42 protein-coding genes and 4 tRNA genes (1 of these 46 cut by a window edge) are annotated in these 57,671 nt (G+C 64.4%); 27 read left to right on the forward strand and 19 right to left on the reverse strand.

The features are described 5' to 3' along the window. Window positions 1-340: 340 nt before the first annotated feature. The 8 genes from ubiB (at window position 341) to FLG15_RS08565 (ending at window position 11,152) form a co-directional block, all read left to right on the forward strand. A complete protein-coding gene (gene ubiB, locus FLG15_RS08520; protein WP_057678232.1) occupies window positions 341-2,017 on the forward strand; it encodes a 2-polyprenylphenol 6-hydroxylase in 1,677 nt (558 codons plus the stop codon). An 87-nt stretch (window positions 2,018-2,104) separates the two neighbouring features. Then, the gene (lexA, locus tag FLG15_RS08525) at window positions 2,105-2,746 is read left to right on the forward strand and encodes a transcriptional repressor LexA (protein ID WP_057678231.1); all 642 of its coding nucleotides are present in this window, start codon (window positions 2,105-2,107) and stop codon (window positions 2,744-2,746) included. 172 nt (window positions 2,747-2,918) lie between these two features. Continuing rightward, window positions 2,919-3,953 carry a recombinase RecA gene (gene recA / locus FLG15_RS08530; RefSeq protein WP_008574635.1) on the forward strand — a complete coding sequence of 345 codons (1,035 nt, stop codon included), beginning with the start codon at window positions 2,919-2,921 and terminating at the stop codon, window positions 3,951-3,953. Window positions 3,954-4,246: 293 nt separating this feature from the next. Continuing rightward, window positions 4,247-4,735, forward strand: a complete 489-nt coding sequence (gene recX, locus FLG15_RS08540; protein WP_017155113.1) for a recombination regulator RecX — start codon at window positions 4,247-4,249, stop codon at window positions 4,733-4,735. A gap of 101 nt (window positions 4,736-4,836) precedes the next feature. Further along, window positions 4,837-7,485, forward strand: a complete 2,649-nt coding sequence (gene alaS, locus FLG15_RS08545) for an alanine--tRNA ligase (RefSeq protein ID WP_057678230.1) — start codon at window positions 4,837-4,839, stop codon at window positions 7,483-7,485. Between the two features lie 139 nt (window positions 7,486-7,624). Then, window positions 7,625-7,837: a carbon storage regulator CsrA gene (gene csrA / locus FLG15_RS08550; RefSeq protein ID WP_003481884.1), complete on the forward strand. Its 213-nt coding sequence runs from the start codon at window positions 7,625-7,627 to the stop codon at window positions 7,835-7,837. Window positions 7,838-7,920: 83 nt separating this feature from the next. Then, window positions 7,921-8,013: transfer RNA gene (locus FLG15_RS08555), tRNA-Ser, on the forward strand. 1,180 nt (window positions 8,014-9,193) lie between these two features. Further along, on the forward strand, window positions 9,194-11,152 hold the full coding sequence (locus FLG15_RS08565; RefSeq protein ID WP_150147602.1) for a methyl-accepting chemotaxis protein: 1,959 nt from the start codon (window positions 9,194-9,196) through the stop codon (window positions 11,150-11,152). Between the two features lie 414 nt (window positions 11,153-11,566). Here the strand turns inward: FLG15_RS08565 and FLG15_RS08570 are convergent, their stop codons facing one another. After that, the gene (locus tag FLG15_RS08570) at window positions 11,567-12,268 is read right to left on the reverse strand and encodes a pirin family protein (protein ID WP_057678228.1); all 702 of its coding nucleotides are present in this window, start codon (window positions 12,266-12,268) and stop codon (window positions 11,567-11,569) included. A 133-nt stretch (window positions 12,269-12,401) separates the two neighbouring features. On the opposite strand from FLG15_RS08570, the gene FLG15_RS08575 reads away from it, so the two are divergent. Both FLG15_RS08575 and FLG15_RS08580 read left to right on the forward strand, forming a co-directional pair. Further along, on the forward strand, window positions 12,402-13,346 hold the full coding sequence (locus tag FLG15_RS08575; RefSeq protein ID WP_057678226.1) for a LysR substrate-binding domain-containing protein: 945 nt from the start codon (window positions 12,402-12,404) through the stop codon (window positions 13,344-13,346). A 44-nt stretch (window positions 13,347-13,390) separates the two neighbouring features. Continuing rightward, the gene (locus tag FLG15_RS08580) at window positions 13,391-14,383 is read left to right on the forward strand and encodes a DedA family protein/thiosulfate sulfurtransferase GlpE (protein ID WP_150145836.1); all 993 of its coding nucleotides are present in this window, start codon (window positions 13,391-13,393) and stop codon (window positions 14,381-14,383) included. A gap of 159 nt (window positions 14,384-14,542) precedes the next feature. Here the strand turns inward: FLG15_RS08580 and FLG15_RS08585 are convergent. The 10 genes from FLG15_RS08585 to FLG15_RS08630 form a co-directional block, all read right to left on the reverse strand. Further along, window positions 14,543-14,619: transfer RNA gene (locus FLG15_RS08585), tRNA-Arg, on the reverse strand. A 95-nt stretch (window positions 14,620-14,714) separates the two neighbouring features. After that, window positions 14,715-14,791: transfer RNA gene (locus tag FLG15_RS08590), tRNA-Arg, on the reverse strand. Window positions 14,792-14,831: 40 nt separating this feature from the next. Beyond that, window positions 14,832-15,713: an alpha/beta hydrolase family protein gene (locus FLG15_RS08595; RefSeq protein WP_057679908.1), complete on the reverse strand. Its 882-nt coding sequence runs from the start codon at window positions 15,711-15,713 to the stop codon at window positions 14,832-14,834. Then, window positions 15,710-16,519: a bifunctional hydroxymethylpyrimidine kinase/phosphomethylpyrimidine kinase gene (gene thiD, locus FLG15_RS08600; RefSeq protein WP_209228152.1), complete on the reverse strand. Its 810-nt coding sequence runs from the start codon at window positions 16,517-16,519 to the stop codon at window positions 15,710-15,712. Before thiD ends, FLG15_RS08595 begins: the two co-directional genes overlap by 4 nt. A 37-nt stretch (window positions 16,520-16,556) precedes the next feature. Beyond that, entirely contained in the window at window positions 16,557-17,228 is a 672-nt protein-coding gene (locus tag FLG15_RS08605; RefSeq protein WP_057679910.1) for a YoaK family protein, read from the reverse strand. A gap of 5 nt (window positions 17,229-17,233) precedes the next feature. Beyond that, window positions 17,234-17,716, reverse strand: a complete 483-nt coding sequence (locus FLG15_RS08610) for a hypothetical protein (RefSeq protein WP_150145839.1) — start codon at window positions 17,714-17,716, stop codon at window positions 17,234-17,236. Further along, complete coding sequence (locus tag FLG15_RS08615) at window positions 17,716-19,113, reverse strand: PhoH family protein (RefSeq protein ID WP_017155124.1); 1,398 nt, start codon at window positions 19,111-19,113, stop codon at window positions 17,716-17,718. Before FLG15_RS08615 ends, FLG15_RS08610 begins: the two co-directional genes overlap by 1 nt. 82 nt (window positions 19,114-19,195) lie before the next feature. Then, window positions 19,196-19,678 carry a peroxiredoxin gene (locus FLG15_RS08620; RefSeq protein WP_057679911.1) on the reverse strand — a complete coding sequence of 161 codons (483 nt, stop codon included), beginning with the start codon at window positions 19,676-19,678 and terminating at the stop codon, window positions 19,196-19,198. A gap of 37 nt (window positions 19,679-19,715) precedes the next feature. After that, window positions 19,716-20,066, reverse strand: coding sequence for a ribonuclease E inhibitor RraB (locus tag FLG15_RS08625; RefSeq protein WP_003481909.1), 351 nt, complete (start codon window positions 20,064-20,066; stop codon window positions 19,716-19,718). Between the two features lie 11 nt (window positions 20,067-20,077). Then, complete coding sequence (locus FLG15_RS08630; protein WP_002813792.1) at window positions 20,078-20,704, reverse strand: glycine cleavage system transcriptional repressor; 627 nt, start codon at window positions 20,702-20,704, stop codon at window positions 20,078-20,080. A 93-nt stretch (window positions 20,705-20,797) separates the two neighbouring features. On the opposite strand from FLG15_RS08630, the gene dapA reads away from it, so the two are divergent. Together dapA and FLG15_RS08640 are read left to right on the forward strand one after the other, a co-directional pair. Beyond that, window positions 20,798-21,706, forward strand: a complete 909-nt coding sequence (gene dapA / locus FLG15_RS08635; protein WP_150145841.1) for a 4-hydroxy-tetrahydrodipicolinate synthase — start codon at window positions 20,798-20,800, stop codon at window positions 21,704-21,706. A 16-nt stretch (window positions 21,707-21,722) separates the two neighbouring features. Further along, window positions 21,723-22,241, forward strand: coding sequence for a hypothetical protein (locus FLG15_RS08640; RefSeq protein ID WP_057679912.1), 519 nt, complete (start codon window positions 21,723-21,725; stop codon window positions 22,239-22,241). A gap of 131 nt (window positions 22,242-22,372) precedes the next feature. Here FLG15_RS08640 and fdxA read toward each other — a convergent pair whose 3' ends face one another. The 5 genes from fdxA to FLG15_RS08665 all read right to left on the reverse strand — a co-directional run bounded on the left by fdxA (window position 22,373) and on the right by FLG15_RS08665 (window position 26,337). Continuing rightward, window positions 22,373-22,696 (reverse strand): ferredoxin FdxA, encoded by a 324-nt coding sequence (gene fdxA, locus FLG15_RS08645; protein WP_057679913.1) that lies wholly within the window; start codon window positions 22,694-22,696, stop codon window positions 22,373-22,375. 83 nt (window positions 22,697-22,779) lie between these two features. Continuing rightward, window positions 22,780-23,658 carry a 2-dehydro-3-deoxygalactonokinase gene (locus FLG15_RS08650; RefSeq protein ID WP_150145843.1) on the reverse strand — a complete coding sequence of 293 codons (879 nt, stop codon included), beginning with the start codon at window positions 23,656-23,658 and terminating at the stop codon, window positions 22,780-22,782. Next, window positions 23,655-24,566, reverse strand: coding sequence for an SMP-30/gluconolactonase/LRE family protein (locus FLG15_RS08655; protein WP_057679915.1), 912 nt, complete (start codon window positions 24,564-24,566; stop codon window positions 23,655-23,657). The genes FLG15_RS08650 and FLG15_RS08655 overlap by 4 nt, the downstream gene beginning before the upstream one ends. Continuing rightward, window positions 24,560-25,708, reverse strand: coding sequence for a galactonate dehydratase (gene dgoD, locus FLG15_RS08660; protein WP_057679916.1), 1,149 nt, complete (start codon window positions 25,706-25,708; stop codon window positions 24,560-24,562). The genes FLG15_RS08655 and dgoD overlap by 7 nt, the downstream gene beginning before the upstream one ends. Beyond that, entirely contained in the window at window positions 25,705-26,337 is a 633-nt protein-coding gene (locus tag FLG15_RS08665) for a 2-dehydro-3-deoxy-6-phosphogalactonate aldolase (RefSeq protein WP_150145845.1), read from the reverse strand. The genes dgoD and FLG15_RS08665 overlap by 4 nt, the downstream gene beginning before the upstream one ends. Before the next feature lie 415 nt (window positions 26,338-26,752). On the opposite strand from FLG15_RS08665, the gene FLG15_RS08675 reads away from it, so the two are divergent. The 12 genes from FLG15_RS08675 (at window position 26,753) to FLG15_RS08730 (ending at window position 51,980) form a co-directional block, all read left to right on the forward strand. Continuing rightward, window positions 26,753-27,724, forward strand: a complete 972-nt coding sequence (locus FLG15_RS08675) for a LysR family transcriptional regulator (protein ID WP_003481928.1) — start codon at window positions 26,753-26,755, stop codon at window positions 27,722-27,724. A 255-nt stretch (window positions 27,725-27,979) separates the two neighbouring features. Then, the gene (locus FLG15_RS08680) at window positions 27,980-30,916 is read left to right on the forward strand and encodes a TonB-dependent receptor (RefSeq protein ID WP_150145847.1); all 2,937 of its coding nucleotides are present in this window, start codon (window positions 27,980-27,982) and stop codon (window positions 30,914-30,916) included. Between the two features lie 338 nt (window positions 30,917-31,254). Then, on the forward strand, window positions 31,255-33,981 hold the full coding sequence (locus FLG15_RS08685) for a TonB-dependent receptor (RefSeq protein ID WP_150145849.1): 2,727 nt from the start codon (window positions 31,255-31,257) through the stop codon (window positions 33,979-33,981). Window positions 33,982-34,092: 111 nt separating this feature from the next. Beyond that, a complete protein-coding gene (locus FLG15_RS08690) occupies window positions 34,093-36,348 on the forward strand; it encodes a hypothetical protein (RefSeq protein ID WP_057679921.1) in 2,256 nt (751 codons plus the stop codon). Between the two features lie 88 nt (window positions 36,349-36,436). Further along, window positions 36,437-38,353, forward strand: coding sequence for a sialate O-acetylesterase (locus tag FLG15_RS08695; RefSeq protein WP_057679922.1), 1,917 nt, complete (start codon window positions 36,437-36,439; stop codon window positions 38,351-38,353). Window positions 38,354-38,364: 11 nt separating this feature from the next. Further along, the gene (galD, locus tag FLG15_RS08700; protein ID WP_057679923.1) at window positions 38,365-40,107 is read left to right on the forward strand and encodes a GH35 family beta-galactosidase GalD; all 1,743 of its coding nucleotides are present in this window, start codon (window positions 38,365-38,367) and stop codon (window positions 40,105-40,107) included. Window positions 40,108-40,295: 188 nt separating this feature from the next. Continuing rightward, complete coding sequence (locus FLG15_RS08705; RefSeq protein ID WP_150145851.1) at window positions 40,296-43,199, forward strand: TIM-barrel domain-containing protein; 2,904 nt, start codon at window positions 40,296-40,298, stop codon at window positions 43,197-43,199. A gap of 79 nt (window positions 43,200-43,278) precedes the next feature. Further along, on the forward strand, window positions 43,279-45,663 hold the full coding sequence (locus FLG15_RS08710; RefSeq protein WP_057679924.1) for a glycoside hydrolase family 95 protein: 2,385 nt from the start codon (window positions 43,279-43,281) through the stop codon (window positions 45,661-45,663). Continuing rightward, on the forward strand, window positions 45,660-47,153 hold the full coding sequence (gene xylB / locus FLG15_RS08715; RefSeq protein ID WP_057679925.1) for a xylulokinase: 1,494 nt from the start codon (window positions 45,660-45,662) through the stop codon (window positions 47,151-47,153). Before FLG15_RS08710 ends, xylB begins: the two co-directional genes overlap by 4 nt. 47 nt (window positions 47,154-47,200) lie before the next feature. After that, complete coding sequence (xylA, locus tag FLG15_RS08720; protein ID WP_150145853.1) at window positions 47,201-48,538, forward strand: xylose isomerase; 1,338 nt, start codon at window positions 47,201-47,203, stop codon at window positions 48,536-48,538. Window positions 48,539-48,623: 85 nt separating this feature from the next. Continuing rightward, complete coding sequence (locus tag FLG15_RS08725) at window positions 48,624-50,051, forward strand: sugar porter family MFS transporter (RefSeq protein ID WP_209228249.1); 1,428 nt, start codon at window positions 48,624-48,626, stop codon at window positions 50,049-50,051. 378 nt (window positions 50,052-50,429) lie between these two features. Then, complete coding sequence (locus FLG15_RS08730; RefSeq protein WP_150145857.1) at window positions 50,430-51,980, forward strand: MASE1 domain-containing protein; 1,551 nt, start codon at window positions 50,430-50,432, stop codon at window positions 51,978-51,980. 857 nt (window positions 51,981-52,837) lie between these two features. Here FLG15_RS08730 and FLG15_RS08740 read toward each other — a convergent pair. Next, on the reverse strand, window positions 52,838-53,062 hold the full coding sequence (locus FLG15_RS08740) for a hypothetical protein (RefSeq protein ID WP_017158035.1): 225 nt from the start codon (window positions 53,060-53,062) through the stop codon (window positions 52,838-52,840). 213 nt (window positions 53,063-53,275) lie between these two features. On the opposite strand from FLG15_RS08740, the gene FLG15_RS08745 reads away from it, so the two are divergent. After that, the gene (locus FLG15_RS08745; RefSeq protein WP_057678382.1) at window positions 53,276-54,424 is read left to right on the forward strand and encodes an N-acetylmuramoyl-L-alanine amidase; all 1,149 of its coding nucleotides are present in this window, start codon (window positions 53,276-53,278) and stop codon (window positions 54,422-54,424) included. A 36-nt stretch (window positions 54,425-54,460) separates the two neighbouring features. Then, the gene (gene folE2, locus FLG15_RS08750; protein ID WP_057678379.1) at window positions 54,461-55,378 is read left to right on the forward strand and encodes a GTP cyclohydrolase FolE2; all 918 of its coding nucleotides are present in this window, start codon (window positions 54,461-54,463) and stop codon (window positions 55,376-55,378) included. 133 nt (window positions 55,379-55,511) lie between these two features. Here folE2 and FLG15_RS08755 read toward each other — a convergent pair whose 3' ends face one another. Both FLG15_RS08755 and FLG15_RS08760 read right to left on the reverse strand, forming a co-directional pair. After that, on the reverse strand, window positions 55,512-55,892 hold the full coding sequence (locus FLG15_RS08755; protein WP_057678378.1) for a hypothetical protein: 381 nt from the start codon (window positions 55,890-55,892) through the stop codon (window positions 55,512-55,514). Window positions 55,893-56,193: 301 nt separating this feature from the next. Continuing rightward, a tRNA-Glu gene (locus FLG15_RS08760) sits at window positions 56,194-56,268 on the reverse strand. A 49-nt stretch (window positions 56,269-56,317) separates the two neighbouring features. Between FLG15_RS08760 and pcnB the strand changes: the two genes are divergently transcribed. Further along, window positions 56,318-57,671 carry the 5' portion of a polynucleotide adenylyltransferase PcnB gene (gene pcnB, locus FLG15_RS08765; RefSeq protein ID WP_007965770.1) on the forward strand. It continues 14 nt past the right edge of the window, so 1,354 of the gene's 1,368 nt are visible here — the first part of the coding sequence; it begins with the start codon at window positions 56,318-56,320; its stop codon lies off the right edge, out of view.

Raw genomic sequence — 57,671 nt, forward strand, 5'->3', positions numbered from 1 at the left:
TCGCTGTCGACACGCCGCGTCAGCACGCTGAGTGGATGCGTCGCTTGGCACATTCGGCAACGAGGCTGCGAAGTGACGACGGCGCAACCGAAGTGCAGCGAATCAGCGAACGCTGCCGTTGCGTACGTATCGCGCACCGCCTTGCAACCTGCGCTGAGCTTGGACGGGGCGAGGGCGCGACAGCGGAGGGCAGATCGGCTACAAACAAGGTCTCCTCACCGCCCAGGGTGCCAATGCCGTCGTTTCTTGCTCCTGTCCCATCGGTCGCCGCGTTGCAGGCTGCCGTGTACTGCAGCGTCACGCAGCGCCTGAGCGCAACGCGCTCGCGGGCGGTGCGCTGATGTGGGAAGCGCTCGGCACGGTACGTGATCTTGGGCGTCTGCAGGAAATCGCCTCGGTCCTGATCCGCTACGGCTTCGGGGATGTGGTGCGTCGTATCGGCATGGCCGATGTGCTTGAGCGCGCCGGCAGGCTGTTGCATTGGCAGAACGCCGAGGGTCGTTTGCGCATGTCCGCAGCGATGCGCGTGCGGCGAGCACTGGAAGAGCTTGGGCCCACCTTCGTCAAACTCGGGCAGGTGCTGGCCACGCGCGTGGATCTGCTGCCACCGGAGTGGATCGAAGAATTGAGTGAGCTGCAGAACGCGGTGCCGGCGCTGCCGTTCGGGCAGATCCGCCCACAGCTGGTTGCTGCGCTGGGCATGGAGCCGGAAAGCATCTTCGCGCGCCTGGACGAACAACCGCTGGCGGCCGCATCGCTGGCACAGACCCACCGCGCGTGGCTGGTCGATGGCACGCCGGTGGTGTTGAAGATCCGACGTCCCGATATCGGTGACACCATCGACGCGGACCTGCGCCTGCTCGCCCGGCTTGCGGAAATCGTCGAAACCCGCGCACCGGATCTCAAGCGCTACCGTCCTGCCGAGGTGGTGCAGCAATTTACCGTTTCGCTGCGACGCGAACTGGACTTCGCTGCGGAGGGGCGCAACGCCGAACGCATCGCCGCCAACTTCGCGCATGACGCGCACGTAGTGGTGCCGGCGGTGTACTGGGAGTGGACCTGCGAGTCGCTCAACGTGCAGGAGTTCATCGATGGGATTCCCGGCCGTGATCTGCTCGCTGTCGACGCGGCCGGCCTGGATCGCAGGGCGCTCGCACGTGCCGGTGCCGGCATCGTGCTCAAGATGGTGCTGCAGGACGGCTGCTTCCACGCCGACCCGCATCCGGGAAATATTTTCTACCTGCGCGACGGGCGCATCGCGGTCATCGATTTCGGCATGGTCGGGCGCGTCTCCGAGCAGCGTCGGTTTCAGGTCGCACAGCTGCTGCACGGCATGGTCAGCTACGACGCCGATGCGGTGATCGATGTCTTGCTGGAATGGGCGGGCACCAGCCTGGAGGTCGATGAGGCGCGTTTGCAGCAGGACATCGGCGCGTTCGTCGACGAGTATCGCGGCGTGCCGCTGAAAGAATTGCGTATCGGCGCAATGCTTGGCGATGTCACCTCCATCCTGCGCGATCACGGGCTGACGCTGCCGTCGGATCTGGCACTGATGATCAAGGCGTTTCTCACCCTGGAAGGCATGGGGCGCCAGCTCGATCCGGACTTCGACATGGCCACCGAGGCGCGCCCATATCTGGAACGCGTGGTGTTGCAACGCTATGCGCCGCGCGCCATGGTGCGACGCGGCCGGCGGACCGTGACTGGTGCGATCGATCTGATCGGCGATCTGCCGCGCGACCTCAAGCGCCTGTTGCAAGCCGCACGCCGCGGCAAGCTGCAGCTTCAGATCGAAACACGCTCATTGCGCGAGTTCGGCGAGCAGGTCGACCGCGCCGCCAACCGCCTCACGATGGGGATCGTGACTGCCGCCTTGGTGATCGGCTCTTCGATCGTCATGAACAGCGTCGGCGGGAGCGCCAGCCGCTGGTTGCTCGCGCTAGGGGTGGGCGGTTTCATCGGCGCGGCGCTATGCGGCATCTGGATCCTGTTTTCGATCTGGCGAAGCCGGCGATAGCGCCCTCAGCGCGCCGCATCCTGATGGGTGCGGGCGAGGCGCCGCGAACACTTGCGCAGGCGCTCGTTAGTAGTAATACTACTAACCATGGACCTGACCGATACCCAGCAAGCAATCCTGGCCTTGATCGCCGAGCGCATCGATGCCGATGGTGTTCCGCCGTCGCAGACCGAAATCGCGCGCGCGTTCGGCTTCAAGGGCGTCCGTGCGGCGCAATATCACCTGGAAGCGCTGGAGCATGCGGGGGCGATCCGCCGCGTCCCAGGTCAGGCGCGCGGGATACGGCTGGCCGGGCAGGGTGCGCAGACACGCCCGGCTCCGGTGAGCGAGGCGGCCCGCGATGACGTTTTGCGTCTGCCGGTGCTGGGCCGCGTGGCCGCGGGTCTGCCGATTGGCGCCGATATCGGCTCGGACGACTTCGTTGTACTGGATCGGGTGTTCTTCTCGCCCTCGCCGGATTACCTGCTCAAGGTGCAAGGCGATTCGATGCGCGACGAAGGCATCTTCAACGGCGATCTGATCGGCGTGCACCGCACTCGCGACGCGCGTTCGGGGCAGATCGTGGTGGCGCGGATCGATGAGGAAATTACGGTGAAGCTGCTGAAGATCGGCAAGGACCGCATCCGGCTGCTGCCGCGCAATCCAGACTACGCGCCCATCGAGGTGCTACCGGATCAGGATTTCGCGATTGAAGGTCTGTATTGCGGACTGTTGAGGCCTAACCGTTGAGGTCTGTGCCGATGGCCGTGCCGGCGTTTCTCCGAGCTGGCGCCGCAGGATTTCCCGCTGCCACCGGACCTTCCGCCTACTTAATCTGAGTGTGTCGCCTGCAGTCTCAGCCTGTGCGATACACCGCCGCTACATTAGCCCCATACCGAAATCACTGACGAGGATCACCCAGATGGACGAGAACAAGAAGCGTGCCCTTTCCGCCGCACTGAGCCAGATCGAAAAGCAATTCGGCAAGGGCTCGGTCATGCGCATGGGCGACCGCGTCATTGAGGCGGTCGAAGTCATCCCGACCGGCTCGCTGATGCTGGATATCGCCCTGGGGATCGGCGGCCTGCCGAAGGGCCGCGTGGTCGAAATCTACGGCCCGGAATCCTCCGGCAAGACCACCTTGACCCTGCAAGCCATCGCCCAGTGCCAGAAGAACGGCGGCACCGCTGCCTTCATCGATGCGGAGCATGCACTGGATCCGATTTATGCAGCCAAGCTGGGCGTCAACGTCGACGACCTGCTGCTGTCGCAGCCCGATACCGGTGAGCAGGCATTGGAAATTGCCGACATGCTGGTGCGCTCGGGTTCGGTCGATATCGTAGTGGTCGACTCGGTTGCTGCACTGACGCCGAAGGCGGAAATCGAAGGCGAGATGGGCGACCAGCTGCCCGGTTTGCAGGCTCGCCTGATGAGCCAGGCGCTGCGCAAGCTCACCGGCAATATCAAGCGCTCCAACACGCTGGTGGTCTTCATCAATCAGCTGCGCATGAAGATCGGCGTCATGATGCCCGGCCAGAGCCCGGAAGTGACCACCGGCGGCAACGCGCTGAAGTTCTATGCCTCGGTGCGTCTGGATATCCGCCGTATCGGTGCGATCAAGAAGGGCGACGAGATCATCGGCAACCAGACCAAGATCAAGGTGGTCAAGAACAAGCTGGCGCCTCCGTTCAAGCAGGTCGTGACCGAAATCCTGTATGGCGAAGGTATCAGCCGCGAGGGCGAATTGATCGACATGGGCGTGGAAGCCAAGCTGGTCGACAAGGCTGGCGCCTGGTACAGCTACGGCGATGAGCGTATCGGTCAGGGCAAGGACAATGCGCGGACCTACCTGCGCGACAACCCGCAGGTTGCGACCCGGCTGGAAGCCGAGCTGCGTGAGAAGTTCCAGCCGGCCGAAGCACCGCGCGAAGCCGGCGACGACGAAGACAAGGAATAAGTTGCAGCACAACATCACCGGTCGCCGGAGGCGGTTTGCCGCGAATGGGTAACGGTGATGCTTTGGTGAGCGGTAGGCGGAACCTCGCACGGTACGTGAACGCTCCAGCGCCATCCACGTCCGCCCGGCGCTGGGGCAACAGGTTCGAGCGTGTTTGAAGTTTTTCTATCGCGAGGACGGCGGAGTCAGTGCTGTCGCTTCTCGCGGTAGATCTATCGAAGGCCAGGAGGGCAGGCGCCATGGATGGCGCATTGATGTCGTAACTGATCTTGGCGATTCGGGACCCCTCAACGATGGACGAGCAAGAGCCCGCACCAAAGCGGGGGCGCCGGTTCAAGGAACAGACACCGGTCCAGCGCGCACTCGGCCTATTGGTACGGCGCGAACATTCGCGCAAGGAATTGAACCGCAAGCTGCTGGCCCGCGGAATCGAGCCAGATGCGGCGCAAGCAGCCGTCGATCGGCTCACGGACGAGGGATGGCAGGACGACACCCGCTTCGCTGCTGCAGTCGTGCGCAATCGTGCCGGTTCGGGTTACGGCCCGCTGCATATTCGTGCCGAGCTCGGAACCCATGGGCTGGATAGCGAGGCCATCAGTACCGCCTTGGCGACCTTTGAAGGGGATTGGACCGAAAACGCGCGCGACCTGATCCGCCGTCGGTTCGGCGAACAAGGCCCAACCGACCTTCCGCAGCGGCGCAAGGCCGCCGATCTGCTGGCCCGGCGGGGTTTCGACGGCAACAGCATTCGCGCCGCCACGCGCTTCGACCTTGAGGACTGAGGGCGTCAGGCCTGCTACCCTTCGTGGTTTCAGGTTGTTCCGCTCATCTGCGCCCACATGTCATTGGGTGACCGGGACTGCCGCCCGCCCAATGCCAGCACATGAACGCACCTGCCAAATTCAGCACTTCTCAGATCCGTAGCGACTTCCTTGCGTTTTTCGAGGGCAAGGGTCACACCATCGTGCCGTCCGCGCCGCTGGTGCCGGGCAACGACCCCACCTTGCTGTTTACCAACTCCGGCATGGTCCAGTTCAAGGACGTCTTCCTTGGCGCGGAGAAGCGCAGCTACGTCCGCGCCGCAGACGTGCAGCGCTGCCTGCGTGCCGGTGGCAAGCACAACGATCTGGACTCGGTGGGCTACACCGCACGCCACCACACCTTCTTCGAAATGCTCGGCAACTGGTCGTTCGGCGATTATTTCAAGAAGGACGCCATCGCCTGGGCTTGGGAACTGTTGACCCAGGTCTGGAAGCTGCCGGCCGATCGCCTGCTGGTCACCGTCTACCACACCGACGAAGAAGCCTTCGCGCTGTGGCGCGACATGATCGGCATTCCCGAAAGCCGCATCGTGCGCATTGGCGACAACAAGGGTGCGCCTTACGCCTCGGATAATTTCTGGCAGATGGCCGACACCGGCCCCTGCGGCCCGTGTACCGAAATCTTCTTCGACCACGGCGATCACATTGCTGGTGGTCCGCCGGGGTCGCCGGATGAAGATGGCGACCGCTTCATCGAGATCTGGAACCTGGTCTTCATGCAGTTCGATCGCCAGCCCGACGGCACCCTGGTGCCGTTGCCGGCGCCGTGCGTGGATACCGGCATGGGGCTGGAGCGGCTGGCCGCGATCCTGCAGCACGTCCATACCAACTACGAAATCGACCTGTTCCAGACCCTGATCGGCAAGGCCAGTGCGCTGACCGGCATCACCGATCTCGAGAACAAATCGCTGCGGGTGATCGCCGATCACATCCGCGCCTGTTCTTTCCTCATCGTCGATGGCGTGCTGCCCTCCAACGAAGGCCGCGGCTACGTGCTGCGCCGGATCATCCGGCGTGCGCTGCGGCATGGCTGGATGCTGGGCGTGCGCCAGCCGTTCTTCAGCAAGATGGTGCCCACGCTGGTCGAGCTGATGGGCGAAGCCTATCCCGAGTTGGTGGTGGCGCAGGACACCGTGGCGCGCGCGCTGTTGGCCGAAGAAGAGCGTTTTGCCGAGACGCTGGACGCCGGCATGAAGATCTTCGACGAGGTTGCATCGCGCTCGCAGGACATTATCCCAGGCGCCGACGCCTTCCGGCTGTACGACACTTACGGCTTCCCGGTCGACCTGACCGCCGACATCGCGCGCGAGCGCGGCATGCGCGTGGACATGGAGGGATTCGAGTTCGCGATGGAGCGCCAGCGCGAGACGGGACGTGCGGCTGGCAAGTTCGGCGGCGGTGTCGCATTGCCGGCGGACCTGGTCGCCAGCATGTCGCCGACCGTGTTCCTGGGTTACGAAGCGTACGATGCCGATGACCTCAAGGTCGTGGCACTGCTCAAGCAGGGCCGCCCGGTCGAACGCGCGGAAGCGGGTGATGAGGTGATCGTGTTCACCGACCGCACGCCGTTCTATGCCGAGTCGGGTGGCCAGGTCGGCGACAGCGGCCAGCTGAGCGGCCCGGGCGTATCGATCGAAGTGACCGATACGCAGAAGTTCGCCGGCCAGTTCCACGGGCATGTGGGGCGCATCAGCGAAGGCGCGCTCGCGCTTGGCGATGTGCTTGCCGGCGGGATCGACACGCAACGTCGCGGCAAGACCATCCTCAACCACTCGGCAACCCATCTGCTGCATGCCGCCCTGCGCGAAGTCCTGGGAACGCATGTGCAACAGAAGGGCTCGCTGGTTGCGCCTGATCGCCTGCGCTTTGACTTCTCGCACTTCCAACCGATCACTGCTGACGAGCTCGCTGTGATCGAGCGCAAGGTCAACGCCGAAGTCCGTACTAACCATGGCGTGGAAGTGCACAACATGGCCATGCAGGAGGCGCTGGATTTCGGCGCGATGGCGCTGTTCGGCGAGAAGTACGGGGAAAACGTCCGCGTGCTCAAGATGGGCGGTTATTCCACCGAGCTGTGTGGCGGTACCCACGTCACCCGCACCGGCGACATCGGCTTGTTCAAGATCACCTCCGAAGGCGGCGTGTCGTCGGGCGTGCGTCGTATCGAAGCGGTGACTGGGCAGGGCGCGCTGGACTATGTGGCTGACGAGGAGCGTCGCCTGCTCGAAGCGGCCAATCTGCTTGGCGGAAACACCACCGAAGTGGTGGATAAGGTGCGCGCACTGACCGAGCGTCAAAAGCGGCTGGAGCGCGAGCTCGAATCGCTCAAGGCCAAGTTGGCATCGGGTGCGACTGCCGATCTGGGCGCTGGCGCAATCGATGTTGCTGGAGTCAAGGTTGTCGCGGTGCGTCTGGAGGGCTTCGATGCCAAGGCGCTGCGCGATGCGATGGATCGCTTGAAACAACAGCTCGGCGATTCGGTCATCGTCCTGGCGGGCGCTTCGGGCGGCAAGGTGGCGCTCGTTGCTGGTGTGAACGGCAGCCCAACTGGCAAGGTGAAGGCTGGGGAACTCCTCGGCCACATCGCCAGTCAGATCGGCGGCAAGGGCGGTGGCCGTCCGGATCTCGCCCAGGGTGGTGGCGAGGACGGGCCCGCCCTTGCGACCGCACTCGACGGTGTCCCCCTCTGGGTCAAGCAACACTTGGGCTGAACACTTGTCCTGCTATGCCTTGCTGGCTAGCAGGATGTCCCGTTACCATTTCTGGTCTATTCCCTTTACGTAGGGCGCGTCTCACTCAGGAGGCCGTCGATGCTGGTGGGAAATCCACCGGTTCCAGGAGATTTGCAAAATGTTGATCCTCACTCGCCGGGTAGGCGAAACCTTGATGATCGGCGACTCGGTCACCGTGACCGTTCTCGGCGTCAAGGGCAATCAGGTGCGTATCGGTATCACGGCACCCAAGGATGTGGCTGTGCATCGCGAAGAAATCTATCAGCGCATCCAGCGTGGGGATGAGCCGGTCGCTTCCGGCGCACATCACGGTGACGATTCTTCGAATTGATCGTTGTCAAGGGTTTACGTTAGCCCCTCTTACCCGGTATTCTTCGCGGCCTGCCACGGATATCGCGGCAGGCAGCAAAAACTGGAGCGATGCCCGAGCGGCTGAAGGGGCTCCCCTGCTAAGGGAGTATAGGGTCAAAAGCTCTATCGAGGGTTCGAATCCCTCTCGCTCCGCCAGTGTTCTAGACGCCTGCAAATCTTTGATTTGCGGGCGTTTTTATTTGTGGTCTGTATTTATCGAGAGGGCGATATTTCCTGAGCGCGTCCGCTGGGACAGCAGCTCGGAGCGTGGTCGGATTTCTGCGATATTCGCGGGACGTGCTGAAGCTGGCTATGCAAGCGCGTCCGTGGGCGCACTCAGGCCGGCAGCGCTCAGGCCGGCAGTGAGTACGGCGAAAGTGTCGCGCTGCGCGCGTCGTCAGTGGCCACAGCGCTTCAGGCAGGGGCGGCGCTGAGCTCGACTGCGGGCCGGAAGGCTTGCCACGATCTTCGCGTCTCTCACCAGCTCATATCTCAAGCACGCGAGTTGCGAGAGAAGGTCCGTGTGTTGCCCGCATCGCTCGACCGTCGATAGCGACATGCTAGGGCGCCTGTAGCGCGATTCTGTGTTGCGTTGCGTTGCGACGAGGTTGCGCCCTGTTTGTTTGCTCGCCGCCCGTCCCCAGATCTCGGCGCATCTCTGCGGCGTGTCATTCCATTCGCATGGTTGTGGGCATGCGCTTGCACGTATGTGCGCAAGGCAAGCGGTGAGGCAGCACGCAATTGTCGTGCACGCCAGCGCGCCGTATGACGTATCGAGCGAGGCGCATCGGCGTGAGCGATAAAGCCTTGTATGGATGGCATCTTGACGCTCCGGGCTGTCACCGTTTGCGCTCGCAGATCGCCGCGGTGCACGGTGTAATGCTTGTCGGCCTTGACGGGCGCGTTGACTGGCGAATGGAAGTGCTGCGTTTCCGCGCGCAAGATTGAGCATTGATCTGTCGCTGCTGCCACTAGCCTCGCTTCGCCAATCCACTCCTGCGAACCCTCAAGGCGTAAGGGTCAAAGCCAGCACCAGGAACCGGAACCAGGGGCGAAGAGCCAGCGTGAAAGACCTGCCGTTATTCGTAAGTCGAGGTTGGCAGCGCAGCCATTGAGGTCTTACGCCCATTCGACCGTCTGCCCGGGATGCTGCGAAGGAATTCAGGGCGAATGCCATTACCACCTCGCGCTAGAGCGCGTCGCCGCTGCCTTACATCTGAACCGTCTTTTAGATGCGGCACATGGTGGGGGTCAAGTAACCGGCGCATGGGTCGCTAAGGACGTGAACCATATCTCGGATGTTGACGTGATGCGCCTATCGCACCTGCTTGGACGTGTGTTCTCCTTTTGGGGTCGCGGGCTGCAACACAAGGTGGCAGCGGTGGACCGGGTGATGGCGGTGATCGAATTCGATCTGGACGGTCGCATTCTGGATGCAAACTCGAACTTCCTGGCTCTGATGGGGTATCGGCTGGACGAGGTGGTCGGTCAGCACCACCGCATGTTCGTGACGCCCGCAGATCGCGACAGCGAAAGCTATCGGCACTTCTGGGAGGGGCTGCGGCGCGGCGACTTCAATGCCGGACGCTTTTGCCGGCTGGATAAACGCGGGAACGAGGTGTGGATCAATGCCTCCTACAACCCGTTGCTGGATCGATCCGGCAAGGCGTATCGCGTGGTGAAGTACGCCACCGACATTACTGCGCAGGTCCGCCAGACAGCCGACTTCGAAGGGCGTATCGATGCCATCGACAAGGTGATGGCCGTCATCGAGTTCTCGCTGGACGGCACGGTGCTCGCAGCCAACCAAAACTTTTTGCAAGTGATGGGCTATCGGCTCGAGGAGATTCGCGGCAAGCACCACGGCATGTTCGTCGATGCCGCCACGCGCCAGTCGGCTGCGTATCGCGCATTCTGGGATTCGCTCGGGCGCGGTGCCTTCGATGCGGGCCGCTATCGGCGCGTCGGCAAGGACGGCAGGGTGGTGTGGATCCAGGCGTCCTACAACCCCGTGCTCGACGAGCACGGGCGCCCATACAAGGTGGTCAAGTACGCCACCGACGTGACCCGCCAGGTGATCGATTCGGCCGATGCGGACGGGCGTATCCGGGCGATCGACAAGGTCATGGGAGTGATCGAGTTCGACCTGGAAGGCAACGTGCTCGGTGCGAACGAAAACTTCCTGAACATCATGGGGTATTCGGCGGCCGAGGCAATCGGCCAACACCACAGCGTGTTCATCGATGCGGCCTACCGCGCATCCGGTGAGTACCGGCAGTTCTGGGCGAAGCTGGCAAGCGGCCAGTTCGATGCGGGGCGTTATCGCCGACTGCGCAAGGATGGCAGTGCGGTGTGGATCCAGGCGTCCTATAACCCGATCCTGGATGTGTCCGGGCGGCCGTACAAGGTGGTCAAATACGCAACCGACGTCACCGACCAGGTGCGTTCAGCCGAGCGGATGCGCGATTTGATGCTGCAGACCATGAGCATCGCGCAGAACGTACAGCGCGAGGCGCACCATATTTCCGTGAGCAACCAGGAACTGGTCAGTCGCGTGTCCACGCAATCTGCTGCGGTGGCGCAGACCTCGAGCACGATCGATCAACTGGCCGCGACGGTGCGGGCCAATTCCGAGAATGCCGGTTCGGCGCGGCGCATGGCCGAGGATTCGGCCACGGTGGCGCGGCGCGGCGCGGACGTCATTGCCGATGTGGTCAAGACCACCGCGGGCATCCGCTCGGCGACCGATCGCATCGGTCAGATCATCGAGGTCATCGACGGCATCGCGTTTCAGACCAACATCCTGGCCCTGAACGCTGCAGTCGAGGCGGCGCGTGCGGGCGAGCAGGGGCGCGGTTTTGCGGTGGTGGCGACCGAAGTGCGTAGCCTTGCGCAGCGCTGCAGCGTGTCGGCCAGGGAGATCCGCTCCTTGATCGACAACGCAACCGATCAGGTCGGTGATGGTTCGCGCCTGGCCGAGCAAGCCGGCGTGGTCATGCAGGACATGGTGACGTCGGTCCTGCGCGTCACTGCGACCGTGGAGCAGATCGCCGCCGCCAGCCATGATCAGGCGCTGGACATTTCCAGCGCCAACACCGCGTTGCAGTCGATCGGCGTGCAGGCGCGCGACCAGGCGCAGATGGTAGGCGACCTGGCGCGTTCGGCGCGCGTGCTGGAAGGCGATGCGGATGCGCTGTTCGCCTTGGTCAATGGCGATGCGGATGGCGGGGCAGATCGCGCGCCAGTGCAGGTCGATGCGCAGGCTGCGCGGCGCGCGACAGCGAAGGTGGCGTGATGATGGTTCACGGCGTCGCGTACGCGACATCGTGATATCCCCTCAGATCTTGCAACTTTCTTGTACTGGATTTCGGCGCAAGTGCCGAACCTGCGGTGCTGAGGCATTCGGTGCCATCAGCGCCGCTGCGATGACATACAGGCGCTCGCATTGATGCGGCGAGCGACGAGTGGCACTCACATATCGCAGAGTGCGGAGCGCAGTTACGAATCGCATCTTCCGTGCCGCGGATCTTGGGTGCCGAGCTGCAGGGTGTCGGCCACGTGGCATGAACTGACACGTCACGGCGGGTCAGTGACGAAGAGACGATGCACAAGACAAAGCCCGCATGAGCGGGCTTTGTCTGTTTCGGCACTGACCAGCGCATCGCACACCAATCCCGCGCAGGTACGCCATCCATCCAGTCTTGGATGCTTACTTGGGCAGGTCGAACACCAGGACTTCGGCATCGCGTGCATCGGCCAGTACGATTTCTGGCTCGCCGACGATCTGCACCGCGTCGCCAGCCGACAGCGCCTGCCCGTTGACGCTCAGGCTGCCGCGGGCCACCTGCACGTAGCCGATGCGGCCTGCGGCCAGCGGCTGCTGCAGACGCGCCTGGCCATCCAGGATCGAGGCATACAGGCGTGCGTCCTGGTGCAGGCGCAGGGAGCCGTCGTCACCGCTTGGCGAGGCGATCAGGCGCAACTGGTTACGTTTGCTGTCGGCATCGAAGTGCTTTTCTTCGTAGCTTGGCTCGATGCCGGCACGCTCGGGCATCACCCAGATCTGCAGGAAGTGCACGGGCTCGCTGGCCGAGTGATTGAACTCGCTGTGCGTCACGCCGCTGCCGGCGCTCATCCGCTGCACGTCGCCATAATGCAGGACCGAGCCGGTGCCCATGCTGTCCTTGTGTTCCAGTGCGCCGCCCAGGACATAGGAAATGATCTCCATGTCGCGATGTGCGTGGGTGCCGAAGCCTTCGCCCGGTTGCACCTTGTCCTCGTTGATCACCCGCAGTGGGCCAACGCCCATATGGCGCGGATCGTGATAGCTGGCAAAGGAGAAGGTGTGGCGCGAGGACAGCCAGCCATGTTCGGCGCGGCCACGGGTTTCGCTCTTGCGGACATTCAACATGCTGCTTCTCCTGGAAAGATTCGGAATTGGCGCTGGGCGACTCGGTGTCCAGCGGCTTGATGCGTAGTCTCCGCCTCTGCATCCGGCGCGAAAAGCGAGTAGATTTGGCCGCTATCATCGAAAATTTCGAACAATGAAAATCAGCCTGGAAGCGCTGCAAATCCTGGATGCCATCGACCGGCGTGGCTCGTTCGCTGGCGCAGCCAAGGTGCTGTTCAAGGTGCCTTCGACGATTTCCTACACGGTGTCCAAACTGGAAGAGGATCTGGGTGTGCAGCTGTTCGAGCGGGTGGGGCCCAAGGCCACGCCGACCCAGGCTGGCCGCGAGCTGTTGCGCGAGGGGCGCCACCTGCTGCGTGCCGCGCAAGAGCTGGAGGTGCGGGTGCGGCGGGTCGCCTCCGGCTGGGAATCGGATTTTGCGATCGGGCTGGATGCGGTGCTGCCTGCGGCCCTGCTGCAGCCGCAGATCCTGGACTTCTACGCCGTGGCCGACAGCACGCGGCTGCGCGTGCTGAGCGAGTCGTTGTCGGGCAGTTGGGAGGCGCTGCTGGACAGGCGCGTGGACCTGGTCGTGGCGGCGGGCGAGGGGCCCAGTGGCGGCGGCTATGTGGCCGAGCCGATCGGCACGTTGCGGTTCGTATTTGCCGTGGCATCCACGTACCCGCTAGCGGATGCCGGCCTGTTGGGCGCGGCGGAGCTGGCCGAATACCGTGCGATCGCCGTGGCGGACTCGGCTCGGCGCCTGCTGCCGCGCACGGTCGGGCTGCTCTCCGGGCGCGATGTGCTCACCGTGCCCGACATGCAGACCAAGCTGCTGCTGCAACTGGCCGGCGCCGGCTACGGCTTTCTGCCCGAACCGTATGCGCGCGGAGCGCTGCTGGAGGGACGGCTACGCGAGGTGCAGGTGGACACCCGCAAACCCGACGAAACCTTTTATCTGGCGTGGCGGCCGGGCGAAGAAGGAGAGGCCTTGAGTTGGTGGCGACGCGCCTTGCGCAGCGAGGGCCTGTTCGAGCGCTGGTTGCAGGCCTTGGCCGCAACGTATCGTTCCGTCGCTGCCGGGCAGTCGCCGCTGTGACGGAAGGCGGATAATGGTGGCCCGCCGTCGCGCAGGGTTGTCGCATGCAAGGCTTGATCGAACAGTACGGATTGGCGCTGGTGTTCGCCAACGTGCTGGCGTTGTCGCTCGGGCTGCCGGTGCCAGCATTGCCGACCCTGGTGCTGGTCGGCGCCAGCTATGCGTTGCAAGGGGGCGGCGATGCCTGGCTGGCCGGGCTTGCGGCGTTGGCGGTGTCTGTCGCGGCAAGTCTTTTGGGCGATCTGGTCTGGTATCTGGCCGGTCGCCGCTTCGGTAACCGCACCTTGCAGTCGCTGTGTCGGCTGTCGCTGTCGCGCGACAGCTGCATGAAGCAGACCGAGCGCTTCTTTTCGCGCTGGGGCGTGCGCGTGCTGGCAGTGGCCAAGTTCGTGCCGGGCTTGTCGATGGTCTCGGTGCCGATGGCCGGGGCAATGCGGGTACGTCCTGCGGCGTTCCTGCGATACGACGCCTTCGGTGCATCGTTGTGGGCATTGGTCGGCTTAAGTGTGGGTGCTGTGTTCGCGCGTCAGGTGCAGGACGTGCTCGCCTTGCTGTCCGAACTTGGCTCGGGCGCGATCGTGGTCTTGGCCGCGTTGCTGGCCGGCTATGTCGGTTGGCGCTGGTGGCGACGGCAGAGCCTGTTGCGATCGCTGGAGCATGCGCGCATCGCGGTAGAGGAGCTGGTGCCGTTGCTGGATGGCGAAGAAAGCCTGCGGCCGACCGTGCTGGATATCCGCGCCCCGGGTTATCGCCAGTTGCAGCCATACACGATTCCCGGCGCCGTGTTCGCCGACGAGCGCCAGCTGGCGCAGATCCTCGCCAGCGTGCCGCGCGATCGCAGTGTGGTGATCTACTGCGCGTGTCCGGACGAAGTGTCTGCAGCATGGCTGGCCGCGCGGATGCGCGAGCACGGGTACCGCGATGTGCGGCCGCTATTGGGTGGCCTGGATGCATGGCGCGATGCCGGGCATCCGGTGACATCGCTGGTGCCGATGACAGTGGTTGCCGACACGAACGCGGCTGCTGCCACGGCCTGATTGCACTGGGTGCGGTGCCTGTGCTGACGCTCGGCGAGCGTTTGGCTGAAAGATCGGCATCGCCCGATGGAATGACACACCGCAATGCGCGCCATCGCCTGCTTCGGCAAAACGACGGGCAAAAAAAAGACCAGCAAGCTGGTCGTTTTTCTTCAAGATTGGTGCGCCCGGAGAGATTCGAACTCCCGACCGCCTGGTTCGTAGCCAGGTACTCTATCCAACTGAGCTACGGGCGCATATCTTGTTTTGACTCGCAGATCTGACGCAGGGCGATCGGATCTTTTTAACTGGAAAGCAGCGCGTGCGTGCTGTCTTCTTCTTGTTCTGAGGATGGTGCGCCCGGAGAGATTCGAACTCCCGACCGCCTGGTTCGTAGCCAGGTACTCTATCCAACTGAGCTACGGGCGCCTCGTCAGGAGCGGAATTATGCGGATGAGCGACGGGCACGTCAATCCCTTTGTGAAATTCCGGCGTCGTTGCGGCCGTGGTCAGGCGCGCTACGCAGCGCAGCGACCACGGCCGCAGGCGTTTTCATCCAGGCGAAATGATCGCTGCGTGTGCCGAGTTGCACATCGTCCAATCGCACATGGTGTGGGTGTGCCTGCGGCATCTTGTCGAGTAATGCGTGCAGCGCACCTGCCGGGCCCCACGTGTCGCGCGCAAGGGTCACTGCGCGGATCGGCACGCGCAGTTGGCCCAGTGCCTGTTCCAGATCCCACGGCGCGCCTGCCGCGCGATAGCGATTGCTGCGGCCGACCTGTGCCCAATCGGCAATCAGGCTGCGTGCTTCCGTGCCGCCAAAACCGAGCTTGCGCCCGTGCAGCACGCCCTGCCTGCGCGCCAGCCACGGCAACAACCAAAACGCCAAGGGCAGGCCGTAACGCATCGGCACGGGAAAATTGCGCCAGTACGGCGAGCCGCTGGCCACCAGCCAGAGCTGTGCGAATTGCGCCGGATGCAGTGCCGCGTAGCAGCACGCGAGCTGGCCGCCGAGGCTGTGTCCACCGACCATGCGCGGCAGCTGCGGGTCGTGGATAGCGAGCAGGGCGTGGCTGGCGGGAAGGTCGTCTGCAAGCAGCGTGCGATAGCCCCAATCGTGCTCCCGCGACGGGCGCAGCGTGCTGCTGCCATTGCCGCGCCATTCGTGCAGATACACCGCAACGCCGGTGGACGCGAGCGCCTGTGCGAAGGCTTGGTAATGCCGCGCTGCCACGCCCAATGCAGGCAGCCACAGCAGCGTTGTCGTCGGGTGCGGCGGCGCGCATCGGATAACCTGCCAGCAATGTCCATTCGCAGCGCTGGCGAGCAGGATATCGGTCTGCACGCTCATGCGCCGGGCGCGCCGCCGAAGTGGTCGAGCACCAGCACATCGCTGTGGCCGGGGCGTTGGCCCAGGCGGATAGCGCGTGCAACGTAATCGATCGCCGCTTCGCAGGCATTGAGCAGCGACAGGCCCTGGCACAGCTGCGCGGTGATGGCTGCCGACAGGCTGCAGCCGGTGCCGTGCGCATCGACCTGCAGGCGCGGGTGCATGAACACGTCCTGGGTCACGCCGTCATCGAAGCGGTCGAGCACGCGTGCGCCTTCGTGCAGGTGTCCGCCCTTGAGCAGCACGGCGTTGGCGCCCAGGTCGAGCAAGGCGGCGGTGGCATGTTCGGCGGCGTCGGCGCTGTCGATGCGGCGGCCGGTCAGTAGCTCGGCTTCGGGCGTGTTGGGGGTGACCAGGGTGGTCAGCGGCAGCAAGCGCGTGCGTAGCGCATCCAGTGCCGCATCTTCGAGCAGGCGCGCGCCGCTGGTGGACACCATCACCGGATCGAGCACCACGAACGGCGGACGATATCGCTCAAGCAGGTCGGCCACGCAATGAATGACCTCGGCATTGGCCAGCATGCCGAGTTTGACCGCCTGGATCTGGAAATCGGCAAAGCAGGCGTCCACCTGCGCCTGCAGAAAGGGCAGTGGTGGAAGATGCACGGCGGTGACGGCGCGGGTGTGTTGCGCGGTCAATGCGGTAATCGCCGACAACCCGTGCACGCGGTGCGCGGCGAAGGTCTTGAGGTCGGCCTGGATACCGGCGCCCCCGCCGGAGTCGGAGCCGGCGATGCTCAATGCAGACAGCGTACTGGGCGTAGTCATGTGGCGATTCTGCACTGCTGGCCGGAGGATGTGCGCATCATCCTGTGCGCCAGCGGCGCCATCGCAGGTAGGCGACATAACCGGCGCCGGTCAATCCGGTGAGGCTGGCGGGCAGGTAGAGCGCGTCGTACTGCCAGCGCTGGAACAGCAAGGTACCGAGGATGCTGCCAGCGAGAAAGCCGCTGATGATCAGTGCGCTCAGCGTGAGGCGGCGCAGCTGCAGCGGGCGCCCGCGCAGCAGGTGCCCGAGGCCGATGCCCAGGTCGGTGAACATGCCGCTCAAATGCGTAGTGCGCACAGCTGCACCGCTGAGGGTGGTCGCCATCGCATTCTGCAGGCCGCAGGCACCGGCGGCACACAGGACGCCGCCGACATGATGCAACTTGAACAGCGCAGTCGCGCCCAGCAACAGCAGCGCCTCGAGCATCAGCGCCGCGCCGTAGCGCTGTCCAAGCCGCAAGACAGCGTCCTCGATGATCAGTCCGCTGAGCATGGCGCCTGCGCAGAAGGCGATGAGGATGCCGCAGAGAAAGCCAATATCCGGGGCGGCGTCTTGCGCCAGGGCCACGCCAAGCAGGCTGGTCGTGCCGGTGAGGTGGCTGACCACCTGGTGCTCGGAGCCCAGGTAGCCCACCACGTTGACCATGCCGGCCACGGCCGACAATGCCACCGCGCCAATCCAGACCCAGCGCGGCAGCAGGATTCCCACTCGGGTCAGGGGCTGCCGTTGATCGCGATCTGCGAAAACGCGCCGGTCTGCGGGTCGTACAGCGCACCCCAGAACATGCTGCCGCCGTCGCAGACCTGGATCGCTTCCCGCGCCGGTTTCACCGGCGGGTCGTTGGGGAGCTTGAACGCGTTGATGTAGATCAACTGCTGGCCCTGGATCACCACACCCACGTATTGGCGGTCGAACTCGCGCGGCTCGGCAACGGTGGGCGTCAACGCATCCTGCCGCGCTTCGAGCTGTTCGATTTGCTGATGGCTCGGCGCCCAATAGCCGCTGATCTGGCCGGGATGCTGCGCCGGGCTGTCGCGCGAGCAGGTCTGCAACACCTGCTCGGCCACGCTCTGCCGGGTGATGATCCAGGACTGGCCATTCTTGAGATTGGTCGGCACGCTGGCTGGCCCCTGCGTGCTGGCGCAGCCGGCCAGCGCGATCACCGCGAGCGCCAACGCGCCGCGATATGCGCGCATCACAACACCTCCGACGCGAAGTCGGCCAGACGCGAGCGCTCGCCGCGACGCAGCGTGATATGCGCGCTGTGCGGCCAGGCCTTGAAGCGATCCACCGCGTAGGTCAGCCCCGACGTGGTTTCGGTGAGGTAGGGGGTGTCGATCTGTTCGACGTTGCCCAGGCACACGATCTTGGTGCCGGGGCCGGCACGGGTGATCAGCGTCTTCATCTGCTTGGGCGTGAGGTTCTGCGCCTCGTCCAGGATCAGGTAGCGCGACAGGAAGGTGCGGCCGCGCATGAAGTTCATCGAGCGGATCTTGATGCGACTGGCGAGCAGGTCGTTGGTGGCCGCACGGCCCCACGAGCCGCCTTCCTGGTTGTGCGTGAGCACTTCCAGATTGTCGGTCAGTGCGCCCATCCACGGGGTCATCTTTTCTTCTTCCGTGCCGGGCAGGAAGCCGATGTCTTCGCCCACGCTGACGGTGGCGCGGGTCATGATGATTTCCCGGTAACGCTGCTGGTCCATGGTCTGCGCCAGGCCGGCAGCCAGTGCGAGCAGGGTCTTGCCGGTGCCGGCGGTGCCGAGCAGGGTCACGAAGTCGATTTCCGGGTCCATCAGCGCGTTGAGCGCGAAATTCTGCTCGCGGTTGCGTGCCACGATGCCCCAGACCGCATGCGGCCCGCTGCGGAAATCGTCGACCAGGCACAAGGTGGCCTTGCCGCCGCCCACCTTGGCCACGCGCAGCTCCACTTCATCTTCGCCGGGCAGGTACAGGTATTGGTTCGGATACCAGTCTTCATCCTCGGCCAGGACGATTTCGTAATGGGTGCGGCCGCGCTCGTTCCAGCTGCGCAGATCTTCGTTGTGCTTCTGCCAGAAGTCTTCCGGCAGTTCGATGGCGCCGGTGAACAGCAGGCTGAAATCGTCCAGCGCACGGTCGTTCTGATAGTCCTCGGCGACCAGGCCGCTGATATAGGCCTTGATACGCAGGTTGATGTCCTTGGACACCAGGATGACCGGCACATCCGGGTTTTCTTCGCGCAGCGCCAGCACCGAGGCCAGGATCTTGTTGTCCGGCAGCATTTCGCCGAAGGTGCGGCCCGGATCGATCGGCTTGATCTGGAAAAACAGCCGGCCGATCGCGGCCTGGCCCTTGAGCTGGATGCCCTGCGGATGGCTGAGCAGGATGCCGGCCTGGATCTGCTCGGCGTTGGTGTTTTCCAGCAATTCGTCCAGGAACCGGCTGACCTGGCGTGCATTGCGGCTGACTTCTGAGGTGCCCTTCTTGGCGTTGTCGAGCTCCTCGATCACCTGCATCGGCAGGAACACATCGTGTTCCTCGAACTTGAACAGCGCGGTGGGATCGTGCATCAGCACGTTGGTGTCCAGCACGTAGATGCGCTTGCCTCGGGTCATTGGGTCTTCCAAGTGATGGAGCAGGGGCGAGCCACCACGCCTGCCGGGGCAGGGTGATGGAGGACGCGGGAAGCGAGGGGTGTCACTGTTTGGCGTGCGCCTTCAACGCGGCCAGCACGGCCTCGGCATGGCCGGCCACCTTGACCTTGCGCCATTGCTGCACGATGCGCCCCTCGGGCGAGAGCAGGAAGGTGCTGCGCTCGATGCCGAGCACCTGCTTGCCGTACATGTTCTTTTCCTTGATCACGTCGAAGGCGCGGCATAGCGCTTCATCGCTGTCGCTGATCAACGGGAAGGTGAAGCCTTGCTTGGCGCAGAAGTTGTCGTGCGACTTCACCGAATCGCGCGAAACCCCCAACACCATCGCACCGGCCTTTTTGAACTGCGGCAGCAGCGCGTTGAAGTCCAGGCCTTCGGTGGTGCAGCCGGGCGTGCTGTCCTTCGGGTAGAAGTACAGTACCAGCCATTTGCCGGCATGCTCGCGCAGGGTGGTCTGGGTGCCGCCGGACAGCGCCAGCGGCAGATCGAAGGTTGCAGCGGGTAATTCCAGCACAGCGTCGGTCATCGTTGCTCAGCCCAAAGTGGAGGGGCGTACGGCGCGGTCATGCCGGGCCGACGTCCATCCCATCATAAGCAGCCACATGGAAGCGTTTGGCAAGTGCGTCGAACTGCGCATTGCGCTGATTCAGCGACTCGATGGTGTGGTGTTCCTTCTTGTCCACATGCAGGAAGTACGACTCTTCGTCATCGCCATCGTCTTCGTCGCGTTCGCCGAGGAAGATGTCGATGACGCGATAGCCGTCCTGGGTCAGTTGCTCGGCGAGCTTCTGCAGCGGCTCCTGCGCAGGATCGGCGAAGAAGTATTCCCAGCGCAGCGGGCCGTCGAGATTCCAATCGGTCTCGGAGCGGATGTGGTCGAACATCTGTTTTAGCGCAGAGATCGCGATGGCCATTGATGGGTGCCTTAGAACTTCATCGGATCCATGATCGCGTCGAGATTGAGGTGATCACAGAATTCCAGGAAATCATCGCGCAATGCGGCGATGTGCATGTTGGCCGGCACGCCGATCGTCACCTGCGCCGAAAACATCTCCGCACCGGTCTGCATGGCGCGGTAGCGCGTGCTCTGCAGGTTTTCGATGGTGATGCCCTGGCGGTCGAAGAAATCGGCGAGCTGGAACAGGATGCCCGGCTTGTCGGCGGCGATCACTTCGACGATGTAGGGCAGCAGGTTGGACTGGGTCTGCTTGGGGCCGGTGCGGTACCACACCAGTTTCAGTCCTTCTTCGCGTTCGAGCCGGGTCAGCATGGCTTCGAGCTTGGCGACCGAATCCCAGGAGCCGGTGGCCAGTGCGGTGACCGAGACGTCGCGCCCCACCGTTGCCAGACGGGCGTCCACGAGATTGCAGCCGCTGTCGGCGATGCGGCGAGTGACGGGCAACAGGGGGGACTCCGGATGCGTCGTGTAGGCGTTGATCAGGAGGTGATTTTCGGTCGGCGAAGGCCGGGGTGTAGAGTCGGTCAAAGGGGCTTCCGGCATTGCATCAGGCTGAATGGCCGCCCGGGCAGGCGCCCTGGCGGTGACCAGCATACTTGCCCGTGGTTTCGCGCCGCAAGTAACATGCAGGCGGTCGCAACCCGCGTGCGCGCGGGCCTTTTCCTGTCACGTAAGAGCAGCAGAATCTTGTCCCTTTCCGGCATCATCACCGCGCTGGCGACCCCCTTCGGTCCCGATGGCGCACTCGACCTGGATGCCTGGCGGCGGCTGCTGGAGCAGCAGTTGCACGGTGGCGTGCAGGGAATCGTGGTTGCCGGCTCCACCGGCGAAGCGGCGGCATTGAGCGACGACGAATACGACACGCTGCTGCGCGCGGCGGTGGCACAGGTGGCCGGCCGTGTGCCGGTGCTGGCCGGCACCGGCTTGTCCGGGACGGCGAAGACCATTGCGCAAACCCGTCGCGCTGCGGCGCTGGGCGCGCAGTACGCGCTGGTGGTGACGCCGCCGTACGTGCGTCCGACCCAGGCCGGCTTGAAGGCGCACTTCCTGGCGGTGGCCAACGAAGGCGGCCTGCCGGTGGTGCTGTACAACGTGCCGGGCCGTACTGGTTGCGACTTGTTGCCGGAGACGGTGGCCGAGCTGGTGGGTCATCCGAACATCGTCGCCATCAAGGAAGCGCGTAGCGAGCCCGAGCGCGTCGCCGCGCTGGTGGCGCTGCGCAGCGACAGTTTTGCAGTGCTCAGCGGCGACGATGGCAGCGCGGCGCACGCGATGTTGTCCGGCGCTGCCGGGCTGATCTCGGTGGCCTCCAACGTCTTGCCGGCGGCGTACCGGCGCCTGTGCGATCTGGCCCGCGACGGCCAGCGCGATGCTGCCACTGCCTGGGACGCGCGGCTGAGCGAATACCACAGCTTCTGCTGCATCGAATCCAATCCCATCCCGGTCAAGGCGCTGCTGCAGCGCGCCGGGATCGGTCACGGCCTGCGCTTGCCGCTGCTGCCTCTTTCTGCGGCGCACCAGCCTGCCGCCGACCGCCTTGCCGCCGACGCCATTGCGTTGGAAGCACTTTCCAGCCGCGAAATGCTCGCGGCCTGACCCAGGAGATCTATCGATGCGTCATTCCGTTTCCCCCGTCCGCGTGCTGTCGCTCGCGTTGCTGGCGACCGCCACCGTCGCCGCCACGAGCGGTTGCAGCTGGTTTCACAAGGGCGCGCGCGGCGACTATGCGCTGGCACCGGAAGCCCGCCCGCTGGAAGTGCCACCGGATCTGAACCTGCCCGACACCTCCGGTGCGATGAAGGTGCCGACCCTGGCCTCCACCACGCAGCAGAACAGCAACACGCCGCCGTCGGCGAGCGCCAACAGCGGTTTCACCGTGCCGGGCGAGCGCGACGAGGTATTTGCCAAGGTGGGCGCGGCACTGGCCGATATCCCGGGCCTGACCATTGCCAGCAAGGCGCAGATGCTCGGCTCCTACGACGTGAGCTACGAGGGTTCCAGCTTCCTGGTGCGCGTGGTCAAGGTCGACGCGGGCAGCTATGTGTCGGCAGTGGACCCGCGTGGCATGCCGGCCACGGCGGCCGCGCCGGTTTCGGTGATCTCCTCGCTGAAGAGCAAGCTGGGCGGCTGAGGCCGGTTCGGTTTGATGGATAGCGAAACGGGCGCCCTTGGCGCCCGTTTTGCGTTAGTGCGGAGTCGATGGCAACTGCACTGCGACGTGCGTGCAGCGGTGTGGCTCCGGGCCGCGCCCGGTCGCGTAACTCAGCGCTGCAGCAGCGGCAACTTGTTAGGCTTGCCATCCCATTCGGCAGCATCCGGCGCCGGCTCCTGGCGCACGGTCAGCACGGGCCAGACCTTGGCGAGTTCGGCGTTGAGTGCCACGAAGGCCTCCTGGCCCGCCGGCACATCGTCTTCGGGATAGATCGCGTTGGCCGGGCATTCCGGCTCGCACAGGGTGCAGTCGATGCACTCGTCCGGGTCGATGACCAGGAAGTTCGGGCCGACGTGGAAGCAATCCACCGGACAAACCTCGACGCAGTCGGTGTATTTGCACTTGATGCAGTTTTCGGTGACAACAAAAGGCATGGCGGAATCCGGCGTTTAGCCTTCCAATTCTAAAGCAGTCGCGTGATGGGTGTGGAGTTGTCGGCGTTTTTGGTGCCGGGCTGTCAGGCCAGTCCGCGTTGCCTGGCCAGCGCGAACAACCCGGCCGCGGCCAGATCTTCCGGATGCTGCCGGCTTTCGATGCCCAGATGCTGCAGCGCCAACGCGTAGCGTTGCGCCAAGGAAGGGCTGCCGACCAGGTGCACGATGGCGTGACCGCCGCGGTGCTCGCGCAGTTCGTGGCCGATCAGCACGCCCGAGAGGTAGGACGGCAGCGCCGCGGAGGACAGGCGTTCGAACAGGCCGAGCGTGCGGGTGCCGAACAGGTGGTGGCTGAGGCCGCCGGGGTCGTTGCTGCGGTCGACACCTTGCAGGAATGCGTCAGCGTCCAGCCCGGCATGATCGTCGTCCATCAGCTTGCCGAGGATGCTGTGCTGACGCAGCACGGCGTACAACTCGCCGGTCATGACCGTCGCAAAGCCTGTCAGCTGACCGTTGTCGATCCGCGCCCATTTGCTGTGCGTGCCAGGCAGGCAGGCGACATGCGCGCCGTCGCCGAGTGCGGCGATCAGCCCGACCAGTTGGGTTTCTTCGCCACGCATCACATCGGGCACGCCGGCCTGTTCGCCGCTGCTGACGCCGGGCACGAACCACAGTGCGCGGCCCGGCAACAAGGCGTCGTAGCAGCGCATCGCCTGGGCGAGCGCGGCGGTGTCGGCCGGGCAGGGCAGGTAAGGTTGCTCGACCCAGCCATTGCGGCTGCCGATCATGCCCGAGAGCAGCAGCGGGCCGTCCCAGCCGTCGATCAGGCCAGCTAGCACGTCGTCGAAGCGGCCCTGGCAGGCCAGGATGCCGTCGCTACCGCGGCGCTGTTCACGGACCGTGCCGTCGGCATCGAGCAGATAGCCGCGCAGGCTGCTGGTGCCCCAGTCGATGGCGATCACGCGCCCGCTACCCGGTTTTCGGGCAGGCCGGCGATGGCCAGATCGCAGGCGAACAGGCTGCCGGCCTCGGGCATGCGGGCCAGCTCATCGGCGCTATGGTCCAGGCGCGAGCTGATCACGTGCAGGCGATCCAGTGCCGCGCCGCCGAAGGCGCTGCAGGTAGGATGCTTGATCGGCAGCTGCACGATGCGCTCCACGCTGCCGTCGGGGCGATAACGCACCACCCGCGACGCACGCCATTGCGCATTCCACAGGTGGCCTTCGCTGTCGATGACCGAGCCGTCCGGCTCGGCGTCATCGCGATCGAGGGTGGTGAACACACGTGTTTTGCTGGTTTGTGCCGTCTGCGGGTCGTAATCGCAGCACAGGATCTGCGGGCGCACCGAATCGCAGTAATACATGGTGCGGCCGTCGAGGCTGAAGCAGATCGAATTGGGGATCGAAACGCCCGGCAACGGCAGGGCACGCAAGCCGTGCTTCAGCGAAAATTGGTAGAACGCACCGCGTGCGGCCTTGCTGTCGTGCTCGTCCATGGTGCCGAACACCAGGTTGCCATGCCGGTCGACGCGACCATCGTTGCTGCGCGTGAGCGGGTTGTCCGCTTCCACGTCGGCCAGCTTTTCGAAGGGCAGCGCGTCTGCTTCGATGGTGTCCGGATCGACAATGCCGATTGCCTTGGCCAGTGCGACAAGCACGCGGCCGTCGTCCATCAGGCCGATGCAGCCGGGTCGGTCGGGCAGCGTCCAGTAGCGCGTCTGCGCGCTGGACGGATGATGCCGCCACAGGCGTTTTTCGCTGATGTCGACCCAGTACAGCGCCTGGCGCTGCTCGCACCACAACACGCCTTCGCCATGCGTGCAGCGGCTGTCGACCGCCAGCACGGCGGTGTGTTCGGGCGTGCTCACCATTCGGCGATGCTGCCATCGCTGTGGCGCCACACCGGGTTGCGCCAGTCGGGCGGATTTTCGTTTGCGCGCTTGAGCATCTCTTCGTCGATCTCCACACCGAGCCCGGGTTTGGGCAGCGCCGCAATGCTGCCATCCACGCAGTGAAAATCGTCTTTGTTGATGACGTAGTCGAGCAGGTCCGCGCCTTCGTTGTAGTGGATGCCGATGCTCTGTTCCTGCAGCACCGCGTTGTGCGAAACGAAGTCCACGTGCAGACACGCGGCGAGTGCGATCGGGCCGAGCGGGCAGTGCGGGGCGAAGCCGACGTCGTAGGCTTCGGCCATCGCGGCGATCTTGACGCATTCGGTGATGCCGCCGGCATGCGACAGGTCCGGCTGCACCATGCCGATACCGCCGGCGCACAGCACGTTCTTGAATTCGAAGCGCGAGAACATGCGCTCGCCGGCCGCCAGCGGAATGGAGGTACTTGCGGCCAGGCGCGGGTAATACTCGGCCTGTTCGGCCAGCACCGGTTCTTCGACGAACAACGGCTTGAACGGTTCCAGCTCGCGCAGCAGTGCCTTGGCCATCGGCGCGCCGACACGGCCGTGGAAGTCGATGCCGAAGTCGATGCTGTTGCCGAAGGTTTCGCGGATTTCGGCCACCTTGACCACCGCCGCATCGACGGCGCGCGCGCTGTCGATCAGCTTCATTTCTTCGGTACCGTTGAACTTGAAGGTGTCAAAGCCCAGCGCGCGGTAGTCGGTGATCTGCTGGATGATGGCGCCCGGGCGGTCGCCGCCGACCCAGCGGTAGGTCTTCATGCGATCGCGCACCAGCCCGCCCAGCAGCTCGTACACCGGCACGCCCAGCGTCTTGCCCTTGATGTCCCATAACGCCTGGTCGATGCCGGCGATGGCGCTCATCAGGATCGCGCCGCCACGATAGAAGCCGGCGCGGTACAGGGTTTGCCACAGGTCGTTGATGCGCGCCGGATCCTTGCCGACCACATAGCCGGCCAGTTCGTGCACGGCGGCCTCCACCGAACGTGCGCGTCCTTCGATGACCGGCTCTCCCCACCCGGTGATGCCCTCGTCGGTCTCGACCTTGAGGAACAGCCAGCGTGGCGCGGCGTGGTAGGTGGTGAGGCGGGTGATCTTCATCCTTGCAGTTCCTGGTAGGCCTGCACGAAGGCGCGTGCGTGGGTTTGGGTTGTTTGGAGGGATTGCGCTGGTTTGTACAGTTCGCCACCGATGCCGGCACCGGCCGCGCCCTGGGCAATGAAGCCGGCCAGGGTCTGCGGGCTGACGCCGCCCACCACGTAGACCGGGATGTGCGTGGGCAGCACCGAGCGCAGCGCGCGCACATGCGCCGCGCCATAGGTCGCTGCCGGGAACAGCTTGAGGATGGTGGCGCCGGCGTCGATGGCGTCGAACGCCTCGCTGGCGGTGGCGAAACCCGCCACCACGGTCAGACCGCGCGATACCGCATGACGGATCAGCGACGGCCGCGTGTTGGGGGTGACGATGAAGCGCGCGCCGATCTCGGCCAGGGTGTCGACATCTTCGTTGCGCAACACGGTGCCGGCACCGATCCAGGCGCGCTCGCCATAGGTCCGTTGCGCCAGCGCGATGCTCTGCTCCCAGCGCAGCGAGTTGAGCGGGATTTCGATCGCATCGAAGCCGGCGTCGATCAGTGCGCCGACATGGTCGAGCGTCTCCTCCGGCGTGATGCCGCGCAGGATGGCGACCAGGGGCAGGACGAACGGGCTGGCGGTGATATCTGAAGTCATGCGGTTACTCGCGATAGAGCGGAAAGCGGCGGTTGGCGGCCGGGTGGCTGGCGATGTCGGGGGAGGCTGCGCGACGGCGGGTCGTGGCATGACGGCCGACGCGCACCATCGCAGGAGAACGCGTGACGACGAAGGCGATGGATTCCGGCGGTGGGGGAGTGCCGCCTGTACATGCATGCGCCGTCCTACGGCCTGCAATCGGCGGGCATGATGCCGTCATCGTCGTCCACCTCCGCGTGTAGGGCGTGCGTGTTGCCACCCGGGGACGGGCGGGTCACGTCTGTTCTCACCGCGCCCGGGAGGTAGGGGCTCCTGCTGCGGCGTTCGATAGCCTCGCGCGGGGAGATATGTGCTGCAAATGAAATTTTCGGCATATTCTATTCCTCCGACGAATACACGGCCGCAACCGCACGCTATGGCAAATTCCGGTACTCCCTGGTTCAACGCAGCCCGCCTCAAGACGCGCCAGCTCTTGCTACTGCTGCATTTGCACGAACAGCGCTCGGTGCTGCGCGCGGCTGAGGCCGCCAGCATGACGCAACCGGCCGCGTCCAAATTGCTGGCAGAAATGGAAGACATGCTGGGAGTGAAACTGTTCGAGCGACACGCCCGTGGCGTGGAACCCACCTGGTATGGCCACGTGCTGATCCGGCGCGCGCGTGCGGCAATGTCGGAGATCGGGCGGGCGCAGGAAGAAATCGCCGCGCTACGCGCCGGGCGCATGGGCCAGGCTTCGATCGGCACGGTGGTCAATCCGGGTACCAATCTGGTGCCGCAGGCCATCGCCGAGGTCAAGCGCGAGTTCCCGGACATCCTGGTGCGTGTGGAAATGGACTACAGCCGTCCGCTGGTGGCCAAGTTGCTGGACGGGCAATTGGACATCGTGATCGGGCGCATCCTGGGGCCGGAAGGGGTGGGCGAGCTGGAGTTCGAACCGCTGGCCGACGAGCCGCATTCGGTGATTGCGCGTGCCGGGCACCCCCTGGCCAGCCGCGCCGGCCTGCAGCATGCGGACCTGGTACGGCATGGCTGGATCTTGCCGCCCGCCGACAGCGTATTGCGCGCGCGCCTGGATTCGATGTTCATGGAGCACGGCGTGCAGACGCCGACCAATGCCATCGAAACCTCGTCGCTGCCAGTCACCTCGACCCTGCTGCGCGGCACCGACATGCTGACCGCCCTGCCGGTGGAATCGGTGGCGCCGTTGATCCAGGCGAAATTGCTCACCGTGCTGCCGATCGAACTGGGCGTGCGGATGGAATCGTTCGGCATCATCCGTCGCCGCGATTACGTCCTGCCGCCTGGTGCCGAGCGCATTCTGCAGGCGTTGCGCACCACTGCGCGACGTCTGTATCCCGCGCTACGCGTGCCGGACTCCCTTGCCTGACCGGTGCGTCCATCGCTATTCCGCAGCGGAATAGCAGCCTGTGAAATTTTCATTGGCTGGCGCTGCGCGGTGCGCCTATACGTGTGAACCAGATCGCACGCTGAAGCGCACGTAACGTCGGGCACGCGATCGGCGGCCGAGCCGCCTTGCTGGAGGGAATTGACGGGCGACATCGCCCGTTTTTTGCGTGATCACGCCGCGCGTCTGCGCGGCGACAACCCGATTCAATCGTCTTGCGTCCTGGGAGGGATTCAGATGTATCAGTGTTCCAGCCATGCCTCGGCAGGTACGGGCGTGCTTGCCCGTCGTTTGCCTTCGTTGCGCCGTTCCGCCATGGCCGTCAGTATCGGGCTCTTGCTCGCTGCGCCGGTCTACGCGCAGCAGGCGCAGTCGTCCCAGAATGCCTCCTCGAGCAACCCGAGCAAGGCCACCGACCTGGACGCCGTGGAAGTGCGCGGTGTGCGCGCCAGCCTGATCAAGTCGCAGTCGATCAAGCACGATGCCGAACAGATCGTCGATTCGGTCAGTGCCGAGGACATCGGTGCGCTGCCTGACCGCAGTGTCACCGAAACCCTGCAACGGGTGAGCGGCGTGACCATCGATCACTTCATGGCGCGTAACGATCCGGACCACTTCTCGGCCGAAGGCAGCGGCGTGATGATTCGCGGCATGACCCAGGTGCGCGGCGAGCTCAATGGCCGCGACAGCTTCAGCGCCGCCAGTGGCCGCGGTCTGAGCTTTGAGGATGTGCCGGCCGAACTGATGGCGGGCGTGGACGTCTACAAGAATCCGTCGGCGGAGATCATCGAAGGCGGCCTGGGTGGCACGGTCAACCTGCGCACGCGAATGCCGTTCGACCAGCCGGGCCGGGTCATCGGTGCGACCGCCGACGTGAACTACGGCGACTTCAGCAAGACCTACAAGCCATCGGGTTCGTTTCTCTTCAGCGATCGCTGGAACACCGGCCTCGGCGAGATGGGCTTGATGGTGGATGTGGCGCATTCGGAACTGGCCACCCGCAGCGACGGCATCCAGGTCGAGCCGTTCGTGCGTCGCACCGATGCGGCGCTGCTGGAAGGCACCAGCTTCGACAAGGTCTACGTGCCCGGCGGCGTCAACTGGCGGCAGCTCGATTTCGAGCGCAAGCGCAATGGCGTGGCCGGCGCGTTCCAGTGGCGGCCTAGCGACGACACCGAAATCTACGTGCAGTACATGCGTTCCAGTTACGACATGAACTGGCAGGAGCGCGCAGCGTTCTTCAACGACGACACCAACGCGATTGGTCCGGCGCCCGGCACGCAATTCACCTACGATGCCGACGGCCGCTTCGTCAGCGGCTCGCCGGCCTCCAGTTCCTGGCGCGGCAACGTCACCGGCAACGATGGCGTGCGCTTCTACACCAACAACCGCTACGCACAGCAGAGCACGACCACCTCGGATTTGTCCGGTGGCTTTACCCACAAGCTCACCAGCAACCTCACCGTGCGCGGCGATATGCAGCTGGTGCGCTCGGAAAGCGATTCGCTGGACTTCACCCTGTTCGATTCGATCTACCTGCCGGGCCTGACCTTCGATCTGAGCGGCAAATATCCATCGGTCGCGATTGCCAACACTACCTACACCAGCAACCCCTCCAACTATTTCTGGAGTGCGGCGATGGACCACCTGGCGAAGAATCGCGGCCGCGAGCTGGCCACGCGCTTCGACCTGGAGTATGCATTCGACGACAGTTCCTGGCTGCGGACCTTCCGTGCCGGCATCCGCGCCACCGACCGCACCCAGATCAACAAGAACTCCGGCTATAACTGGGGGGTGATCAGCGACAACTGGGCGCAGATTCCCGGGACCGCCAATGGGACCGGACTGGCCGATCTGGCCACCTACATGACCGGCACCTCGCAGCTGTATTCGTATTCCAATCTGTTCCGCGGCAAGATCGATGTGCCCAACAGCCTGTATTTTCCGAGCGACGCCGCGGTCAAGGACTACGCCGGTACCTCGAAGATGATCGAGCAGATCGTGGCGCTGCGCGGCTCGGGCTGGGCGCCGGACAAGTACCAGCTGCAGGACATCAATCGCCAGTTCGAACGCACCCAGGCCGCCTACGCAGTGATGTACTTCGGCAACGACGAAGCGCTGGGCGTGCCGGTAGACGGCAATATCGGCGTGCGCATCGTGCAGACCAAGACCGAGGCCAATGGCTACGGCCAGTTCCCCGACCTGTCGGGAAGCGCGGGTTCGGAGGAGCTGCGCGAGCAATACACCGGGCAGTACTTCGCCAACAACGCCAAGGGCAGCTACACCAACGTGCTGCCGAGCTTCAACATGCGCTTCAAGTTCTCCGACGCGCTGCAGTGGCGTATCGCCGCGTCCAAGGCGATGGCGCGCCCGGACTACACGCAATTGCAGCCGTACCTGCTGCTCGCGGCAAACACCGAATCCAACGGCACGGTGTCCAGGTGGACCGGTACTGCCGGCAATCCGAATCTGCAGCCGATGAAGGCCAATCAGTACGACACCGCGCTGGAGTGGTACTTCGACACCAGCGACATGATGTACCTGACGTTGTTCTACAAGAGCGTCAAAGACTACTTCTCCAACCAGACCGTCACCGAAAACTACGGCGGGCAGGACTGGCTGGTGACGCGTCCGTACAACATGGACAAGGGGCGCATCCGCGGTTTCGAATACGGCTACACGCAGTTCTTCGATTCATGGCCGGGTTGGCTGAGCGGGTTCGGCGTCAATGCCAACTTCACCTTCGTCGACAGCAGCGGCGGCGTGAACACCGCCACCGAGCCGTACACCCAGACCACCGTCACCGGTGTGAGCCTGCCGCTGGAAGGCCTGTCGCGGCGCAGCTACAACCTGGCCGGCATCTACGAGAAAGGACCGCTTTCGTTGCGCCTGGCCTACAACTGGCGTTCGCGCTACCTGCTCACCGCCAGCGACGTGTCGACCAAGTTGCCGACCTGGTCGGACGATTATGGCCAGCTCGACGCCTCGGCGTTCTACCGCTTCAATCCGCATGTGCAACTCGGCGTGCAGGCCAACAACCTGACCAATAGGGTGACCAAGGTGTTGATGGGGCCGACGTCCTACACCGACGGTGAGGTGGACAACCATCTGTACACGCGCAGCTGGTTCGTCAACGACCGGCGTTACTCGCTGGTGCTGCGCATGAACTGGTAAGTGCGGGCGATCACGCAGGCGACGTGCGCGGGCTCTCAGAGTTGAGCCCGCCACGTTCAAATCCGTGCTATGACCTTGCGATGCCAGAGTTGCCGCGTTTTCCAGGGTTGTTATAGGTTTAGCGAATACCTTTCCAGGAATATTTCATTGGTCCGGCATGACGGCCGGGCCCTATGCTCCGGCCGCAGCTAGCACGTAAGCCCGCTCGGGTTTACACCGCATCTTCGCAGCCACGGCCTTGCCGTCGGCAGATGCCAAGCCAGCACCAACGACGGGTAGGGCGCTCGCGCACCGGCCCGCTAAAAACTAGAAGTACATGCGTCCTGGGAGGGAGCACCATGTCAGTGCAACATCGCCACATTCCGGCAGGCCGGACTGTGGGTCAGCGTTCGATCCGCGATTTCCGCCGCTCCGTGATGGCCATCAGTGTGGCCACGCTGCTGAGCGCGCAGGCCTATGCGCAGGATGCGACCACCACTGCCGCGCCGGCATCTGACGCGACGACGCAACAGCTGGACACCGTGCAGGTCACCGGCACCCGCAGCAGCGTGACCAAGGCGCAGCTGGTCAAGCAGAACGCAGAGCAGATCGTCGATTCCATCGTTGCCGAAGACATCGGCAAGCTGCCCGACAACAACGTGGCCGAAGCGCTGCAGCGCATTTCCGGCATCCAGATTTCGCGCAACTACGGCGAAGGCAGCTCGATCGCCATTCGCGGCCTCACCCAGGTGCGCACCGAGCTCAATGGCCGCGACATCTTTACCGCCAACGACGGCCGTGGGCTGAGCTTCGAAGACGTGTCTGCCGAATTGCTCGGCGGCGTCAACGTCTACAAGAATCCGTCTGCCGACATGATCGAAGGTGGCCTGGGCGGTACGGTCGACCTGCGCACGCGTCTGCCGTTCGACTACGACGGCCGCAAGATCGCCGGTAGCGTGCAGTACAACTATTACGACCTCGCCGACGACGGCAAGCCGGCGTTCTCGGGCCTGTTCAGCGATCGCTGGCAGACCGGCATCGGCGAGATCGGCATCCTGGTGAACTACTCGCAGCAGAAGAGCCCGTTCCGTCAGGACACCATTTCGATCGAGCCGTGGTACACCCAGGCCGATCTGCCGGGCTACGAAGGGCAGGGCGTGTCGGTACCGCACGGCGCCGGCATCAACACCACCGTCGGCGAGCGCGAGCGCAAGACCGGCGCGTTTGCGATGCAGTGGCGTCCGAACGATGCGGTGGAGGTCTATACGCAGGTGCTGCGTTCGGACTACGACTTCAGCTGGCACGATTATTCGTTCTTCGCGCTTACCGGCGCCAACCCGATGCAGGGCTTGCCCGGCATCCAGGTCAACAGCCGCAACGAGTTCGTCAACGGCTCGTTCCAGAACGTGCCGACCGAATCCAATACCAGCCTGACCGAGCGGCATTCGGTGACCACCGATTATTCGTTGGGCGCCAAGTGGACGGTCAACGAAAAGCTGACCCTGAGCACCGACTTCCAGTATGTCGATGCCACCACCACCGGCACGCGCTACATCCTGTCCACCGGTCAGGTCACCAGCCCGCAGTTCAACGTCGATTTCCGTGGCGATCTGCCGCGCTTGTCGGTGACCGACGCCAGCGGTGCGGAAGGCTATCTGGCCGACGTCAACAACTACAACGGTTGGCGCTATCACCTGGACAACAAGGACGACAACAAGGGCACCGAATTCGCCTGGCGTTCGGATATGGATCTGGCCTTCGACAGCGACTTCGTGCGCAGCTTCAAGGCCGGTGTGCGTTACACCGACCGCGATGCCGAGACCAAGGGCAACATTTATCGCTTCATGTGCATCAACAACTGCAATGGCGCGCCGTTTTCGCAGTACCCGGGCATCGGTGTGATGACCAATCCGATCACCGATTTCTTCCGCGGCCAGAGTCACGCCTTCGGGCCGACCCTGACGGCATCCGATGCGGCAGTGGCAAACTATCAGCAGACCTTGGCCGCCTTCGGTGCCAGCCCGTTGGAATTTGCGCCCAACAACATCAATACGCAGAACGAGAAGACCTACGCGGCCTACGGCGTGCTGCGCTTCGGCGTGGATGGCGACATTCCGTTTGACGGCAACATCGGCGTGCGCGTGGTGCGTACCGAAGTGGGCTCGCAGGGCGTGCGCACCGGCACCGACGCTGAAGGCGGCGGTCTGATTCCGGTGGATGCACAGCAGACCTACACCGACGTGCTGCCGAGCTTGAACCTGCGCTGGATGCTGAGCGATCAGCTGCAGTGGCGCTTTGCCGCCTCGCGTGGCATCTCGCGTCCCACCTTCGACAAGCTCAACCCGAACCTGAGCCTGAGCCTGAGCACCGGCACCTCCAACGGCGCTTCGACCTTCACCGGCACCGCAGGTAACCCGAGCCTGGAAGCGGTCAAGGCCGACCAGTTCGACACCGCGCTGGAGTGGTACTTCGGCCAGGGCTCGATGATGTACGGCACCGTGTTCTACAAGAAGGTGGAAGGCTTCATCGCCAATGCCGTCTTCAACGAGGTGTACGACGGCCAGGTGTGGCAGATCACTCGGCCGGTCAATGGCGATTCGGGCAAGATTCGCGGCGCGGAACTGGGTTACACGCAGTTCTTCGACTTCCTGCCGGGCTGGTTGAGCGGCTTCGGCCTGCAGACCAACTACACCTACGTCGACAGCGAGGCGCCGAGCCCCACGGCCACCGACACCAACGGCCAGTCGCTGACGGTGCCGCTGGAGGGCCTGTCCAAGAACAGCTACAACGCGATCCTCAGCTACGAAACGTCGCGCTTCCAGGGCCGTGTGGCCTACAACTGGCGCAGCGACTGGCTGGTGACCACCGCGGGCAACGGTACCGGCAACCTGCCGGTCTACAACAAGGGCTTCGGCCAGCTGGATGCCTCGCTGCGTTTCAACATCAATGATGTGTGGTCGATTTCGCTCGATGGCGTGAATCTGCTCGATACCCGCCGCGAGAGCTACCTGGGTGTCGAGTCGCGCTACCGCGATTTCGTGATCAACGATCGTCGGTATGGCCTGACGTTGCGGGCCAGCCTGTAGAACGCGCCGTAGGAAGTGCGTCGCCGGTCCGGCGAGCTGTGCAGGCAGCTCGTTGGGCCGGTGTTTTTCCTATCGATGGCCAGGCCATCGATCGCGAGGGGAGCCGGAGGAATGATCGCCGTGATCGATCCGCCTACTAAGCGCCGTTTTTCTGCAGCACGTGCGTGGCTGACTGCGGTCTGCCTGACGCTGGTGGTGCTGTTCATGACGTCCAGCGTCGCTGCGGACGAGCCCGGCACGCCAGAACCGTACCAGTGGCGCAGCGTGGCCATCGGCGGGGGCGGCTTCGTCACCGGCGTGCTGTTTCATCCCGCCGAACGCGATCTCGCCTATGCACGCACCGATGTCGGTGGTGCCTATCGCTGGGACGCGCAGGCGCAGCAGTGGGTTGCGCTGACCGACTGGTTGGGGGCCGACGACTGGAACCTGATGGGAATCGACGCCTTCGCGGTCGATCCTGCCGACCCGAACGCGCTGTATCTGGCTGCCGGCACCTACATGCACGAACGCGCCGGCAATGCGGCGGTGTTGCGTTCGTTCGATCGCGGTAAGCATTTCGAACGCGCCGAGTTGCCGTTCAAGCTCGGTGGCAATCAATTGGGCCGCGCCAACGGCGAGCGGCTGGCGGTGGACCCGCACGACGGCCGTGTGCTGTTGCTGGGTTCGCGGGATGCAGGCCTGTGGCGCAGTGACGATCGTGGCGCGCACTGGGCGCGGGTGGAGACGTTTCCGACCGATGCATTGGCAGGCGCCACCGCGCGCAACCATGTGGGAAGCGAACAGGCCGTGGGCATCGCCTTCGTGGTCTTCGATGCCGCCAGCGGCCGGACCGGCGCTGCGACACCCCGCATCTATGTGGGCGTTTCCACTGCGCAGACCAGCCTGTACGTCTCCGAAGATGCGGGGCGCACCTGGTCGCCCGTGGCCGGGCAACCCAAAGGGTTGCGCCCCAACCACATGGTCGGTGGCAAGGCTGGGCAGTGGTATGTGAGTTATGGCGATCACCCCGGCCCGGACCTGATGGCCGGTGGCGCGCTGTGGAACTACGATGCGGCGCAGAGCCGCTGGCGCGAGATCAGCCCGATCCCGCAACCCGCCAGCGGCGATGGCTTCGGCTGGGGCGCGGTGGCGGTGGATCCGCAGCATCCGCAGGTGCTGCTGGCCAGCACGTTCCGCCGCCGCACGCCGCGCGATGAGATATTTCGCAGCCGCGATGGCGGGCGTAGCTGGGCGCCGCTGCTGGCCGGTGCGCAGTTCGATCACAGCGCCGCGCCGTGGACCGCGCACGCAACACCGCACTGGATAGGCGCGTTGGCGATCGATCCGTTCGCCAGCAACCACGCCTTGTTCGTCACCGGCTATGGCATCTGGGCCTCGCGCAATCTGCAGACGTTTTCAACGCAGCAGCCGTTGCAGTGGTGGTTCCAGGACCGAGGGCTGGAAGAAACCGTGCCGCTGGATCTGCTCAGCCCGATGGCCGGCGCGCATCTGCTCAGTGCGCTGGGCGATATCGATGGCTTCCGGCATGACGCGTTGGACACCGCACAATTGCAGTATCTGGGCCCGCGCCTGACCAACGGCGAGAGTCTCGATGCCGCCGGCCAGGCGCCGCAGTGGGTGGTGCGCAGCGGCACCGTGCGCGATCGCCGCAACAACGAGATCCGCGCGCTGTATTCGCAGGACGGTGGCACGCACTGGAGCGCGTTCGCCAGCGAACCACCGCGCGGGCAGGGGGCCGGCACCATTGCCATCGCCGCCGATGCAGCCCAGGTGGTGTGGGCACCGGAGCAGGGCGGGGTATGGCGCACCGGCGATGTCGGCAAGCACTGGCAGCGCGTGCAGGGCTTGCCCGACACCGCGGTCGTGGTGGCCGACCGCGTCGATGCACAGCGCTGGTACGCGGCCGATCGGGTGAGTGGGCGGCTGTACGAGAGCCGCGATGGCGCGGCCAGCTTTCGCGATACCGGGCAGCAGGTCGGCAGCCCGGCCCGCGATGAACGTGCGCGCCCGCAGCTGCGGCCCGACCCATGGCGTGCGGGTGTGGTGTATCTGGCCAGCCCGACGCTGGGCGTGATGCGCTGGCACAACGGCCAGTTGCGCACGCTTTCCAGACCCGATGAAGCGCGCTCGTTGGGCATCGGCAAGGCGCTGCGTGCCGGCGCGCCGCCAGCCCTGTATCTGGCCGGACGCGTAGCCGGCGTGGATGGCATCTTCCGCTCCGATGACGAGGGCGCGCATTGGCGACGTCTCAACGACGATGCCCATCGCTTCGGCAAGCCGTATAGCGTGACCGGCGACCCGCGTATTGCCGGCCGCGTGTACTTTGCCACCGGTGGCCGTGGCATCTTCTATGGCGATCCACGATGAGCGTCGCATCGCTGCGCGTGTCATCGCGCTGTCTTACCGTGTACGGCGCTGTGCGCCGCCTGGCTGCGCCGACTTTGGAGATCACTGCATGACCGCTTCTTTCGTTCGTCGTGGCTGCTTGCTGGGCCTGGTGCTGGCAAGTCCGTGCGCCTGGGCGGTGCCGACGCTGCCGCTGCTGTTTGCCGATGGCGCGGTGCTGCAGCGCGATCAGCCGATGCCGGTGTGGGGCTGGTCTTCGCCCAATGCCGCGATCACGGTCAGCTTCGACGGCAAGCGCGCCTCCGCCAAGGCCGACGCAACAGGGCAATGGAAGGTCAAGCTGCCTGCGCACGCAGCCGGTGGCCCCTACATGCTGCGTGTGCAGGGCGACGGGGGCGAGCTGCAGGTGCGCGATGTGCTGGTTGGCGATGTGTGGCTGGCCAGCGGGCAATCGAACATGGAATGGCCGTTGGCCCAGGCCAGCGACGGCCCGCAAGCGGTGGCCGCGGCCAACGATGCGCAGCTGCGGCATTTCAAGGTGCCCAAGTCGTGGTCGGTGCAGCCGCAGGCGCGCCTGACCGGTGGCGAGTGGAAGGCCGCAACGCCTGCAAGCGCCGGTGAGTTCACCGCGGTTGGCTATTTCTTCGCCAAGGAGCTGCGCGCCAGCACCGGCGTGCCGATCGGCATCGTCAACAGCACCTGGGGCGGCAGCGCGATCGAAGCGTGGATGGACGCTGCGTCATTGGGCCTGAGTGCCGATCAGAACCAGGGCGCGATCGAGGCGATCAAGCAACGCGACGCCGCAGCGCAGGCGGCCACCGGCAAGCGCATCGCGCGCTGGCCCAAGGTGGAGGGCGAGATGCCGCAATGGCGCCAAGCGGCGTTCGACGACAGCGATTGGGACAGCATCCCGGTCACCAAGCAATGGGAATCCAGCGGCTACGACGGCATGGACGGCATCGCCTGGTATCGCACCACCTTGACGCTCAGCGCTGCCGAGGCCAAGGCCGGCATCACCTTGGGCGTGGGCCAGATCGACGATTCGGATACCACCTACGTCAACGGCCAGCAGGTCGGCAGCACCGAAAAGCAATGGAACCTGCCACGCGTGTATCCGGTGCCGGCTGCGGCGCTCAAGGCCGGCGTCAACCACATTGCGGTCCGCGTGGAAGACCTCAGCGGCGGTGGCGGCATGCATGGCCCGGATGAGCAGCGCTTCGTGCAGACCAGCACCGGTGCCAAGCGTGCGCTGGGCGGTTGGAAATTCCGCCCGGCTGCGGTGCGGGTGTCGTTGGCCGACAACAAGAATCAGCTGCCCACGCTGCTGTACAACCAGATGATCCATCCGCTGCAGCCGTTCCCGGTCAAGGGCGTGATCTGGTACCAGGGCGAAACCAATGCCACCGATACCGGCGCGGTGAAATACCGCGAGCAGTTCGCGGCGATGATCCAGCAATGGCGTGTCGAGCGCGGCGACAAGGCGCTGCCGTTCCTGTGGGTGCAGCTGGCCAACTTCAAGGCCGGTGGCGACGCGGGCGAGCTGAGTCCGTGGGCGCTGTTGCGCGAATCGCAGTCCAAGACGCTGGCGCTGCCGGCAACCGGGCAGGCGGTGATCATCGACATCGGCAATCCCACCGATATCCATCCCACCAACAAGCGCGATGTCGGTCATCGCCTGGCGCTGGCAGCGCGGCATGTGGCCTATGGCGAAACGTTGGTGTACAGCGCGCCGGTGTTCGAGCGCGCGCGCTTTGACGACGGCAAGGCGGTGCTGAGCTTCGACTTGCAGGGCAGTGCGCTGCAGGTGCGTGGCGGTGGTGCCGTGCAGGGCTTTCGTATTGCAGGTGCCGATCAACGTTTCCACCCGGCCACCGCGCAGATCGAGGGCGATCGCGTGATCGTGCGCAGCGATGCGGTCGCCGCACCGGTCGCCGTGCGCTACGGCTGGAGCGAGAACCCGAACGACGCCAATCTGATCAATCGCGACGCCCTTCCTGTTTCCCCCTTCCGCACCGATACCTGGTGACACGGAGCCTTATGTCCATGCATTCCCCCGTTGCACGTGCCATTTCCCATTCCAACGCACGCCGTTGCCTGCGTCCGCTGCTGCTGTCCGCGCTGACGCTGGCCCTGGCTGCCTGCCAATCTGGCGACAAGGGCGATGCCGGCAAACCTGCCGCAACCACCCCTGCTGCAAGCACCGTTGCGGCAACGCCGGCCAATGCGCAGGCGCCGGCTGCACAGACCCCGATGCCGCAATTCGTCAGCAAGGATGGCAAGCATGCGTTGATGGTCGACGGTGCGCCGTTCCTGATCCTGGGCGCGCAGGTCAACAACTCCAGCAACTACCCCGGCATCATGGACAAGGTGTGGCCGGCCATGCAGGTGCTGGGCCCCAACACCGTGCAGGTGCCGATCGCCTGGGAACAGGTGGAGCCGGAAGAAGGCAGGTTCGATTTTTCCTTTGTCGATACGCTGCTCACCCAGGCGCGCGAACACAAGGTGCGGCTGGTGCTGCTGTGGTTTGCAACCTGGAAGAACAACGGCCCGCAGTACGCGCCGCATTGGGTCAAGACCGACAACCAGCGTTTCCCGCGCGTGGTGACGCGCGAAGGCAAGTCGATCGGCTCGCTGTCGCCGCATGCGCAGGCCACCCTGGATGCCGACCGCAAGGCATTCGTCGCCTTCATGCAGCACCTGAAACAGGTGGACCCGCAGCACACCGTGATCATGATCCAGCCGGAGAACGAGGCGGGCACCTACGGCAGCGTGCGCGACTTCTCGCCGATGGCGCAGAAGCTGTTCGACGGCCCGGTGCCGGAGCAATTGCTCAAGCGCATGAACAAGCAGCCGGGCACCTGGACGCAGGTGTTCGGTGCCGATGCCGATGAGTTCTTCCATGCCTGGTCGATCGGCCGCTACATCGACCAGGTGACCGAAGCCGGCAAGGCCGCCTATCCGTTGCCGATGTACGTCAACGCCGCGCTGCGTGGCCCGTTCAATCCGGGCCAGCCCGGCCAGTACGCCAGCGGTGGCCCCACCGACAACGTGCTGGATGTATGGAAGGCGGCCGGACCGCATATCGACCTGCTGGCGCCGGACATCTACATGCCCGAATACCGCATGTACACCACGGTGCTGGAACGTTACGCACGCCCGGACAATGCCTTGTTCGTCGCCGAAACCGGCAACCGCCCCGAGTACGCGCGCTACCTGTTCCCGACGCTGGGCCATGACGGCATCGGCTGGTCGGCGTTCGGCATGGATTACACGCGTTATTCCAACTATCCGCTGGGTGCCAAGCACGTCAACGAAGAAACCCTGGCGCCGTTTGCGCTGGGCTTCGATCTGGTCAAGCGTGGCATGCGCCCGTTCGCCAAGGCCGCTTCGGAAGGCAAGCTGCATGGCACTGCCGAAGAACCCGGCCAGGCCGTGCAGGAGCTCAAGCTCAACGACCGCTGGAGCGCCACCATCACTTACGGTGTGCCGCAGTTCTGGTTCAAGGGCGAGCCGCCGGGCAACCCGGAACCGATCGGCGCTGCGCTGATCGCAGAGCTGGGGCCGGACGAGTTCCTGGTCACCGGCTACCACGCGCGCGTGACCCTGCACCCGGCCAGCGAAGCGACCGCCAACATGATTTACGACCGCGTCGAAGAGGGCGTCTATGAAGGCACAGACTGGAAGTTCGTGCGCAATTGGAATGGCGACCAGACCGACTACGGCGTCAACTTCTCCAGCGCGCCGCAGCTGCTCAAGATCAAGCTCGCCACGTTCAAGTAAGGGCCGGTGACACCCGCTGCGCCGACGTCATGCCGGCGCAGCGGATGCGAGCGACGCGGCAGGGTGCACCGCTGCACCTGCCGCTACCACGCCCACCGGACGACTGCCCGCAACGCGTCGACCACATCATCATCAAGACCACGCAGCGCTGCCCCCGCAGCCTGTTTCGCAATTCAAAGGGAGTGATCATGCAAACCACCATCCGTTCCGCCGGCACCGTGCCCGCCAACCGGCGTACACCGCTGGCCCATTGCCTGGCGTTGTCGCTGGCCCTGCTGGCCAACGCCGCGCATGCGCAGGAAGTGCGCAAGGCCGCCGATGGCGTCACCGTGGTGCCCAGCGCCAAGGGCGCTGCGCCGGTGCGCCTGCAGGTGGTCGATAGCGGCATCATCCGCGTCAGCGCGGACCCGGACGGCGACTTCGCGCGCAGCCCCAGCCTGATGCGCGTGCCGGTGCAGGGCGACAGCGCGTTCCAGATGTCCGAGCAGGGCGACAGCGTGCAGCTGAAGACCGGCAAGGTCACTGCCAGCATCTCCACCGTCGATGGCCGTGTCAGCTTTGCCGATGCCAACGGCAAGCCGGTGCTGTCGGAAGTGGCCGGCGGGCGCAGCTTTGCGCCGTTGAAGGTCGAGGGCAAGCAGTACCTGAGCGTGCGCCAGCGCTTCCAGTCGCCCGATGACGAAGCGCTGTACGGCTTCGGCCAGCACCAGCAGGGCTGGATGAACCAGAAGGGCCGCAACGTCGAGCTGCAGCAGAACAACATCGACATGGCGGTGCCGTACCTGGTGTCCAGCCGCAACTACGGCCTGCTGTGGGACAACAACTCGATCACCCGCCTGGGCGACCCGCGCGGCCTGCAGCCGCTGCCGAAAACGCTGAAGTTGTACGACGCCAAGGGCAAGGCCGGCGCGCTGACCGCACGCTATGCGATCAACGGCAAGCAAATCCTCGAACGCCGCGAGAGCGAGGTGAACTACCAGTACCTGAGCGATCTGCCCAAGTACCCGAAGAAAGCGATCACTAAGGACAAGAACAGCCGCATGCAAGTGACCTGGGAGGGCGAGATCGAAGCGCTCACCGATGGCGAACACACCTTCTCGCTGTATTCGAGCGAATACGCCAAGTTGTATGTGGACGGCAATCTGGTGATCGACCGCTGGCGCCAGAACTGGAACCCGTGGAATCACGAATTCAAGCTCGATCTGGAACCGGGCACGCGCCACACCGTCAAGATCGAATGGGATCTGATCGACCCCAGCTACATCGCACTGCTGCACCGCGACCCGCTGCCGGCAGCCGAAGCCAAGGACCTGTCGTTGTGGTCCGAAGCCGGCCAGATGATCGACTACTACTTCGTCTCCGCCGATTCGTACGACCAGGCCGTTGCCGGTTACCGCGAGCTGACCGGCAAGTCGACGATGCTGCCCAAGTGGGCCTACGGCTTCTGGCAGAGCCGCGAGCGCTACAAGAGCCAAGACGAGCTGGTGGGCGCGGTGGCCGAATACCGCAAGCGCAAGCTGTCGCTGGACAACATCGTGCTCGACTGGTCGTACTGGCCGGAAGATGCCTGGGGCTCGCACGATTTTGACAAGCAGCACTTCCCGGACCCGGACGGCATGGTCAAGGCCGTGCACGACATGCATGCGCAGATCATGATTTCGATCTGGCCCAAGTTCTATCCCACCACCGCCAACTACAAGGAACTGGACGCGGCCGGTTTCATGTTCAAGCGCAACGTGGAGGTCGGTGAGCTGGACTGGATCGGCAAGGGCTACAAGAACTCGTTCTACGACCCGTATTCGGAAAAGGCGCAGGCGATCTACTGGCGCCAGGTCAACGAAAAGCTCAACAGCAAGGGCTTCGATGCCTGGTGGATGGACGCCGACGAGCCGGACGTGCATTCGAATCTGGACATCGCCGAGCGCAAGGCACGCACCACGCCGAACGCGCTGGGCTCGTCCACCGAGTACTTCAACTCCTACCCGTTGCCGCACACCCATGGCGTGTACGTGGGCGACCGTGCGGCCGACGACAAGCGCGTGTTCATCCTCTCGCGCAAGGGCTATGCCGGCACCCAGCGCAATGCGGTGGCGGTGTGGAGCGGGGACATCGTGTCGCGCTGGGACGACATGCGCGACCAGATCTCCGGTGGCGTGAACATGGCGCTGTCGGGCCTGCCCAACTGGACCTTCGACATCGGCGGCTTTGCGGTGGAGAAGCGTTACGAAGACCAGGATCCGGCCCACCTGCCGGAATGGCGCGAGCTCAATACGCGCTGGTTCCAGTTCGGTGCGTTCGTGCCGATCTTCCGTTCGCACGGCCAGTTCCCGTATCGCGAAATCTGGAACATCGCACCGGAAGGGACGCCGTTCTACGAGAGCATGGCCTACTACAACCGTTTGCGTTATGCGCTGTTGCCGTACATCTACAGCCTGGCCGGCGACACCTACCAGCGCGATGGTGTGATCATGCGCGGCATGATGATGGACTTCCCGGATGACGCGAAGGTGCGCGACATCAACGACCAGTACCTGTTCGGGCCGGCCTTTCTGGTCGCACCGGTGACCCGCTTCGGCGCCACCTCGCGGCAGGTGTACCTGCCGGCCGGCAGCAGCTGGCTGGATTTCGCCACCGGCAAGCGTTACGAAGGTGGCCAGACCATCGAAGCGGCCGCGCCGATCGAACGCATGCCGCTGTTCGTGCGTGCCGGCTCCATCGTGCCGACCGGCCCGGTGCAGGAATACGTCGACCAGGTGCCGGATGCACCGCTCACCGTGGTGATCTACACCGGCGCCGATGGCCAGTTCTCGCTGTATGAAGACGATGGCAAAGGCTACGGCTACGAGAAGGGCGAGTTCAGCCGCATCCCGCTGGTCTGGAACCAGGCCAAGGGCGAACTGAGCATCGGCAAGCGCGAAGGCAGCTGGACCGGCATGCAGGCCAAACGCACCATCAACGTGCGCTTCGTCGACGGTCCACGCGACGATGCCGGCGCGCTCGCGCCCAAGACCGACGCCAGCATCCAGTACGACGGCAAGCCGGTCAGCGTGTTGCAGCGCAAGATTGCGTCGGGCAAAGCGCGTCGTCGATGATCGCAGGCTGTCTTCAGTCGATGAGCACCCAGATGCCGGAACGCCGCAAGGCAGGCGCGCGCGGTTCCGGCCAGGCAGCATGGCGGTTGCCGTGCTGACCCGTCGCGAGCTGTGCAAGGCAACCGGGGCCGCCATCGCGGTCCTGGGCGCCATGCCGGCGGCTGCACCGGCCGCGCAGGCTTCGAAACAATCCGCGCCCCCGCCCGTCGCGGCAGAAGAGGCCCTGCAGCTGTGGTATCGCGAGCCGGCCAATGAATGGGTGGAAGCCTTGCCGGTCGGCAATGGCCGACTCGGTGCGATGGTGTGGGGTGGTATCGCCCACGAGCGCCTGCAGCTCAACGAGGACACGCTCTACGCTGGCGGGCCCTACGATTCCACCAGCCCTGAGGCACTGGCCGCGTTGCCGCAGGTGCGTGCGCTGATCTTCGCCGGGCGCTACGCAGAGGCCGAACAACTGGCCGATGCAAAGCTGCTCTCGCGTCCGCTCAAGCAGATGCCGTATCAACCGGTGGGCGATCTGCTGCTGGATTTCGATCGCGCCGACGGCATCAGCGACTATCGCCGTCAGCTCGATCTGGACACCGCGGTGGCCACCACCACGTTCCGCTCCGGCGGCGCGGTGCATCGGCGCGAGGTATTCGTCTGCGCGCAAGCGCAATGCATCGTGGTACGGCTGTCGTGCGACCGCCCCGGCGGCATTTCGTTGCGTGTGGGCATCGACAGCCCGCAAACCGGCGAGGTCACCGCCGAGCAGGGCGGTTTGCTGTTCAGTGGTCGCAACGGCAGCTTCGCCGGCATCGAAGGCAAGCTGCGATTTGCCTTGCGGGTGCTGCCGCAGGTGCGCGGCGGCAAATTGAGCCAGGTGCGCGACCGTCTACGCATCGAGGCGGCCGACGAAGTGGTGTTGCTACTCAGCGCCGCGACCAGTTACCAACGCTTCGATGCGGTCGATGGCGATCCGCTCGCATTGACCGCCGCAAGCCTGCGCAAGGCTGCCAAGCTGGATTTCCCTGCACTGTTGCGTGCGCATGTGGCTGATCATCAACGCCTGTTCCGGCGCGTGGCGATCGACCTCGGCAGCAGCGATGCCATGCAGCTGCCCACCGACGAACGCGTGCAGCGGTTCGCGCAAGGCAATGATCCGGCATTGGCTGCGCTGTATCACCAATACGGACGCTACCTGCTGATCTGCAGCTCGCGGCCCGGCACCCAGCCGGCCAACCTGCAGGGCATCTGGAACGACCTGATGCAGCCGCCGTGGGAAAGCAAGTACACCATCAACATCAATACCGAGATGAACTACTGGCCCAGCGAGGCCTGCGCATTGCACGAATGCGTCGAACCGCTGGAAGCCATGCTGTTCGACCTTGCCCAGACCGGCGCGCATACCGCAAAGGCGCTCTACGATGCGCCGGGTTGGGTGGTGCACAACAATACCGATCTGTGGCGCCAGGCTGGCCCGATTGACGGTGCGCAGTGGAGCCTGTGGCCGATGGGCGGCGTGTGGCTGCTGCAGCAACTGTGGGACCGCTGGGATTACGGCCGCGACCGCGCTTACCTGGGCAAGATCTACCCGTTGTTCAAGGGCGCGGCGGAGTTCTTCGTTGCCACCTTGGTGCGCGACCCGCAGACCGGCGCGATGGTCACCAACCCCTCGATCTCGCCGGAAAACCAGCACCCGTTCGGCGCGGCCGTGTGCGCGGGGCCGACCATGGACGCGCAGCTGCTGCGCGACCTGTTTGCGCAATGCATCGCCATGAGCACGTTGCTCGGCATCGATGCGGAGTTCGCCCAGCAATTGGCCGCCTTGCGCGAGCAGTTGCCGCCCAACCGCATTGGCAAGGCCGGGCAGTTGCAGGAATGGCAGCAGGACTGGGACATGCACGCACCGGAGATGCACCACCGCCATGTCTCGCATCTGTACGCCTTGCATCCTTCGAGTCAGATCAATCTGCGCGATACCCCGGAGCTGGCTGCGGCCGCACGCCGCTCGCTGGAAATCCGTGGCGACAACACCACCGGTTGGGGCATCGGCTGGCGGCTGAATCTGTGGGCGCGGCTGGCCGACGGCGAGCATGCATACCGCATCCTGCAACTGCTGATTTCGCCCGAGCGCACCTATCCGAACCTGTTCGACGCGCATCCGCCGTTCCAGATCGATGGCAACTTCGGCGGCACCGCCGGCATCACCGAGATGCTGCTGCAAAGCTGGGGCGGTAGCGTGTTCCTGCTGCCTGCCTTGCCCAAGGCCTGGCCGCGCGGCAGCGTGCGCGGTTTGCGCGTGCGTGGCGGCGCCAGCGTGGATCTGGAATGGGAGGGCGGTCGCTTGCAACAGGCACGCTTGCACAGCGATCGTGGCGGGCGCTATCAACTGTCCTACGCAGGGCAGACCCTGGACCTGGAACTGGGCGCAGGCCGCACCCGGCAGGTGGGACTCAACAACAACCGATTGGTGACGCAATGAGCTTGTATGTAGGACTGGACGTGGGAACGCAGAGCGTCAAGCTGGTGGCCTACGATCCGCAGGAGCGCGCCGTGGTCGCCACCATCGCCGCGCCCATGGAGCTGATCAGCCGCGACGATGGCACCCGCGAACAACAGGCGCAGTGGTGGATCGACGGCATCGTGCATTGCTTCGCGCAGCTCGATGGCGAACAGCGTGCGCGCGTGCGCGGCATCTCCGTCTCCGGCCAACAACACGGCTTCGTGCCGGTGGCAGCCGACGGCAGCGTCACCGCGCCGGTCAAGCTGTGGTGCGATACCAGCACCGCGCTGGAATGCGACGAAATCATGGATGCCGTCGGCGGCGCCGCAGGCAGCGTGGCCGCGGCGGGCAACCCCATCATGGCCGGCTATACCGCCTCCAAATTGCCGTGGACGCGCAAGCATCGTCCCGAAGCGTATGCTGCGATGACCACGGTGATGCTGCCGCACGACTACATCAACTTCTGGCTCACTGGCGAGCGCTTTGCCGAAGTGGGCGATGCCTCCGGTACCGGCTGGCTGGACGTACGTACGCGACAGTGGTCCGAGCGCATGCTGAGCGCAGTGGATGCCCAGCGCGACCTGCGCGATGCGTTGCCGCCGCTGGTGGAGACCGGCGCGGTCTACGCGCTGTCCGATGCCGCCGCCCGGGCATTGAATCTGCCGGCCGGTGTGCGCGTCACCACCGGCGGCGGCGACAACATGATGGCCGCCATCGGCACCGGCAACGTGGTGCCAGGGCGCCTGACCATGAGCTTGGGCACCTCGGGCACCTTGTTCGCCTATGCCGACCACCCGGTAGTGGACGATGAGGCGCGCTGGGCTGCGTTCTGCTCCTCCAGCGGCGGCTGGTTGCCCTTGATCTGCACGATGAACTGTACCGTCGCGACCGAGGCGGTGATGCGCATGTTCTCCATCACCCGCGAGCAGACCGAAGCGATGATCGCCGACACGCCGCCGGGCGCCGACGGCCTGGTGCTGCTGCCATTCTTCAACGGCGAGCGCACCCCGGATCTGCCGGCCGCGCGCGGCTGCCTGTTCGGCATGGATCTGCACAACACCACCGCCGCGCATTTCTATCGCGCCGCGATGGAAGGTGCCACCTACAGCCTGCGCAACGGCTTCGATGCCTTCGTTGCTGCCGGGTTGCAGTTCGATACCATCCTGCTCACCGGCGGCGGCAGCAAGAGCGCACAGTGGCGGCAGATGGTGGCCGACATCTTCAACCTGCCGGTCGTCGTGCCGACCCAGCCCGAAGGCGCTGCGTTCGGTGCCGCGCTCCAGGCTTTGTGGGCCTGCGAGCGCGCCGACGGCGGCGATGCCGCATTGGCCGATGTGGTGCTGGAACACCTGCAGGTGGACGATGCGCTTGCCGCACGGCCCAACCCGCAGCGGGTGGCCCAGTATCAGCAGCACTACCAGACCTTCCTCAAGCACCTGCATGTCGTCAGCCCGCTCTATGCCGGTTGATCGATAATTTTTCGACAACTCCCCCAGCAGCAAGGACTTCACACCCCATGAGCAACACCGTGTACATCGGCGCGAAAGAATATTTCCCCGGCATCGGCAAGATCGGTTTCGAAGGCCGCGATTCGGACAACCCGCTCGCGTTCAAGGTCTACGACGCCAACAAGAAGATCGGCGACAAGAGCATGGCCGAGCACCTGCGCTTTGCCGTGGCCTACTGGCACAGCTTCTGCGGCAACGGCGCCGATCCGTTCGGCCCGGGCACGCGCGCGTATCCGTGGGACGTGGGCACTACCGCGTTGAACCGCGCCGAAGCCAAGGCCGACGCGGCGTTCGAGTTCTTCACCAAGCTCGGCGTGCCGTATTACTGCTTCCACGATATCGACCTGTCGCCTGATGCCGATGACATCGGCGAGTACGAAAAGAATCTCAAGCACATGGTGGGCATCGCCAAGCAGCGCCAGGCCGACACCGGCGTCAAGCTGTTGTGGGGCACCGCCAACCTCTTCTCGCACCCGCGCTACATGAATGGTGCCTCGACCAATCCGGACTTCAATGTGGTGGCGCGTGCGGCAGTGCAGGTCAAGGCCGCGATCGATGCGACCGTTGAACTCGGCGGCGAGAACTACGTGTTCTGGGGCGGCCGCGAAGGCTATGCCTGCCTGCACAACACGCAGATGAAGCGCGAGCAGGACAACATGGCGCGTTTCCTGACCCTGGCACGCGATTACGGTCGCGCGATCGGCTTCAAGGGCAACTTCCTGATCGAGCCCAAGCCGATGGAGCCGATGAAGCACCAGTACGATTTCGATAGCGCCACCGTAATCGGCTTCTTGCGTCAGCATGGCCTGGACCAGGATTTCAAGCTCAACATCGAAGCCAACCACGCCACGCTGTCGGGCCACAGCTTCGAGCATGACCTGCAGGTTGCCTCTGATGCCGGCCTGCTCGGCAGCATCGATGCCAACCGCGGCAACCCGCAGAACGGCTGGGACACCGACCAGTTCCCAACCGACCTGTACGACACCGTCGGCGCGATGCTGGTGGTGCTGCGGCAGGGCGGGCTGGCACCGGGCGGCTTGAACTTCGATGCCAAGGTGCGGCGCGAATCGTCCGACCCGCAGGACCTGTTCCTGGCGCATATCGGCGGCATGGACGCGTTCGCGCGCGGGCTGGAAGTGGCCAACGCACTGCTGACGTCTTCGCCGCTGGAGCAATGGCGCGCCGAGCGTTACGCCAGCTTCGACAGCGGCGCGGGCGCGGACTTTGCCGCAGGCAAGACCACGCTGGCGGACCTGGCCAAGCATGCGGCCGGCAATGCGCCCCAGCAGATCAGCGGGCGCCAGGAAGCGTACGAAAACCTGATCAATCAGTATCTGACGCGTTGATGTCCCGTGGCCGGCGGCGCACTGCGTCGCCGGCCGATGGCGGCCACCCCCGTGGACGCTCCCTTGCATGTTCCCAGGTGAACCCATGTCCAGTGTTTCCATTGACGGCGCCCCCGATGCCGGCGAGAACACCCGTTTCATCATCCTGATTAGTTGCGTGGCCACGATCGGTGGCTTCCTGTTCGGCTTCGACAGCGGCGTGATCAATGGCACCGTCGATGGCCTGAAACAGACCTTCCAGTCCACCGCCGCCGAGACCGGCTTCGAGGTCGCCTCGATGCTGCTGGGCTGCGCCATCGGCGCCTTCTTTGCCGGCCGTCTGGCCGACCGCTGGGGCCGTCGCGCGGTCCTGATCATTTCCGCAGCGCTGTTCCTGCTTTCGGCCATCGGCGCCGGCGCCTCGCACAGCTCTGCATTCTTCATCTTCGCCCGCGTGATGGGCGGCTTTGCGGTGGGCGCGGCCAGCGTCATTTCGCCGGCCTACATCGCCGAGGTCGCCTCCGCGCGTTACCGCGGGCGGCTCGCCACGATGCAGCAGATCGCCATCATCAGCGGGCTGTTCTGCGCGTTTCTGAGCAGCTACCTGCTGGCAAATGCCGCTGGTGCTTCCACCGAGCCGCTCTGGGCCGGGCAGGCGGCCTGGCGCTGGATGTTCTGGATGCAGGCGGTTCCCTCCATCCTGTTCCTGTTGCTGCTGTTGGTGATCCCGGAAAGCCCGCGCTACCTGGTGGTCAAGGGGCGCCGCGAGCAGGCGCTGGTGGTGCTCAAGCGTCTGTATGGCAACGCCGCCGCGCAGACCAAGCTGGGCGAGATTTCCGCCTCGATGGCGGCCGACCAGCACAAGCCCAAGTTCTCCGACCTGATCAACAAGGCCACCGGCAAGATCCGTCCCATCGTCTGGATCGGCATTGGCCTGGCGGTGTTCCAGCAGCTGGTGGGCATCAACGTGGTGTTCTACTACGGCGCGGTGTTGTGGCAGGCAGTGGGCTTCTCCGAGCAGGATGCGCTGTTGATCAACGTGCTTTCCGGCGGCCTCAGCATCGGTGCCTGCCTGGTCACCGTGATGCTGGTGGACAAGATCGGCCGCAAGCCGCTGTTGTGGATCGGCTCGGCCGGTATGGCGGTCTCGCTGGCCTTGGTGACCTACGCGTTTGCCACCGCCTCGCTGGATCTCAACGGCAAGCTTGCGATGTCCGACGCCATGGGCATGCTCGCCCTGGTGGCGGCCAACGTCTACGTGGTGTTCTTCAACGCCTCGTGGGGCCCGGTGATGTGGGTGATGCTGGGCGAAATGTTCCCCAACCAGATCCGCGGCTCGGGCCTGGCCATTGCCGGTGCCGCGCAGTGGACCTCCAACTTCGCCATCACCGTCAGCTTCCCGATCCTACTCGGCAGCATCGGGCTGGCCGGCGCCTACGGCATCTACACCGTCGCCGCCTTCATCTCGGTGTTCTTCGTGCTCAAGTACGTCTACGAGACCAAGGGCAAGGAGTTGGAGCAGATGGAGGGCTGAACTCGCTTCTCGTGCCGTAAGCTATGTGTGCTGCGAATAAGGCCGCCTTCTTGCGGCCTTATTCGTGTCTGTGAGCGTACGACGGTTGAGCACGAATCCATGCTACACATGCCCAGTCATTTCGGTGCGTGCTAGTTCCTTGATAGTCGCACAGACGCTTGTGGTTGCTGTCGAACGCCCAAGGTGTGCCGCCACTGCTTGTCCAAGGTATGCATCGCTGAGCGCTTCATTGCACCAGCGAAGTGCATGATGTCGTCACCAAGTCATGACGCGTCCCCGGTGATGCCTCGGCTTTTTCGCAATGTGTGCGCCACCGCTATACTCCGCTGGTCGATTCCCTCCAGACTAGGGCGCATCGTGAAACCAAGGAGTGGTGGTATGGCGGTAGCAAGAGAGCTTGTCAGAGGCGCGCTGATCAGTGTGTGCTATTGCTTTGCGTTCTTATCGCTCTGGTATTGCTCCATCGATCAGTGGTACTTGCCGGTCGGGCTACGCGTCGTCGCTCTACTATTCAGGCCTTACCGCGAGTGGCCCTTTCTCCTGGCAGGGGACGCAGCTGCGATGTTGTGGCTACGGGTGCCGCTTTCGCACACCCAGGGTTACGACCCGGCATGGGGCTATTTCAGTCCCTTTCTCCATGCACCCATGGTCGCGTTTGGAATCTGGGCTGCGCGTCGCTACTGCGCAACGCTAATCCAGCGGACTTCCTTGCTGATCCCGTTCGCCATTGCGATTGCGTTTTGCAATTCTTTATGGAGCATCGTTCTCAACGCCTCACTCGATGGCCCCTCAACAGCCTATACAGGCCAATTTCTGATTCGCTATTGGTTGGGGAGTTATCAGGGAATACTGAGCTTTCTGCTTCCTGTCCTGCTTTGGTCCCCGCAGAGGCGCGGGCCCGCCCGAGCGGACTTGCCGAGAGATCTGGCTCTCTCTGTCGTCCTAATCCTGGTGTTGTTCTACATCCTTGCCTATACGCAGGATATATGGGCTCGAAAGCTGTTGATGGCAGCACTGATCGGGCCTGCCATTTTTTTGACCCGCAACCATGGCTGGATAGGTACCGCATTAGGTACGTTGCTAGCCAACTTTGCGCTGGCGATCACGTTACCTAAGACATACGAGATCGGCTATTACAATGCAGCGTTGTTCGATGTTCAAATCTTGCACGTCATTGTTAGCGCCATTCTCTTTTCCGTAGGTGCGAAATTCACCAGGCCTGTGAGGCGATTCGAGACGATCCGACGAGTCAGGGTCGATGCGCAGCGTGCCATCCAGGAAAGCTACCTCTCCGCTGAGAGGATGCTGAGGAATCGAGTTGTTGAGTATTCCGACATCAATGTTCAGGTAAACAGACTGCGGAAATCGGTGATTGCAGACCTGCGTGCTCGGGGGAATCATGCCGCCGCAATGGAGATCACTCGTCTCGCCGTGCTCGAGTCTCAACTACTACATGAGTATGTGGGGGCGCTGTACCCGCTCGAGATCGAAACGCACGGACTCTTCCGATCGTTATGTTCGGCAACCTTTGAGCGGCTGAATGCAACTAGGGTCGCCTGTCTTTTGCAGGGGGATTGCCAGCTACTGTCACTTGGGTTGCAGCTGGCCGCCTATCGCTGTGTGCTTAACGCAATGGAACTTCTTCCCGCCGCGGGCAAGCATTTCATTCATGCGCGCGCTTGGCGTGGTAGAGGTGCGCAAGGGGTGGTGGTAAGAGTATTTGCCGATACGTCGGTAGTGGATTCGCCGCGGCGCGAATCACCGGATGCGGAGGCGGAACTTCGCGCTCGTCTGAAGGCGCATGGCGGTATGTTCCGTCGCCGCCATGCGCTGGTGGTTAGTTTCCTGGTGGCAGAAGTGCCTCCGGTTACTGCGACGGAGAAACCTTCCAATGTTCCTCGTTGGCTTGCCGCTCGACTTGCACAGTGAAATGCGCGGTCCGGTAAATCATGCGTGCATTGGCGCTTGGCTCCGCGTTTGCCGCCGACGTAGGGCTGCCCCAAAGTGTGTTAGCGGAAGGTACGGAGACACGGTCTGCGTCCTTGCCCATTGGAAGTACCCACATCGCGTTGTCGATGCGTGCAACGACCGCTCGGACCCCTCCGCTTGCGTCGTTGATCTGCAGGTAGGTCACACCGTCGCGCTGGAACTCGTAAATCGGCCAGGCAGGATCTAGCGTGAGGTTCGCCGCTGCTGCGGGACTACGCTCGCCAAGTCCGGTTGTGGCGCTGGCGCCTACGCCACCTGCGCAGCACCCGCCGCTTTGAGCCAGTACAGGACCACTGAGCAGAAGTCCGGCCACTACGCAAAGATACTTGAGCTGGTTTTTCTTCGTTCGCATGATTTTTCGCCTCTCCCTGCTAGGGGCATTTCTGCCTGCGATTCAGGCCAGCCTACGGTACGTCTATTCGGTGTATCGGTGTCGATGTTTTATCGAAAGTCCGTGAGTTCAGGGGAGCTGCTTCCCTGGGTCCGTCGACAGCGCTGTAAAGGTCAAAAGGCGCCTTGAGCACTGGTTCGTAGGCCACCATGCATGTCGGTTTCGGGAACGGGGACCTCCTGCTGGCGACACTACGGATCAGTCATCAGGAGTGGCGTGTACCGAGCTGATGGCCTGCGCTTCTTTTTGACGCGCAGCCCTTGGCACAGGCATTCAACCTTTGCCGCCTCGGTGCATCAGAGCGCACGTCCTTACCGCCGGCACCGCCAGGCCAGTGCTTACGCCTTCCTGCCTGGGCCAGTCACGGATGCGTCGTCCATCCGTGGCAACCGCGCAAGTCGAAGAATTAGCCCGATTTTGGTTGCTGCTGCGCCCGCTCGAACCATGCAATGACCTGCGTGTGGTGCTGTGCTCCCCAGCGACGCAGGAACTGCTGGGTGTGGTGGTCGCCGGGGGCGCGTAAGGCGGCCAGGCGCTGGGCGATGAAGGCGGCCGTCAGCGGCTGGGCGCAATCCACTTCGATGCAGTGACGCCAAGCGTCGTAATTGGCGGGAACCGGGCCGATGGTCATGGGTGTCCTCGGGAAGATGAATGGCGACAAGCGCATGGCGCCTTCGACACTTGCGCCCTGTTCTAATTTGTTACTTTATAACAATCATCTTGATCGCTGTCGATATGTCGTGCCTTTCAGTCCTAGCGCCCCTTGTGTCTTTCAGCGTGATGCCCTTTACGCAGGGCAGGCACGCGATATCGCCATTGCCCGTCACCCTTGCAGGCCGACTGCATGAAGCGACGCGCGTTGTTGCAGGCCGCCGGCGCGGCCATGGCGCTTGCGCCGGGCCTGGTCAGGGCAGCAGGCCGGACCCGTCTGCAGGCGTGCTCGCTGCAGCGAGGCGATCAGGGCACGAAGTTGCGTTTGTCCCTTTCCGCGCCGACGCAGTACCACATGTTCTCGCTGACGGGCCCGCAGCGGCTGGTCATCGATCTGGGACAAGTGGCACCTGCGCTGCCACCAATCGCAGCGATTGCCGATGGCGAGCCAGTGACCGGCATCCGCGCGGGTGTGCATGGCGACGGCGTGCGCGTGGTGCTCGATCTGACCCGGCCAGTGGCCGCGCAGCCGCGCTGGCAAGGCGGCGAGCTGCTGGTCGATCTGGGCGGCGAGGCGGCAGCGAAGACAGGTGAGGCGCCGGAGGTCAGCCATGTCGCCGATGCGCTCGGTCATCGGCTGCGCCCTTACGTGGTCGCGATCGACGCCGGCCACGGCGGCAAGGATCCGGGCGCGGTCAGTGCCGATGCGCGTTACGAAAAACATGTGGCGATGGCGATCGCTGCGCGGCTGCATCAGCGTCTGGCGGCCGATACGCGTTATCGGCCGACCATGATCCGTAGCGACGACCGCTTCGTGCCGCTGCACGAGCGCGTATTGATCGCCCATCGCCACAATGCGGACCTGTTCGTCTCCATCCATGCCGATGCCGCACCAACGCGCCAGGCGCGCGGCGCCTCGGTGTTTGCGCTGTCGCAGACTGGCGCCAGCTCCGCACTGGCGCATTGGATCGCCGATAGCGAAAACGCTGCCGACGACATGGGCGATACCGCGCGCCGGCTGCGCGTGCCGAGCAATCCGGTGCTGTCGCAGGTGCTGGCCGACCTGTCGTTGAGCGGCACCATCGCCAGCAGTGTGGCATTGGGCACGTTGATGTTGGAGCGCCTGCAGCAGGTGACGCGCCTGCATCAAGACCAGGTGGGGCAGGCCGGTTTTGCGGTGTTGAAGTCGCCGGACATTCCGTCGCTGCTGGTCGAAACCGGCTTCATGAGCAATCGCGACGATTGCAGCCGCCTGTGCAGCGATACGCATCAGGACGAACTCGCGCAGACATTGCATGCGGGAATCAACGACTACTTCGCTGCGTTTCCTGGCCGCGCCTGAGGCGCGGCCGTCACCTTTATCTTCGACGAGATCCCGATGTCCGCTACGCTTCCCGATGTTGCTGTGACCGAACCATCAGCACTGAGCGCGCCCCTGCGATGGGTGGGCATGCAGGACATCGCCATTCCCGTGAAGTTGGAGACCGGTGGCAGCCAGCTTGCCGCGCGCGCCAGCGTGCAGGTCGATCTGCCGCGGGCTGAGCTGAAAGGCATCCATATGTCGCGGCTGTACCGCCTGCTGGATACGCATCTGCAGCAGCCACTGTCGCCGGCCATGCTCTCCCAGTTATTGCAGGCGCTGATCGACAGCCATGCCGATTGCGCGAGCCGCGCCGCTCGGCTGACGCTGCGCTTCGAGCTGATGCTGCGCACGCCTGCCTTGCGCAGTGAGGGGCTGAGCGGCTGGCGTGCCTATCCGGTGCACATCGCCGCGCAGTGCAGGGCAGGGCGCACCACGCTCCAGCTCCAGGTGGAGGTGTTGTACGCCTCAACCTGCCCCTGTTCGGCATCGTTGTCTCGGCAGCTGCTGGGCGATGCATTCGCGCAGCAACATGCCGGGCGCGATGCGCTGGCGCTGCACGATGTTGTGCAATGGCTGCAGGCCCACGGTTCCTACGCCACGCCGCATAGCCAACGCAGTGTGGCGCAGGTACGCGTTGAGCTGCCCGCCGATACGCAGCGCTTGGAGATCCGCGAGTTGATCGGTGTGTGCGAGCAGGCATTGGCGACGCCGGTGCAGGCTGCGGTGCGGCGTACCGACGAGCAGGCGTTTGCGCGCTTGAATGGCGCAAACCTGATGTATGTCGAAGACGCAGCGCGCCGTCTGCGCAAGGTGCTGGCGGAGCACTACGCAGTCTTTCATGTGGCGGTACGCCATCTGGAAAGCCTGCATGCCCACGATGCGGTCGCCGAAACCGGTAGCGAGGCGGCCGACACACATCCGTTTGCCGAATAACGGGCAACATGCATTCTCCTCCGCGCAGGATGGCGTCCTGGCGCCAGCGCATCAACAGACCCCGCGTCTGCCGGGTCGATGGCGATGGATGTGCGCGACAGCGAGCGACACACGGCGCATGCAGGGTTTGGCGCTAACTTGCGTGTGCAAAGGCGTCGAGCAAGCCGGAGCCCAAATCCGGGTCGTCCATGCGGCGGTGGATCGTATGTTCGTCACTAGCGTGGCCGCCATGCGCCCGAAAATGGACTGTAGGAATGAACGCCACGTCCTCGCCCGCAGACGTCATGCCGACCGCTTTTGCTTTCTTCCCCAGGGCGGCCCAGGTTCGGACGCCTGCGGCTTGAAGCATGGGCTGCTGGATGCTTTTCCATTCCGACTGAGACGGATGGGCGACGCCTGCGCGTGAGGCGTCAAGCGATGTTTTTATCCCCTCGGCCAGACCGCTGCGGTCATCTGCGGGAATAGTCAGCACGTGCCCATCGGCAATCCATACACCGCTTTCGGTGAGCGACATTGCTTGAAGGAGGATGTGTTCGCCGACCAGATAGGCAGTGGCAGTTTTCACTTTTGACCTCCGAAGTGGCGTTCGTCGGTGATACCTGTCGGTGCGCATCGTGCGCCGGGCTTGGCAGCGTCACCGGCTGGGCGTCCAAGCGGCCTCTGCCAGCGTGCCGCTGCGCACATGTGCACGGATAGCAAGCGTGCCGACAGCGCCGCAGCGCGTTCGCTCTGCAAAACGGCACGTGCAAGGCGAGCGGCCACAACGCAAAAGCCCCGCATTGCGGGGCTCTGGCGTTTAGCAGTCAGACCGATCGTGGTGCTCCCTAGGGGACTCGAACCCCTGTTTTAGCCTTGAGAGGGCCACGTCCTAACCATTAGACGAAGGGAGCGCTTTTGTCACGTCTTGTGCAGCGCGCTAGTATAGTGAGGTAATAGCCGTTGGGCAATCCTGCAACACAAGACGGAAGCGCCATCATCGAACCCTCAGTTACATCTCCGTTCACGCTGCGCGTCATTCCACGCGACCAGCACACCATCTCGCGCAAGGACATCAGCCCCAACGCGTTACGCGTGTTGTACCGCCTGCGCGAATCGGGCTTTGGTGCCTATCTGGTCGGCGGTGCGGTCCGCGACCTGCTGGTTGGCGGCCACCCGAAGGATTTCGACGTGGCCACCGACGCGACGCCGGAAGAGGTCAAGGCGCTGTTCCGCAACTGTCGCCTGATCGGCCGCCGTTTCCGTCTGGCACATGTGGTGTTCGGTCGCGAAATCATCGAAGTGGCCACCTTCCGCGCCAATGTCGACGATGGCAGCGGCGACCGCGAACTCGATAACGGCCGGCTGGTGCGCGACAACGTCTACGGCACCATCGAGGACGATGCGATCCGCCGCGACTTCACCTGCAATGCCTTGTATTACGCCATCGAGGATTTCTCGGTGCGCGATTACTGCGGCGGCTTCGAAGACGTGCAGGCGCGCCTGATGAAGTTGATCGGCGACCCGCAGTTGCGTTACCAGGAAGACCCGGTGCGCATGCTGCGCGCGGTGCGTCTGGCGGCCAAGTTGAATTTCGACATCGAAGCCGGCACCGCCGAACCCATTCCGCGTCTGGCCGGGCTGCTGTCCGAAGCTGCGCCTGCGCGGTTGTTCGAAGAAATTCTCAAGCTGTTCCTGTCTGGGCACGGTGTGGCCAGCTTCGAAGGTCTGGAGCGTTACGGCCTGCTCAGCGCGTTGTTTCCGGAAAGCGCGGCGGCATTGAAGTCCAACCGCAGTGGCGCGTTGCGCGCCATGGTGCTGGAAGGCCTGCGCAATACCGATGCACGCGTGGCCAACGACGAGCCGGTGTCGCCGGCCTTCCTGTTTGCATTGCTGCTGTGGCCGGCGTTCTGCCGCACCTTGATGGGGCTGCAGGCGCAAGGCGTGCAACCGGAGGATGCGCAGCGCCGCGCGGCCGATCGCGTCACCTTGCATCAGTTGGAGCGCGTCGCGTTGCCGCGCCGTTTCTCGCTGCCGATGCAGGAAATCTGGTTACTGCAGACGCGTTTCTCCTCGCGTCAGCGCAAGCGGGTATTTCGCACCTTGTCGCATCCGCGCTTCCGCGCGGCATTCGATTTCCTGGTGCTGCGTCAGTTCGCATCGGCCGACCACGCCGCCGATGTGGAGTTCTGGCGCGAGGCGCAGAAGTCCTCCGGCCAGGAGCTGGTGGATGCGATCGAATCGGCGCAGGCCGACCACGACAGCGATGAGGGCGCACCGCGCAAGCGTCGCCGACGCCGCCGTCGGACCGGCGCAC

The organism is Xanthomonas phaseoli pv. dieffenbachiae, assembly GCF_008639345.1.
GTDB classification, from domain to species: domain Bacteria; phylum Pseudomonadota; class Gammaproteobacteria; order Xanthomonadales; family Xanthomonadaceae; genus Xanthomonas; species Xanthomonas phaseoli.

Excerpts from the sequence above, each read along its gene's own strand:
- ubiB (WP_057678232.1), top strand. The coding sequence starts at position 341 with ATGTGGGAAGCGCTCGGCACGGTACGTGATCTTGGGCGTCTGCAGGAA.
- lexA (WP_057678231.1), top strand. The coding sequence starts at position 2,105 with ATGGACCTGACCGATACCCAGCAAGCAATCCTGGCCTTGATCGCCGAG.
- recA (WP_008574635.1), top strand. The coding sequence starts at position 2,919 with ATGGACGAGAACAAGAAGCGTGCCCTTTCCGCCGCACTGAGCCAGATC.
- recX (WP_017155113.1), top strand. The coding sequence starts at position 4,247 with ATGGACGAGCAAGAGCCCGCACCAAAGCGGGGGCGCCGGTTCAAGGAA.
- alaS (WP_057678230.1), top strand. The coding sequence starts at position 4,837 with ATGAACGCACCTGCCAAATTCAGCACTTCTCAGATCCGTAGCGACTTC.
- csrA (WP_003481884.1), top strand. The coding sequence starts at position 7,625 with ATGTTGATCCTCACTCGCCGGGTAGGCGAAACCTTGATGATCGGCGAC.
- FLG15_RS08570 (WP_057678228.1), bottom strand. The coding sequence starts at position 12,268 with ATGTTGAATGTCCGCAAGAGCGAAACCCGTGGCCGCGCCGAACATGGC.
- FLG15_RS08575 (WP_057678226.1), top strand. The coding sequence starts at position 12,402 with ATGAAAATCAGCCTGGAAGCGCTGCAAATCCTGGATGCCATCGACCGG.
- FLG15_RS08580 (WP_150145836.1), top strand. The coding sequence starts at position 13,391 with ATGCAAGGCTTGATCGAACAGTACGGATTGGCGCTGGTGTTCGCCAAC.
- FLG15_RS08595 (WP_057679908.1), bottom strand. The coding sequence starts at position 15,713 with ATGAGCGTGCAGACCGATATCCTGCTCGCCAGCGCTGCGAATGGACAT.
- thiD (WP_209228152.1), bottom strand. The coding sequence starts at position 16,519 with ATGACTACGCCCAGTACGCTGTCTGCATTGAGCATCGCCGGCTCCGAC.
- FLG15_RS08610 (WP_150145839.1), bottom strand. The coding sequence starts at position 17,716 with ATGCGCGCATATCGCGGCGCGTTGGCGCTCGCGGTGATCGCGCTGGCC.
- FLG15_RS08615 (WP_017155124.1), bottom strand. The coding sequence starts at position 19,113 with ATGACCCGAGGCAAGCGCATCTACGTGCTGGACACCAACGTGCTGATG.
- FLG15_RS08620 (WP_057679911.1), bottom strand. The coding sequence starts at position 19,678 with ATGACCGACGCTGTGCTGGAATTACCCGCTGCAACCTTCGATCTGCCG.
- FLG15_RS08625 (WP_003481909.1), bottom strand. The coding sequence starts at position 20,066 with ATGGCCATCGCGATCTCTGCGCTAAAACAGATGTTCGACCACATCCGC.
- FLG15_RS08630 (WP_002813792.1), bottom strand. The coding sequence starts at position 20,704 with ATGCTGGTCACCGCCAGGGCGCCTGCCCGGGCGGCCATTCAGCCTGAT.
- FLG15_RS08640 (WP_057679912.1), top strand. The coding sequence starts at position 21,723 with ATGCGTCATTCCGTTTCCCCCGTCCGCGTGCTGTCGCTCGCGTTGCTG.
- fdxA (WP_057679913.1), bottom strand. The coding sequence starts at position 22,696 with ATGCCTTTTGTTGTCACCGAAAACTGCATCAAGTGCAAATACACCGAC.
- FLG15_RS08655 (WP_057679915.1), bottom strand. The coding sequence starts at position 24,566 with ATGGTGAGCACGCCCGAACACACCGCCGTGCTGGCGGTCGACAGCCGC.
- dgoD (WP_057679916.1), bottom strand. The coding sequence starts at position 25,708 with ATGAAGATCACCCGCCTCACCACCTACCACGCCGCGCCACGCTGGCTG.
- FLG15_RS08665 (WP_150145845.1), bottom strand. The coding sequence starts at position 26,337 with ATGACTTCAGATATCACCGCCAGCCCGTTCGTCCTGCCCCTGGTCGCC.
- FLG15_RS08675 (WP_003481928.1), top strand. The coding sequence starts at position 26,753 with ATGGCAAATTCCGGTACTCCCTGGTTCAACGCAGCCCGCCTCAAGACG.
- FLG15_RS08680 (WP_150145847.1), top strand. The coding sequence starts at position 27,980 with ATGTATCAGTGTTCCAGCCATGCCTCGGCAGGTACGGGCGTGCTTGCC.
- FLG15_RS08685 (WP_150145849.1), top strand. The coding sequence starts at position 31,255 with ATGTCAGTGCAACATCGCCACATTCCGGCAGGCCGGACTGTGGGTCAG.
- FLG15_RS08690 (WP_057679921.1), top strand. The coding sequence starts at position 34,093 with ATGATCGCCGTGATCGATCCGCCTACTAAGCGCCGTTTTTCTGCAGCA.
- FLG15_RS08695 (WP_057679922.1), top strand. The coding sequence starts at position 36,437 with ATGACCGCTTCTTTCGTTCGTCGTGGCTGCTTGCTGGGCCTGGTGCTG.
- galD (WP_057679923.1), top strand. The coding sequence starts at position 38,365 with ATGTCCATGCATTCCCCCGTTGCACGTGCCATTTCCCATTCCAACGCA.
- FLG15_RS08705 (WP_150145851.1), top strand. The coding sequence starts at position 40,296 with ATGCAAACCACCATCCGTTCCGCCGGCACCGTGCCCGCCAACCGGCGT.
- FLG15_RS08710 (WP_057679924.1), top strand. The coding sequence starts at position 43,279 with ATGGCGGTTGCCGTGCTGACCCGTCGCGAGCTGTGCAAGGCAACCGGG.
- xylB (WP_057679925.1), top strand. The coding sequence starts at position 45,660 with ATGAGCTTGTATGTAGGACTGGACGTGGGAACGCAGAGCGTCAAGCTG.
- xylA (WP_150145853.1), top strand. The coding sequence starts at position 47,201 with ATGAGCAACACCGTGTACATCGGCGCGAAAGAATATTTCCCCGGCATC.
- FLG15_RS08725 (WP_209228249.1), top strand. The coding sequence starts at position 48,624 with ATGTCCAGTGTTTCCATTGACGGCGCCCCCGATGCCGGCGAGAACACC.
- FLG15_RS08730 (WP_150145857.1), top strand. The coding sequence starts at position 50,430 with ATGGCGGTAGCAAGAGAGCTTGTCAGAGGCGCGCTGATCAGTGTGTGC.
- FLG15_RS08740 (WP_017158035.1), bottom strand. The coding sequence starts at position 53,062 with ATGACCATCGGCCCGGTTCCCGCCAATTACGACGCTTGGCGTCACTGC.
- FLG15_RS08745 (WP_057678382.1), top strand. The coding sequence starts at position 53,276 with ATGAAGCGACGCGCGTTGTTGCAGGCCGCCGGCGCGGCCATGGCGCTT.
- folE2 (WP_057678379.1), top strand. The coding sequence starts at position 54,461 with ATGTCCGCTACGCTTCCCGATGTTGCTGTGACCGAACCATCAGCACTG.
- FLG15_RS08755 (WP_057678378.1), bottom strand. The coding sequence starts at position 55,892 with ATGTCGCTCACCGAAAGCGGTGTATGGATTGCCGATGGGCACGTGCTG.